The organism is Mycobacterium sp. 134 (assembly GCF_048282715.1).
Taxonomy (GTDB): domain Bacteria; phylum Actinomycetota; class Actinomycetes; order Mycobacteriales; family Mycobacteriaceae; genus Mycobacterium; species Mycobacterium septicum.
Window position 1 is genome coordinate 57672 of sequence record NZ_JBLVUN010000005.1, and the last position, 57671, is coordinate 115342.

General features: G+C 62.7%; 48 protein-coding genes (1 of these 48 only partly in view). 26 read left to right on the top strand and 22 right to left on the bottom strand.

Annotated features, from left to right (window positions below):
• The 9 genes from ACNQVK_RS02805 to ACNQVK_RS02845 all read right to left on the bottom strand — a co-directional run.
• Nucleotides 1-781, bottom strand: the start of a protein-coding gene (locus tag ACNQVK_RS02805) for a type III restriction-modification system endonuclease (protein WP_079615608.1). It extends 2300 nt beyond the left edge of the window; the window shows 781 of its 3081 coding nt (coding positions 1-781); its start codon is at nucleotides 779-781; its stop codon lies off the left edge, out of view.
• Nucleotides 782-786: 5 nt separating this feature from the next.
• Nucleotides 787-2646, bottom strand: a complete 1860-nt coding sequence (locus ACNQVK_RS02810) for a site-specific DNA-methyltransferase (protein ID WP_202910314.1) — start codon at nucleotides 2644-2646, stop codon at nucleotides 787-789.
• A gap of 18 nt (nucleotides 2647-2664) precedes the next feature.
• The gene (locus ACNQVK_RS02815) at nucleotides 2665-3330 is read right to left on the bottom strand and encodes a DUF4391 domain-containing protein (protein ID WP_079615612.1); all 666 of its coding nucleotides are present in this window, start codon (nucleotides 3328-3330) and stop codon (nucleotides 2665-2667) included.
• Nucleotides 3327-6596: a helicase-related protein gene (locus ACNQVK_RS02820; RefSeq protein WP_079615615.1), complete on the bottom strand. Its 3270-nt coding sequence runs from the start codon at nucleotides 6594-6596 to the stop codon at nucleotides 3327-3329. Before ACNQVK_RS02820 ends, ACNQVK_RS02815 begins: the two co-directional genes overlap by 4 nt.
• Nucleotides 6597-6598: 2 nt before the next feature.
• Nucleotides 6599-6784, bottom strand: a complete 186-nt coding sequence (locus ACNQVK_RS02825) for a helix-turn-helix domain-containing protein (protein ID WP_052525842.1) — start codon at nucleotides 6782-6784, stop codon at nucleotides 6599-6601.
• 214 nt (nucleotides 6785-6998) lie between these two features.
• On the bottom strand, nucleotides 6999-7415 hold the full coding sequence (locus ACNQVK_RS02830) for a hypothetical protein (protein WP_079615617.1): 417 nt from the start codon (nucleotides 7413-7415) through the stop codon (nucleotides 6999-7001).
• Complete coding sequence (locus tag ACNQVK_RS02835; RefSeq protein WP_079615619.1) at nucleotides 7412-9478, bottom strand: hypothetical protein; 2067 nt, start codon at nucleotides 9476-9478, stop codon at nucleotides 7412-7414. Before ACNQVK_RS02835 ends, ACNQVK_RS02830 begins: the two co-directional genes overlap by 4 nt.
• Entirely contained in the window at nucleotides 9475-11055 is a 1581-nt protein-coding gene (locus ACNQVK_RS02840) for a hypothetical protein (protein ID WP_418028492.1), read from the bottom strand. The genes ACNQVK_RS02835 and ACNQVK_RS02840 overlap by 4 nt, the downstream gene beginning before the upstream one ends.
• 233 nt (nucleotides 11056-11288) lie before the next feature.
• Entirely contained in the window at nucleotides 11289-12689 is a 1401-nt protein-coding gene (locus ACNQVK_RS02845) for a tyrosine-type recombinase/integrase (protein ID WP_237074746.1), read from the bottom strand.
• 74 nt (nucleotides 12690-12763) lie between these two features.
• On the opposite strand from ACNQVK_RS02845, the gene ACNQVK_RS02850 reads away from it, so the two are divergent.
• From ACNQVK_RS02850 to ACNQVK_RS02860, 3 genes are read left to right on the top strand one after another with little or no spacing between them, the layout of a single operon-like run.
• Nucleotides 12764-13717 (top strand): N-6 DNA methylase, encoded by a 954-nt coding sequence (locus tag ACNQVK_RS02850; RefSeq protein ID WP_418028493.1) that lies wholly within the window; start codon nucleotides 12764-12766, stop codon nucleotides 13715-13717.
• Complete coding sequence (locus tag ACNQVK_RS02855; RefSeq protein ID WP_418028494.1) at nucleotides 13710-14891, top strand: restriction endonuclease subunit S; 1182 nt, start codon at nucleotides 13710-13712, stop codon at nucleotides 14889-14891. Before ACNQVK_RS02850 ends, ACNQVK_RS02855 begins: the two co-directional genes overlap by 8 nt.
• A gap of 1 nt (nucleotide 14892) precedes the next feature.
• A complete protein-coding gene (locus ACNQVK_RS02860; protein ID WP_418028495.1) occupies nucleotides 14893-17964 on the top strand; it encodes a type I restriction endonuclease subunit R in 3072 nt (1023 codons plus the stop codon).
• A gap of 35 nt (nucleotides 17965-17999) precedes the next feature.
• On the opposite strand, the gene ACNQVK_RS02865 is transcribed toward ACNQVK_RS02860, so the two are convergent.
• Nucleotides 18000-20288 (bottom strand): AAA family ATPase, encoded by a 2289-nt coding sequence (locus ACNQVK_RS02865; RefSeq protein WP_418028496.1) that lies wholly within the window; start codon nucleotides 20286-20288, stop codon nucleotides 18000-18002.
• Between the two features lie 151 nt (nucleotides 20289-20439).
• On the opposite strand from ACNQVK_RS02865, the gene ACNQVK_RS02870 reads away from it, so the two are divergent.
• The 3 genes from ACNQVK_RS02870 to ACNQVK_RS02880 all read left to right on the top strand — a co-directional run bounded on the left by ACNQVK_RS02870 (nucleotide 20440) and on the right by ACNQVK_RS02880 (nucleotide 23472).
• Complete coding sequence (locus ACNQVK_RS02870) at nucleotides 20440-21231, top strand: hypothetical protein (RefSeq protein WP_418028497.1); 792 nt, start codon at nucleotides 20440-20442, stop codon at nucleotides 21229-21231.
• 75 nt (nucleotides 21232-21306) lie between these two features.
• Nucleotides 21307-21822, top strand: coding sequence for a hypothetical protein (locus ACNQVK_RS02875; RefSeq protein WP_418028498.1), 516 nt, complete (start codon nucleotides 21307-21309; stop codon nucleotides 21820-21822).
• A gap of 111 nt (nucleotides 21823-21933) precedes the next feature.
• Nucleotides 21934-23472, top strand: coding sequence for a hypothetical protein (locus ACNQVK_RS02880; RefSeq protein WP_418028499.1), 1539 nt, complete (start codon nucleotides 21934-21936; stop codon nucleotides 23470-23472).
• 497 nt (nucleotides 23473-23969) lie between these two features.
• Here ACNQVK_RS02880 and ACNQVK_RS02885 read toward each other — a convergent pair whose 3' ends face one another.
• The 6 genes from ACNQVK_RS02885 to ACNQVK_RS02910 all read right to left on the bottom strand — a co-directional run bounded on the left by ACNQVK_RS02885 (nucleotide 23970) and on the right by ACNQVK_RS02910 (nucleotide 28931).
• A complete protein-coding gene (locus tag ACNQVK_RS02885) occupies nucleotides 23970-24320 on the bottom strand; it encodes a hypothetical protein (protein WP_418028500.1) in 351 nt (116 codons plus the stop codon).
• 91 nt (nucleotides 24321-24411) lie between these two features.
• A complete protein-coding gene (locus ACNQVK_RS02890; protein ID WP_418028501.1) occupies nucleotides 24412-25089 on the bottom strand; it encodes a class I SAM-dependent methyltransferase in 678 nt (225 codons plus the stop codon).
• A 34-nt stretch (nucleotides 25090-25123) separates the two neighbouring features.
• Complete coding sequence (locus tag ACNQVK_RS02895; protein ID WP_418028502.1) at nucleotides 25124-25561, bottom strand: hypothetical protein; 438 nt, start codon at nucleotides 25559-25561, stop codon at nucleotides 25124-25126.
• 34 nt (nucleotides 25562-25595) lie between these two features.
• A complete protein-coding gene (locus tag ACNQVK_RS02900; protein WP_418028503.1) occupies nucleotides 25596-25991 on the bottom strand; it encodes a hypothetical protein in 396 nt (131 codons plus the stop codon).
• 565 nt (nucleotides 25992-26556) lie between these two features.
• On the bottom strand, nucleotides 26557-26775 hold the full coding sequence (locus ACNQVK_RS02905; RefSeq protein ID WP_418028504.1) for a hypothetical protein: 219 nt from the start codon (nucleotides 26773-26775) through the stop codon (nucleotides 26557-26559).
• Nucleotides 26772-28931, bottom strand: a complete 2160-nt coding sequence (locus ACNQVK_RS02910) for an Rv1355c family protein (protein ID WP_418028505.1) — start codon at nucleotides 28929-28931, stop codon at nucleotides 26772-26774. Before ACNQVK_RS02910 ends, ACNQVK_RS02905 begins: the two co-directional genes overlap by 4 nt.
• A 78-nt stretch (nucleotides 28932-29009) precedes the next feature.
• Here ACNQVK_RS02910 and ACNQVK_RS02915 point away from each other — a divergent pair, with 78 nt between their 5' ends.
• Nucleotides 29010-30377, top strand: a complete 1368-nt coding sequence (locus tag ACNQVK_RS02915) for a cytochrome P450 (RefSeq protein WP_418028506.1) — start codon at nucleotides 29010-29012, stop codon at nucleotides 30375-30377.
• Here the strand turns inward: ACNQVK_RS02915 and ACNQVK_RS02920 are convergent.
• The gene (locus tag ACNQVK_RS02920) at nucleotides 30374-31021 is read right to left on the bottom strand and encodes a TetR/AcrR family transcriptional regulator (RefSeq protein WP_418028507.1); all 648 of its coding nucleotides are present in this window, start codon (nucleotides 31019-31021) and stop codon (nucleotides 30374-30376) included. The two genes, ACNQVK_RS02915 and ACNQVK_RS02920, sit on opposite strands and share 4 nt — an antisense overlap.
• A 215-nt stretch (nucleotides 31022-31236) precedes the next feature.
• On the opposite strand from ACNQVK_RS02920, the gene ACNQVK_RS02925 reads away from it, so the two are divergent.
• The 3 genes from ACNQVK_RS02925 to ACNQVK_RS02935 all read left to right on the top strand — a co-directional run bounded on the left by ACNQVK_RS02925 (nucleotide 31237) and on the right by ACNQVK_RS02935 (nucleotide 33631).
• The gene (locus tag ACNQVK_RS02925; RefSeq protein ID WP_418028508.1) at nucleotides 31237-32001 is read left to right on the top strand and encodes a dienelactone hydrolase family protein; all 765 of its coding nucleotides are present in this window, start codon (nucleotides 31237-31239) and stop codon (nucleotides 31999-32001) included.
• A 205-nt stretch (nucleotides 32002-32206) separates the two neighbouring features.
• Nucleotides 32207-33001 (top strand): methyltransferase domain-containing protein, encoded by a 795-nt coding sequence (locus tag ACNQVK_RS02930; RefSeq protein ID WP_418028579.1) that lies wholly within the window; start codon nucleotides 32207-32209, stop codon nucleotides 32999-33001.
• Nucleotides 33002-33376: 375 nt separating this feature from the next.
• Nucleotides 33377-33631, top strand: a complete 255-nt coding sequence (locus ACNQVK_RS02935) for a hypothetical protein (protein WP_418028509.1) — start codon at nucleotides 33377-33379, stop codon at nucleotides 33629-33631.
• A gap of 641 nt (nucleotides 33632-34272) precedes the next feature.
• Here the strand turns inward: ACNQVK_RS02935 and ACNQVK_RS02940 are convergent.
• Nucleotides 34273-34518 carry a hypothetical protein gene (locus ACNQVK_RS02940; protein ID WP_418028510.1) on the bottom strand — a complete coding sequence of 82 codons (246 nt, stop codon included), beginning with the start codon at nucleotides 34516-34518 and terminating at the stop codon, nucleotides 34273-34275.
• Between the two features lie 371 nt (nucleotides 34519-34889).
• Here ACNQVK_RS02940 and ACNQVK_RS02945 point away from each other — a divergent pair, with 371 nt between their 5' ends.
• The 14 genes from ACNQVK_RS02945 (at nucleotide 34890) to ACNQVK_RS03010 (ending at nucleotide 52784) form a co-directional block, all read left to right on the top strand.
• Nucleotides 34890-36035, top strand: coding sequence for an FHA domain-containing protein (locus tag ACNQVK_RS02945; RefSeq protein WP_418028511.1), 1146 nt, complete (start codon nucleotides 34890-34892; stop codon nucleotides 36033-36035).
• 935 nt (nucleotides 36036-36970) lie between these two features.
• Complete coding sequence (locus ACNQVK_RS02950; RefSeq protein WP_418028513.1) at nucleotides 36971-37927, top strand: hypothetical protein; 957 nt, start codon at nucleotides 36971-36973, stop codon at nucleotides 37925-37927.
• 177 nt (nucleotides 37928-38104) lie between these two features.
• Nucleotides 38105-39190 (top strand): hypothetical protein, encoded by a 1086-nt coding sequence (locus ACNQVK_RS02955; RefSeq protein WP_418028514.1) that lies wholly within the window; start codon nucleotides 38105-38107, stop codon nucleotides 39188-39190.
• Between the two features lie 459 nt (nucleotides 39191-39649).
• Entirely contained in the window at nucleotides 39650-40627 is a 978-nt protein-coding gene (locus ACNQVK_RS02960; protein WP_418028515.1) for a hypothetical protein, read from the top strand.
• Nucleotides 40628-40886: 259 nt separating this feature from the next.
• Nucleotides 40887-41840 carry a hypothetical protein gene (locus ACNQVK_RS02965; RefSeq protein WP_418028516.1) on the top strand — a complete coding sequence of 318 codons (954 nt, stop codon included), beginning with the start codon at nucleotides 40887-40889 and terminating at the stop codon, nucleotides 41838-41840.
• A gap of 31 nt (nucleotides 41841-41871) precedes the next feature.
• Nucleotides 41872-43176, top strand: coding sequence for a hypothetical protein (locus ACNQVK_RS02970; protein WP_418028517.1), 1305 nt, complete (start codon nucleotides 41872-41874; stop codon nucleotides 43174-43176).
• Nucleotides 43177-43225: 49 nt separating this feature from the next.
• Nucleotides 43226-44236 carry an AAA family ATPase gene (locus tag ACNQVK_RS02975; protein ID WP_418028580.1) on the top strand — a complete coding sequence of 337 codons (1011 nt, stop codon included), beginning with the start codon at nucleotides 43226-43228 and terminating at the stop codon, nucleotides 44234-44236.
• An 8-nt stretch (nucleotides 44237-44244) separates the two neighbouring features.
• A complete protein-coding gene (locus tag ACNQVK_RS02980) occupies nucleotides 44245-45117 on the top strand; it encodes a DUF58 domain-containing protein (protein WP_418028518.1) in 873 nt (290 codons plus the stop codon).
• Nucleotides 45107-45583 carry a hypothetical protein gene (locus ACNQVK_RS02985; protein WP_418028519.1) on the top strand — a complete coding sequence of 159 codons (477 nt, stop codon included), beginning with the start codon at nucleotides 45107-45109 and terminating at the stop codon, nucleotides 45581-45583. The genes ACNQVK_RS02980 and ACNQVK_RS02985 overlap by 11 nt, the downstream gene beginning before the upstream one ends.
• On the top strand, nucleotides 45574-46656 hold the full coding sequence (locus ACNQVK_RS02990) for a hypothetical protein (protein ID WP_418028520.1): 1083 nt from the start codon (nucleotides 45574-45576) through the stop codon (nucleotides 46654-46656). Before ACNQVK_RS02985 ends, ACNQVK_RS02990 begins: the two co-directional genes overlap by 10 nt.
• Nucleotides 46653-47726: a VWA domain-containing protein gene (locus tag ACNQVK_RS02995; protein ID WP_418028521.1), complete on the top strand. Its 1074-nt coding sequence runs from the start codon at nucleotides 46653-46655 to the stop codon at nucleotides 47724-47726. The genes ACNQVK_RS02990 and ACNQVK_RS02995 overlap by 4 nt, the downstream gene beginning before the upstream one ends.
• Nucleotides 47723-49144: a tetratricopeptide repeat protein gene (locus tag ACNQVK_RS03000; protein WP_418028522.1), complete on the top strand. Its 1422-nt coding sequence runs from the start codon at nucleotides 47723-47725 to the stop codon at nucleotides 49142-49144. Before ACNQVK_RS02995 ends, ACNQVK_RS03000 begins: the two co-directional genes overlap by 4 nt.
• 342 nt (nucleotides 49145-49486) lie before the next feature.
• The gene (locus tag ACNQVK_RS03005; RefSeq protein WP_418028523.1) at nucleotides 49487-50677 is read left to right on the top strand and encodes a hypothetical protein; all 1191 of its coding nucleotides are present in this window, start codon (nucleotides 49487-49489) and stop codon (nucleotides 50675-50677) included.
• 88 nt (nucleotides 50678-50765) lie between these two features.
• Nucleotides 50766-52784, top strand: coding sequence for a serine/threonine-protein kinase (locus ACNQVK_RS03010; protein WP_418028524.1), 2019 nt, complete (start codon nucleotides 50766-50768; stop codon nucleotides 52782-52784).
• 17 nt (nucleotides 52785-52801) lie between these two features.
• Here ACNQVK_RS03010 and ACNQVK_RS03015 read toward each other — a convergent pair whose 3' ends face one another.
• Nucleotides 52802-53719 (bottom strand): sensor domain-containing protein, encoded by a 918-nt coding sequence (locus ACNQVK_RS03015; RefSeq protein WP_418028525.1) that lies wholly within the window; start codon nucleotides 53717-53719, stop codon nucleotides 52802-52804.
• Nucleotides 53720-53981: 262 nt separating this feature from the next.
• On the opposite strand from ACNQVK_RS03015, the gene ACNQVK_RS03020 reads away from it, so the two are divergent.
• Nucleotides 53982-54803 (top strand): hypothetical protein, encoded by an 822-nt coding sequence (locus tag ACNQVK_RS03020; RefSeq protein WP_418028526.1) that lies wholly within the window; start codon nucleotides 53982-53984, stop codon nucleotides 54801-54803.
• A 131-nt stretch (nucleotides 54804-54934) separates the two neighbouring features.
• Nucleotides 54935-55225, top strand: coding sequence for a hypothetical protein (locus ACNQVK_RS03025; protein WP_418028527.1), 291 nt, complete (start codon nucleotides 54935-54937; stop codon nucleotides 55223-55225).
• 4 nt (nucleotides 55226-55229) lie between these two features.
• Here the strand turns inward: ACNQVK_RS03025 and ACNQVK_RS03030 are convergent, their stop codons facing one another.
• From ACNQVK_RS03030 to ACNQVK_RS03040, 3 genes are read right to left on the bottom strand one after another with little or no spacing between them, the layout of a single operon-like run.
• Nucleotides 55230-55958, bottom strand: coding sequence for a hypothetical protein (locus ACNQVK_RS03030; protein WP_418028528.1), 729 nt, complete (start codon nucleotides 55956-55958; stop codon nucleotides 55230-55232).
• On the bottom strand, nucleotides 55955-56815 hold the full coding sequence (locus ACNQVK_RS03035) for an RAMP superfamily CRISPR-associated protein (protein ID WP_418028529.1): 861 nt from the start codon (nucleotides 56813-56815) through the stop codon (nucleotides 55955-55957). Before ACNQVK_RS03035 ends, ACNQVK_RS03030 begins: the two co-directional genes overlap by 4 nt.
• Complete coding sequence (locus ACNQVK_RS03040) at nucleotides 56812-57249, bottom strand: hypothetical protein (RefSeq protein WP_418028530.1); 438 nt, start codon at nucleotides 57247-57249, stop codon at nucleotides 56812-56814. Before ACNQVK_RS03040 ends, ACNQVK_RS03035 begins: the two co-directional genes overlap by 4 nt.
• Nucleotides 57250-57671 lie beyond the last annotated feature (422 nt).

The following is a 57671-nucleotide window of genomic DNA, read 5'->3' on the forward strand; positions in this document are numbered from 1 at the left end:
GAGTGGCCGAGTAGCGCAGCACCATAAGCGCATTGAACCGCGACAGTGCTTCCAATGACTTTGGCGCACTGATCTTTTGCGGTTCGTCAATGATCACGATGGGACGGTTTGCACTGATGACATCGATGGGACGCCGCGACTGGAAGTCGTCGAGTTCGTCGTAGATGCGGCGGTTATCCTTGCTCGTCGAATTGAACGCCTGGATGTTGATGATCATCACCTGCACCCCGGCATCCGAGCTGAACCGCTCCAACTCATGCAGCTGGGATGAGTTGTAGATGAAAGACCGAGGCTTAGTGCCGTACATCTGCTGGAAGTGCTCGGCCGTCAAATCGATTGACTTCTTCACACCCTCGCGAATCGCGACCGACGGGACGACGATGATGAATTTCGACCAGCCGTACCGCTTGTGCAGTTCCATCATCGTCTTGATGTACACGTAGGTCTTACCGGTACCGGTTTCCATCTCGACGTCGAGATTCGGAGCACCCGGAGCGGCCTTGCTGTCCACCAGCTTGTCCGACAGCGGCAGGTTTCGCGACCGTTGAACTCGCTGAACATTCTCTAGCCACTGCGCTGGTGTCAACGCGATCTCGGCATTGCGCAGGCCCGAGTCGGAGGTCGCGCTCGGGTCAAAGAGCATCGGGGCCGTGGCCGGCTTCGCACTGCCCGGGTCGATCCGATAAGAGACACCATCATGCTTTGGCTGCCCAGCGAAGGCTTCGACAATCGCGTCCACGGCATCGGTCTGATACTGCTGAATCTTGAACTGAAGCTTCATCAGTGTCAGATGGCCTTCACATCCGTCGCCGGGGAGATCTCACGGAAGATCTGTTCCGCATTGATCCGAGCGTCGTCAGAGGCGAAGCCAGAATCGCGGAACACAGCCCGCAGCGGCCCACGCTGCGCGATGGCCCGCACCAACTCATGGCTCAGAACCGAATCGAAACACGCGATGAGAGCGTCGTCCTCGACGAAGTAGACCTCATGGCCCTCGAGCTTCTCCACACCGATGGGCATCGTCAGTTCGAGACCCCAGTCGAGCAACACCTGGAAAAGCAGATCCTCGGCGGAGCGACCAGGCTTCAGGCTGTCTTCCATCGACGGCAGCGCCTGCTGGTCAGTCTGGTCCGGTGTTCGCCAGACAGCCGCCATGTTCGTCGTGTCAACTCTGAGAGCCCGGAAGCCGACGTCTAATTCATTTGCACCCAGACCGGCGTCGTCGACCACTCTCCTACCAGCTCGCCGGATGCGCTCTCTGCAGAGAGCAGCAATCGTCTGGTAGCCCTGTTTCGCCGCTTCCGACTTCGGGTCCGGAGTCTCGTCAAGCTGTATCACGATGAATCGACGCGAGCCCCCATCTTCCGAATTCTTCGCAAGCACCGCGTGCGCCATGGTTCCGGATCCGGCAAAGAAGTCGAGGACGAGCGAGTCGGGAGCCGTTGCATGCTCAAGCACCCGCTTCATCAGCTGAACGGGCTTCGGATTGTCAAACAGCTTGCTGCCGAAAAGAGACGCTAGATCTCTCGTACCGTCGTCCGTATTGCCGGCGTAGCTGTGCTCCCAGAAGTTGATCGGAGTCAAGCCGCGGGCTTCAGAGAGAAACATCTTGATGGCAGGAACGGGAGCAGACCCATCCGTCCCCCAATATAGAAGGCCCTCACTGTGCAGCCTCTCGAATTCCTGTTTTGAGCGTCGCCACGCATTGGCCGTCGGCGTCGCCACCTGGCCGGTATTAGGGTTCGTAATCGGGTAACAAAGATTGGGACGCTGCTCCGGCGTTGCGGGGTTGAGAAAGGATGCTCCCTTCCAGGGTCCGCGGGGATCGTTGTCAGGATTTGTGTAGCGACCGTCGGCCTCGTCTGTACGTGGCAGAAGATTCACTGCGAATGCGTCGGAGCGACCATAGACGAGGATGTGTTCCACCACCGTAGTGAAATCCTGCGTGTTATTGCTGCGCGTGTAGCGCTTCTGCCACGAAATGTCAGCCCGGAAGTTCTGCTCACCGAATAGCTCGTCGCAGATTCGACGTAGATTCGCTGATTCATAGTCGCCCGTCGAAACGAAGAGGGCTCCATCCTCAGCGAGCAAGTTGCGGGCCAGCTTCAGGCGTGGATACATCATGCTGAGCCAGTCGGAGTGGAAGCGGCCGTTGGCTTCGGTGTTCGCCACGAGCTTGGCGCCCTCCCCGTTTGCCTGGCCGGATCGCGCGAGGTAGTCAGTGGCTGACTCGGCGAAATCATCGTCGTAGACGAAGTCGTTACCGGTGTTGTAGGGCGGGTCAATGTATATGAGTTTGACTTTGCCGAGGTACGACTCCTGCAGCAGCTTCAGGGCTTCGAGGTTGTCACCTTCGATGAATAGATTTTCGGTGGTGTCGAATTCGACAGATTCCTCGCGGATCGGACGAAGGGTCTTGGCGATTGGCGCGTTGGCGGCGAAGGCTGCTTCCCGCTTACCGGGCCAGTCGAGCCGGTAGCGCTCTTGCGGGCCCTCCACAACATGATCTGACAGTTCCTGGCGCAGCAGGTCGAAGTCGACGGCCTTCTTGGGATTCCCATCGGCGTCGAGCGTCTCGGTGATGACGTTGGGGAACAGCTCCGCGAGCCTGTCAATATTGGCCTCGGTCATGTCGGGCGATGTCATGCGAAGTTTCTCCACCTGCTACCTCTGCTGTTCCAGTTCTGCTTGCTTAGTTTTCAGGGCGCGCCGAAGCTCCACCTTGCGGTTGAGTTGCGGCTCGGCACGGAGTTTGCGCTCCAGGGAGGCGACCTCGCGTTCGAGCTTGCGCACGGCCTGGAGTCTCGCAGCAACGTCTGACAATTCCTCTCCTGGCCGTGCTGATACCGGAGTCAGCGGCGTGAGGAGTGCGGTGTACAGGGACGGCAGGCTGATCGCTGTCGGTAGTGGCTGCCGCTCGGCATCCGGGGGTTGCCAGTCGGTCGTGTAGTAGGCGCTGAGCTTCGGCGTAGCGGGGCCGACCTGCTTGTGCGATGCAGCCATCCGGACCCGCTGCTCGTCTCCTTCGCCCGTGACTATCTCGAAGATAATGGGGGTCTTCACCGCTTTGTCGATGGCCGCGAGCACGGACTCGCCGACATCGTCGCCCTTTGTATCGATCTGGAAAACTTGGATCTCGGGGACGTCTGCGTTGCCGGGCAGGTTGATGGTGGATTGGGCGAGTTTGTAGGCCCAGGTGATGCGTTGGATCTCGGAAACGAATTTGTCACGTACCGCACCGGGGACGGTGCCGTGTTCGTAGAACTTGGTCTTCGGGACGGTACGACCGAATTTGGCGGCGACGGGCCAGCGGTAGAGCAGGGCCGTCATGTGGTTCCTTCGGTGGCGTCGACGATCGCTATGAATGCGGTGAGTTCGAAGTCGTCGAGGCCGGCGATTGCCTGGGTGAGCGCGGTCGTGTGTCCATCGCTGAAGAGGCTGTCGATATCGCGTTCTTCGGTGACGTCGATCATGGATCGGATTGCTGCGGTGAGCAATTCGGAGTACTTGCCCATCTCTGCGCCTTCGCGGGTGGCAGCGTTGAAGACGCGGGTGACCTCGGTGACGGGTTCCTCATGAGGCCGGCATCCTGTGCGAATCAGGTCGAGCAGGTGTTTGGCCTCCGTGTGGTCAGCGATGACGTTGCCGTTGTCGTCGAGGTAGACAAGGTAGTGCGGGTGAAGCCGGTTGCCCCGATTGATGTTCTCGTTGGCGTCGACGTTGCGCAGCGCGAACAGCACACCGGGGTGGAGGCCTCTTGAGGGGTCTGCGGGGAGCACGGCGTGAAGTCCCTTCGGCGCGGTGGCCAGATCGCCGGACTCCTTGAGGTATCCCAGCAGGTCCATGCGGAAGTCGTTGAGACCGAGATCGGTGATGGACACACCGGTGCGGACGTCTTCGAGTTCGATGACTTCGTCTTGGAGCTTGCGGAGCTGCTCCTTCCGGAACGCGGCATCGCTGCCTTCAAGGGTGAGGACATTGTCGTCGGCGGTGCCGGCGAGGTCGGCGATGACCATGCGGTTCTCGACGCGTTCCTTGAGGTTGATGTATTCGTCGAGGGAGATGTCGGGCCAGAAGTTCACGAGCTGGATCTGGGCGTTGGTCGAGCCGATGCGGTCGATGCGGCCGAATCGTTGGATGATCCGTACCGGGTTCCAATGAATGTCGTAGTTGACGAGATAGTCACAGTCCTGGAGGTTTTGACCTTCGCTGATGACGTCGGTGCCGATCAGCACATCGAGTTCGCCGGTGTCTTTGGGCATGGTGAGGTGGCGTTGTTTGGACTTCGGCGAGAACAACGTCAGGACCTGCTGGAAGTCGTAGCCGGTCCCCAGCGTTGTTTTCGCGGCGTGGGCGCCGCCGGTGACGAGCGCGGTGTGTAACCCGGAGTCGCTCAATGCCGGCGCGAGCTGTTTGTAGAGGTACTCGGCGGTGTCGGCGAACGCCGAGAAGATCAGTGCCTTGCGATTCAACGGGTTGAGGGGGTTGGCGGCCTTGTCCTCGATGAGTCGTTTGAGCTCCTGCAGCTTGAGGTCGTGATCCGGTGTGACCCTGCGCATCTCGTCGAGTAATTCACGGAGGGTCTCGCGGTCGTTCCACAGATCGCGCTGCCAGGATTCTACGTCGATGTCGTCGAGGTCGATCTTTATCTTCTCGCCAAACGAGAGGGCCTCGACGTTGGCGTCGTCCTCGTCGTCGACATCGAGGTCCAGGCCGGAGAAATCGACGCTGAGGTCGTTCAAGGATCCCGTTCTTGACTTGAGCCGGATCAGAGTGTTGTCGACCGCCCCTTCAATTTTGGCGAGGGTGAGCCGGAACGCCTCGACCGAACTCTCCAAACGCTTGAGCAGGTTGACCGTCATGAGCTTTTTCAAGCCCTGCTCACGGCCGAGCTGCCCGATATTAGAGCGCGCAGTGCCGCCCTTGACGTTGTAGAGATCTTCGTACTTGCCGATCCGGCTTGGGAATACGTAGGCCAGCGGCGTGTAGACCGCCAGGGTGAGCACCTGAAGCTGTCCGAAGATTTCGTTGAATGCGGGCACATCGGGGAGGTCGGAGAGCGGCTCACGAATCGACCGCGGCGGGAGCCGTTGCGGGAAAGTACCGATCTCGGTGGTGTCGTAGAACGCCTGAATGTGCTTGCGGGACCGCGCGATGGTGACCGAGTCGAGCAGTTCGAAGAAGTCGAAGTCGAGCATCTGCAGGATGCGGTCGGTGGTGCGCGCCTCGGGGTCGAGCTTGGACCACTCGTTGAAGACGCGCTGCGCGTCGCTGAACACTTTCTCGACCGTCGTCGAGATGTTGAGGTGCTGGCTTAGGTTCTCGGACTCTCCTTCGTAGGCGAGCTGGAGTTGGTTCTTCAGGTCGTTGAAGCGGTTGTTGACCGGTGTGGCCGACAGCATGAGCACCTTGGTCTTGACGCCTTCGCGAATGACTTGACGCATCAGCCGCTGGTAGCGCGACTCTTTTTCTTCTGCGTAGTCGGCGTTGCGGAAGTTGTGGGACTCGTCGATAACGACGAGGTCGTAGTTGCCCCAATTGATTCGGTCGAGCCGCAGACCCAACGATTCACCTCTGGTGCGGGAAAGATCGGTGTGAGCAAGGACGTCGTAGTTGAACCGGTCGCGAGCGAAAATATTGGTGGTCAGATTTGCGTTGTAGTTGGTCCAGTTCTCCGCAAGCTTCTTCGGTGCAAGCACCAGGACGGACTTGTTGCGCAGCTCGTAGTACTTGATCACTGCAAGCGCGGTGAAGGTCTTCCCGAGTCCCACGCTGTCAGCGAGGATGCAGCCGTTGTAGGTCTCTAGCTTGTTGATGATTCCCGTCGCGGCGTCGCGCTGGAAGTTGTACAGGCTCTGCCAGACCTGCGTTTCCTGGTAGCCGGTGCGGTCGTTGGGCAGGACGTCCTCGCTGATGTCGTCGAGGAATTCCGAGAACAGGTTGTACAGGATCAGGAAGTAGATTCGCGCCGGTGAGTTTTCGGCGTACACGCTCGCGATGTGGTCGTACACCGCTTGGGTGACATCTTCGAGCTGCGTGGGGTTGTTCCAGATCTGATCGAACAGGGCGGCGTATTGCCGTGCCATGGGAGCATCGTCGAGCTTGGTCACGACGTTCGACACCGCGTTCCCACGTTCGTAACCAAGGTCGGCAGACGTGAACCCCTGGATCGGCTGGTAGGCGACCTTGTCATCCACAACGGCGAACTGCTGCATCGGTGCACCGGTCCGGTTCGACCGGAAGCGAGCCTTTCGGCGCACCCACTCCGCACATTCACGCGCGATGGCCCGCTGCGTCAGCTTGTTGCGCAGGCGGATCTCGAACTGAGAACCGTAGAGCGACGACTCCCCGTTCGATCCCGGCGGAATGAAGAACTGGCGGCGTTCCTTGGGCAGCTGATCGGTAGCCGCCGCGGCGACAAACGACGGCGAGGTGAAGACGAACTCGAGCTCTTCGAGACGCTCCAACTCCTTGCGCAGCGCCTCAAACGCGAAGATGGAAAATGTCGATGCAGCGATACGCAGCTTCGACCCAGCCTGCACCTCAGCCTTGAGATCGTCGCCCAGGAGATCGTTGACGTTGTCGATGATGTGCACGTTCAGTCCTCCGCGGCCGTCGCCCCGTTGCGACGAACCCAATCGTCGACCTCGGCTGCCTGGAACTTCCACAGGCGCCCCAGCTTGTGAGCTGGCATGCCCTTCTCGGCGATCCAGGCGTACACGGTGTCCTTGGTGACGCCAAGGTGGGTAGCGATGTCGTCGGCTGACAGCCACGGCTCGGGCACGGGCGACACCTCCTGGCTAATAGCTAATCGACACCTCGGTGCATGGGCGAGATGAGCTTATCGGGAAGAGACCCATTTGGACCGGTTTTGACCGGGTATAGCGGGTGAAGCCCGTTGCACGCCGGGCTTGGGTTGGCGAACGCCGGCGAGGAGACGGAGGAGAAGTGGGCAGTCGTTATCGTCGGTCCAACAGAACACTGAGGTTGGCCGATAATCACCTTCGTCTGCGTGCTGCACGGTCCCGTATAGGCGTGACGGTGCCAATCGGAGTCTCGCCCCGACTGGCCTGAAGCTGCGCGTTGAGCTCTGCGATCACGGTGACGGCGGCCCGGTTTCTGCGTTCGAGGTGGCTGTTGTGTTCGCGCAGCCTCGCGATGCACTTCTTGAGTTCCGTGACCGTGGCCTGTAGTCCAGCGAGCTCGGCGTCACGAGGAGCGGGTTCCGTGCCGACGCTGGCGTTCCAGTCTGCGATTACCTCAGTGGCACGGTTCATGGTTGCGCGGCTGACGCCGGCTTCGATGTGCAAGTTGGCTTTCGTGAGCCGGCCGTCAGTCCGTTTGGACTTGCCCGCCAGCAGGCGCTCCATCGCGTCGCGGAGCTTCTTCTCGGTTGCCGGACTGACGGTGGTCACTTCGGCTCCTGGTGGGTGATTTTGCGGACGTCGGCGAGCTGGGTTTCGAGGCGCTGGCGATGGACGGGTGCCATTCTCTTGTCCTTGAGCTTGTCGACGAGGTCGGATTCCTCGCGCCGCCAGATGGGCAGGTGTCGGTCGGTGATGACCGAGTTTCGGCAGGTGGCGGGTTGACACATGCTCGGGATCGGGCCGCCGGCTTTCACGGCTGCGGATGCGCCTTCCAGGCATAGCGCTTTGGCGGGGTCACCGAGGCAGTGATTGAGGGTGCCGAGTCGGATGGTGGCGAATTCGTCGCGCAGCAGGTTTCGGAGCATGCGTTCGTTACCGATGGCGACGGTGGTCTTGGCGCGGTCGGTGACGTCGTCGAGGCCGTTGGCGAAGGTTGTTGCGCCGGGACCGCGCAGAGCGTGGTCGCCTTGGGCGTGACGTGCCCAGTCAGCGACGAGTTCCCCGGCGGCCGCCTCCTTGACGTGGTGTTCGAATTCTTTGGCCCATTCAGGCGTGGGCGCCGCGTACCCGCTCGTGGTGGCGTTGGCAAGTGCGCGAACGGCGTTGTGTTTCAGTGTGATCCCAAGTGCGATCTCGCCGTCTGGCTCGTTGGCGGTGATCACGGCCATGGTGCGACGAAACATATGCGGCGCCAACGGAGTCGTGGGAATGGGCTCCAAGCCGTTCTGGGGCGAATGGTCGTTGACCCACGCCACGAACGATCGGATCTGTTCGTACTGGTCGAATCCTGCCAAGTCGCGGTGCACGCCTTCGCGCACCGCGCCGAAGAGCCGGTTCTCGTCGCGGGTGATCTGCTCGGCGACTTTGAGCGCCCTCACGACAGGTTCACTGACCCACCAGCGTTGAGGTGTACCGCCGTATGGCTGCATCTTGTGCAGTGTGCTGGTGACGGCGGGGGCACCGTAATGTGTTCCGATGGCCCCGGTGGCGAGGCTTTGAACTTCGCTGTCACGCATCATCGTCATGATCGCGACGAAAATGTATGCGGCGTTGCGCAGTTGGGTGAGTTCCTTGCTGACGATGATGCGGTCGAAGCCGCTTATCCAGGGCCCGTGTGTGCCGTCGGGCCGTTCAACAGCCGCGGGTTGGACCGAGCTGTAGCCGTATCGAGTGGGCACGCCTTGGCTGATCGCCTGATGGACGCGAAGTTGCCGAGCAGGTCCGCGGTTGCCGTAAAAGTTGGTGCCGCTCAATCGAAGTGCCGTGCAGAGACCCAGGCCGTCCCAGTTGATGTCTCCCGCCCGTGCGCGCCCCAAGGTGTAGATGTGCAGGGGAACAAAGGCTTGAGGTGATGACAGCCAGGCGTCAAGCGCATCGTCGATATCCCGTGTCGAGGGACGGACCTCCCGGTTTTTGGGTCCACGCGTATTGAGGAGCGCAATTTCGTCGCGAGCAGCGGTGATATCGGGGGCGAACGTTTCGATGTAGGTCCAGCAGGCGCGTACCAGTGGCCAGAAGGTTTCCGGCGGGATGACGGGAGTCTTGACTTCGCCGCCGGATCTTGCAGCCCACGGGTCGACCTGGATGGAAAGTCCGCCGTTGGGCAGGAGCCCCCGGAAATCACCGAGGTGACGCAGAAGGTCGTTGGCGCTACGGCCGGCAGAGAAGGATCGAGCCTTTCGCTCGGCAAGGTAGGCCTCACCGTCAGCGTGAGTCCAGGCCGACAGGTCGGCGGTGAGACCGGCCCTGGCGGCCCATTCCGCGAGGTATCTCAATTCGGTGAGGACATGTCGGATGGACTTCAATTTGTAGGGCCGATTGGAACGATAGATTCCGGCTCGCCTGACTATGGGGTGGACCGGTTGCAGCATGGCCATCGCGAGGGTTTTGGCGATCGGCACCCACCCGTCGGGATACACATCGAAACGCAAATGTGCTTGTGCAGCATTGAGGTTCGGTGCGAGACCGCTGGCGGTGAGATCCCAGCGCGGGAGGTCCCCGAATCGGGGGTCAGGCCCGTCGGTCACGCGGCGGTCAGCGGGTAACACCGGCTCGTCGGGATCGAAGCCTGTCAGTGTCGGACAAGTCTGCGGCTCGGGTGCGTTGGTCATTGTTCAGCCCTTTGTCCAAGCGGGCGGTGCAAATGGACGTCCGCCGGGCGGGCAGCCTCGATCTGCTCGGGTGGGAACTCGGCGACAATGGCGTCAATGTTGACTCTCTGCTGGCCGTAGATCTCGCTGAACACCCTCGGCGGCGTGTTGTTCTCGATGGCGTCCAGTGCCTCTCGGTAGGCGATCAGGCGCGGAAGGTGATCGCGGAATACGATGGCGTTACGGCATTGCAAGCACATCGACGGTGAGGCATGGCATAGCGAGCCCTGATCCATGAACGGTGCGTCATAGGGATCTCGGCAAGCAGCGATCGTCAGTTCCTGCTCAGTGGGCGTCTCCGCGGCGACGGTGGCGGCAATTTCGGCGAGCTCGGGATCTGTCGGTGATTCGGAGACCTCGGCTGCCGTCGCGGCCACGAATGTTGGTCCCTGTGAGGCGCGTTGCAGGACCTTCTGCTGCGCACGCAGCACCGTCTGGGCGGCGATCGTGTGAACGGTCGTGGTTTGCGCGTAGTGGTCGCGGAAGACCTCGACGGTGTGGTCGTCGCCGGCAGCGCCGGCGAGAGTGCCCAGCAGAGCCGCGCGTGCACTCTTGACCGTCTTACGGAGCCGGCGCATGTCGTGGGGTTGGCTGATCGAGAGGCTGTGGCGCTCAATCAGATTCTTCAGCGTGTTGAGTTTTCCGAAGTGGTGCTCCCGGACCACGTAATGGGGGTACTCGTGGTCGAGCCGATCACGGACAGACCGGCATCCGGTCACCCAGAACAGCGGTTGATCCGGCGTCAGCGCGTGGGCGTGGCGCATGGCATGGGCAGCTCGCCGCACAAGGTCGCCAGCCTTCCACCCCCACGGCTGGTCCCGCGGCGAGGCCAGGGTGTGCCATCGGATCCGTTGGGCACGCGCCTTTGTCGCCCGAACCCGCACGGACTCCACGCCGAACTCGATGTCCTCGCGACAGAGTCGAGCGCTCTCTTCGGGCGACCATCCGGTCTGCAAATGCAGTAACACCCGGATGGCCAGGAGATACTCGGCATCGGGAGCCAGGAATGCGCCGACGGCAGTCAGCAGTGGTGGGGCCTTGATTCGCGCGGGGGCGCGTCGCACTCCCGACATGCGGTCGATCTCCAGCGGATCAAGTTGGCGTCGTGATCCGGCGAGATGGACGTGAAACCCATCCTCATAGGGCACATTGCGCAAAGCCCACAGCACGTTCTCCACGCGGTTCCACCCGTGGATCCGCGGATCGTGGCCATCGCGAAGTAGGGCGTCGCCGCGCGCCAGACGGTCCTCTGTGTCGCGCACGATCTGCCGGCAGGTCTGCTCAAGTTGGAGGCGCTCGTTGTTGCTGAATTCGTCGAGCGGGAGTTCCTGCCATGGCCGTCCGTCTAACACCTGGCCGTTCGCCCAGTCCGCCAGCACACCGCCGGGAATCCCGTTGGACTGCAGGTAGCGGGCGACTTGATTGCGAAGCTCCATGCCCAGGTCTTTGGCTCGGACGCTGGGCGGGGGAAACTCGGCGACCATCGCCGATTCCCAATCATGCAGCCGCCGGGCCACGTCCGCGCCGTCGCCGGACAATGTCAGGAATCTGTCCGCGTCCGCGGTAAGGAACTTCCCGACACTACGAACCACGCTGGATTGGCGGGACACTGTGCCAGGTGATAGCGACGCGGTCTCTGCGCATTCCTTCCACGCGTCAGCCAGTTCAGCCACGAGCCGTGTCGCAACGTACTGGGCTGGATCGATTCGAGATTGTTTCAGCGGACCACCCGGCGGAAACGTCACAGTACGCGGCTGGCGGTCGGAATCGTTCACGGCCGTTGTGCCTCAATTTGCGCGAGAACGTAACTGGCGTAGTCACGTTCGTTGTCGCTCCACGACTCGAAGGCACGTTGAATGAGCTCGTCTGACTCATCGACATAACGCAGATAAACCATCGTCGTGGACGGGCCGGCATGCCCGAGCAGACGCTGCAAAGTCAACAAAGGGTTGTGAATGATGTGCTCGCTGATGGTGCCGAACCCGTGCTTGGGACGCGATCGTTCGAGCTGCGCAGCACGCGCCTGCAGGCTACGCAGCATCACCACGGCAAAGGTATGACGCAAGTCGTGTGGCGTGACCGCCACCGGCATGATCGGAACCTGGCCCTCGAAGTTCGCCAGCCGGTCGTTGGCCTCCTCAAAGTATTGGTGCCACCGCCGCTGCGATGGCGGCAGGCCGCCTCGACCGACGAACAGCGACAGTGGCTCGATCCCGCCAGGAGTCACCTTCACCAGTACGCGTCGCGTCTCTGGCGGAATCGTCGCGAACTCGTCGCGCCGCTCGTCACCATTAAGCGTGTAGACCAGCTTGCCCGCCGGCAGGTCAACGTCGTGGACCACCGCCATATTCGGCAGTTTCCGGCGCAAGCTCGCCTGGGCCTTCCGCACCAGCGATTTCCGCTCCGTGCAGCGGTACAGCTCAACTCTCTGGACGGTGGATGCCGGAACATAAACTCGGCGTCGACGGCCGTTCTTCGCGCATGCCTCCAGCACCAGTGAAGTGCCAGCCCCCTCCGATCGGACCTCGACGTCCAGCAGGGTGCTCCATTCGGTGAGCCTCATCCCCGTGGTCAGTGCCAGCTCGGCGGCGCACGCGTTTCGGACCGTAGACCTGCCGCGGTAGGAGCGATCCAGCTCTCCCGTGGGCAACTCCCCGCCGAACCCAACATCGCGCAACGCGACCCACTGCGCGTGAGAAAGCGCCCGAACATCCATCTCAGTCCGAGGAATCCGCGGAGTCACCACCGACCGGCTGCCGACCTGAATCCACGGCAAACTGTCTCTGCGCCCGGTTTCGTACAAGTACGTGAAGAGAGCTCGAATCACCACCAATTGCCGAGCCCACGAACGCGGCGAGACCCCGGAAGCGAATCGGTTCGCCCGGTAGGCCACCAGGTCCGACTCCGAGACATCTAGCACCCCAACGCCTCTCGTCTCTAGGAACCGGCCGAACTCGAGCGCGTCGCGGGCATAGGCGACAACAGAGTTCCGACGTAGATTCTGCGAGTACAGCCGCAGGAATGTGCACCAAGGTTCCACCGGGCGCATCGAATCGTCCACCAATACCGGAGTCCCGTCGGGCACTCGTGGCGTCGAGATGGCGTCGGAGCCGACCGCCTTCAACCCGTCCGGCCGCGACACCAGCGACCAGTCAGCGAAGTACAAATCCACCGGCAGCGTCCCCCTCAACGGCCCTTCTGTAGTCAGGGTTGCGGGCACTGTAACGGGGTTGCGCATGGATCCGAGTGAGACACGCCCAAATACAGCGCATAACGGCGTGCGGATCGGGGGGCATGCTGGTGGCCACCATCAACCAGCTGCGCGACTCCGGCATGGACCACCGCACGCTGCGCCTGTACGGCCAGGAGATCAACCTCACCACCTCCTCGATCGCACGGATGAACCTCTTCCTGCATGAGATCGAGGACTTCGACATCAAACGCGGCGACACGCTCCGCGCACCAGCGTTCAAGGACACCAGCGGCGCGGTCCGCCGGTTCGACGCGGTGATCGCCAACCCGCCTTTCTCACTGGCGAACTGGGGGGCCGACCGATGGCCGTCGGACCCGCGGGCGTTCTGCGGCGTTCCGCCGACACAAAACGGTGACTACGCCTTCATTCAGCACATGGTGGCGTCGATGAACCCCGGAACCGGCAGAGTCGGGGTCGTGATGTCTCACGGTGCGCTCTTCCGGGGCGGCGCCGAGGGTCGCATTCGGCAGTGCCTGATCGAGAGGGACATTCTCGAGGCTGTCGTGGGGTTGCCTCCTAATCTCTTCTACTCGACGACAATCCCGGCCTGCTTGTTCATTTTTCGGGACCAGAAGCCAGCCAGCCGCAAAAACCACGTGCTGTTTGTCGACGGATCGGCCCGGTTTGTCAAGGCAACCAATCAGAACCGGATGTCCGAGGACGACGTCAAGACGCTCGTCAAGGCGTACCGCACTGGTGAGGATTCCGACGGTGCAGCTGGAGCGAACGTGCGCCTTGTGCCGTTCCACGAGATCAAGGCAAACGGATTCGACCTGAACATCGGGCGCTACATCAAGGTCGCAGCAGATGAGACCGCTGACTTGGGCACCGCGCTCGTCGCCTACGCCGACGCCCGCCAGCACCGGATGGACACCGAGGCTGCCATGTTCGAGCGACTTGCGGCAGCAGGCGTCGACCTGAGCATGTTCGAGGTGGCCGGTGAGTGAGTGGGAGAAGGTTCCAGCCGGGACTGTTGCGGCACAGCGGAAGGACATTGTCACGCTTGAGCCTGGCGTCGAGTACCAGACGATGGGCGTGCGGTGGTACGGGAGGGGCGCGTACGACCGGGGGACTGGTACGACCGAGACAATTAAGGCGAAGCGCCTGTTCAGAGCCCACAAGGGTGACTTCGTCTTCAACCGCATCGACACACAGAATGGCGCGTTTGACGTCGTCCCGGCAGCCCTCGACGGTGCGCTGGTCACCAATGAGTTTCCTCTCTATGTAGTTGATCCCGACCGACTGTCGGAACGCTTCTTGCTTCTCTACTTCCAGCAGCCGACCGTCCTTGCACAGATTGATGCGATGCGCGCAGGCAGTGAGGGGCGCTCACGTTGGAAGGAGGCGGAATTCGAAGCTTGGAGGATCCCGCTTCCATCTCCGGCCGAGCAGCGCCGCATGGTCGACGTCATGGCTGCGGTGGACGCGCAGATCGAGTCGGTAGCTGAAGAACTTAACCGACTGTTGCCGCTGCGGATCCGACTTTTCCTCGACTCGGACAACCTGCAAGCCGTGACTGTCGAGCAACTCGCGGACGTCTCGCAGGGCAAAGCACTCCCGAAGGTTGTACAAGGCCAGCGCACCGGTGACGTCTCCTGGTTCAAGATCGCCGACATGACCGGCCCAGGTAACGAGGACGGGTACACGCTTGCGGATACGCGCCTCGCTCGGGAGCACATCAGCAGGCTGAAGGGCACCGTAGTCGCGACTGGGTCCGTCGTGTTCCCACGGGTGGGTGCGGCAGTCCTTACGGAAAAGAAGCGTGTGCTGGAGGTTGAAGCGGCTGTCGACGAGAACCACCTTGTTCTAACTCCGAAAGAAGGCGTTTCGTCAGAATGTCTACTCGCCGCTGTTGAGTCGATCCGACTGTCGGAGCTCGTGCAGACCGGCGCTGTGCCATCACTCAACATGGGCTTGATCCGGAAGGCGCAGATTCCTTGGCCCGCCCATTCCAGTGCCCAGCTGAATAGCGCGCTAGGCGAGGTACGCGGGCAGGTCCGTGAAATGCGCGCCGAACTCTCGCACCTCCGTGCCTTCCGTTCCGCCCTCCTCTCGTCTCTTTTGAACCAGGAGATCGAGATTCGCGAGGCTTACGACGCTCTGCTTGAGGGGGTGTCCTGACATGGGCTGGACAGAGGCAAGCACGATCCAGCGGGCGCTCATAGAATGGGCCGAAGAGTCCGGCTGGGAGCCCACCCCGGGCGACGAGTTGCCGCGCGAGGAGCACGACGTCGTCATCGAGACCTGGGCCCGAGAAGCGCTGCTCGCGCTGAATCCGGAGCTTGTCGACGACCCGGAATCCGCAGATCTCGTCATCCATGAGCTCAACCAGGCGGTCCTTGATGCTCACAATGGCCTCGTCGCTGCCAACGAACGGCTCACCGTGATGCTTCGCGGCGACCACCCGTTCCCGACCATGGCTGGCAAGCACGCGCCGCGCAGGCTCATCGACTTCGAGAACTCGGAGAACAATCGGTTTGTCGTCGCCGACGAGGTCACCATCACCGGGGCCGTGAAGACTCGGCGATTCGACGTCGTCTACTACGTCAACGGATTTCCCCTCGTTGTCGCCGAGACGAAAACGCCCATCAAGCAGGCTGTCTCGTGGGTGAACGCCGCGAAGGACATTCACGATGTGTACGAGGAGGAGTACCCGAACTTCTTCGCCACCAACGTCTTCAACGTCGCCACCGACGGCCTCGAATTCAGGATGGCGCCCATCCGCGCGGTCCCGGATCCCGACTCCGAGATCTGGGCTCCGTGGGGCTCGACCGAGGACGACCCAAAGGTCGTCACCGGCCCGGCCCGCGTCGAGCGCGCCGCGCGGCTGCTTCTGCGTCCGGAGACGATCCTGCCGATACTCAAGGACTTGGTGATGTTTCGGCACGCGCGGGATGCATCCGAGGTCGACATCAAGTTCCTGCCGCGCTATCCGCAGTTCGAGGGGGCGCTGGCGATCCAAGACAAGGTGCTCGCCGACCGGCCCGGCGGGCTGATCTGGCACCACCAGGGCTCGGGCAAGACCGAGCTGATGGCCTTCGCCGCAGCGCGCCTGTTGAGGGACGACGCAGTCGTCGACAAGTTCGGGGGCGCGCCCACGGTGATCGTCATCGCGGACCGCAAGGACCTCGTGCGTCAAACCGCGGAGATGTTCGAGACTGCCGGTATGCCGCGCATGAGCGTGCCCAAGAATCGGCGCGAGCTGTTCGCTCTGCTTCGGAGCAATGAGCCAGGAGTCGTCATCACCACGGTGCACAAGTTCGCCGAGGCAGGGCACCTGAACGACCGCTCGAACATCATCGTCCTCGTCGACGAGGCACATCGCTCTCAGGAAGGGAAGTTCGGCAAGGCGTGGCGGGACGCGGTCCCGAACGCGAAGTTCTTCGGCGCGACCGGCACCGCGATCCAGGACAAGGATCGCTCGACCTTCAAGTTGTTTGGCGATCCGTCGGATCCAGACTTCGTCATGTCGCGCTACACACCGGAGCAGTCGATCGCCGACGGGTTCACCAAGCCCGTCGTCGTCGAGGGCAGGGCCGTCGGCTTCAGCCTAGACAAGGAAGCGTTGGACGAGGCGTTCGACGAGCTGGCGGTGGAGGAGGACCTCGACGAGGACGAGAAGGTCTATCTCTCGGGGAAGGCTTCGCACATCGAGACGATCCTGTCCAACCCGGACCGCGTCGCCGCGGTGTGCGCCGACATTGTCGACCACTTCCTGACGTTCGTCGCTCCGCTGGGACAGAAAGCGCAGGTTGTGGCTTACAACCAGCGGCTGGTCATCGCGTACGCACAGGCCATTGAGGCTGAGCTCGCCCGCCGCGGAGCTGTGATGCCCGATGGCCAGCTGCGCGGGGTCGGCGTGGTGATGCACGTCGCCGACAGCAAGGACACACCGAAGGAGTTCAAGAAGTACTTGCTCACCTCGGAGCAGGAAGAAGCGCTCAAGCGCCGGTTCAAGAAGGTCGATGACCCGATGTCGTTCGTCGTGGTCACCGCGAAGTGGATGACAGGATTCAACGCGCCCATCGAGGGCGTGCTGTACCTCGACAAGCCCGCCAAGGATGCGAACCTCTTCCAGACGATCACCCGGCCGAACCGGCCGTGGAAGAACCCAATTACGGGTCAGCGCAAGGACTATGGGCGCGTGGTCGACTACATCGGCCTCGCAAAGGCCATCGGCAACGCGATTGCGGGCCCGAAGGCGAGTGAGGACGAGGACGATGACCTGAATGTCGTCGATGTCTCCAAGTTGGCGGGCAAGTTCGTCACTGACTTGACGAAGCTCCTCCACCTCTTCACTGGCGTCGACATCGCCGACGCCTCCTTCGAGTCCCTCGCCGAGGCTCACGAGCGGATTCCCGAGGGGAGCCCGCAGCGCACGGAGTTCGTCGAAGGCTACGTAGCGCTGCAGACCGTGTGGGAGTTCCTCGACCCCCACCCGATGTTGTTGCCCTTCAAGCAGCAGTATCACTGGTTCGCGAAGGTGTACGAGTCCATCCGCCCGAAGGATGTCTCCAAGGCTTTCCTGTGGGCCCGCCTCGGAGCGAAGACCACGGAGCTCATCCACGGCCACATGAACGAGGTCGCCGTGAAGTCGATGACATCACGAACGGTAACCCTCGATGCCGCAGGGCTGGCGCTGCTGAAGCGGATTGCGGAGCAGTTGAAGCTCCCGAAAGATCCGTCGGGCAACGGGGACACCGACGTCTACCAGGACGTGCTGGATTCGATCGAAACGCGGCTCAAACGCCGTCTCGCGGAGGGCGATAGCCCCGTCTACAAGTCGTTGGCCGAACGGATCGAGAAGCTACGGGCCAAGGCCATCGAGAACGTCGAGGACTCGCTCGCGTTTCTCGAGGAGGCGCTGAAAGTCGCGCAAGACGTCGTCGCGGCCGACCGTGCAGCCGAGGAGGGCGACGAGGAGACGTTGGAGCGCCTCGCTGATCCGAAGAGGGGTGTTCTCACGCAGATCGTGCAGGAGAACACGCCGGAAGGGCTGCACAAGATCGTCCCGGAGATTGTGGAACGCATCGACGCGATCGTCGGCGAAGTCGCCTACACGGGCTGGACCTCGAGCGACTCCGGTGACAAGTCCGTCCGTCGGGAGCTGCGTGCGGTACTCAAGAACTACTCGCTGCCGATCAAAGGCGAATTGTTTGACCGCATCTATCAATACGTGCGCGAGAACTACTAGATCGCTAGTCGGCGGAGTGCACAGGTCGGAAATGTCTAGGGCAAGCTCGTCGGATCGATGCCGGCCGCCGCGCACATGCGCTCAAAGTGCGTCGGATCGGAGTCTCGCAGGAACTGCATGCACCGGCGGATCTGTCCGTGCACCGCTCGTGCGTCGAGCACGTCAACGCTTTCGCTTCCCTCGCCGTGGGAGTGCTTGTTGCAGAAGCCGAACACGTCGCGGTAGGGCTCACCTGGCTGCGCCTGCACCAGAACTTCGAGCTGCGCCGCGAAGTCCGTGCGGTGTGGCGCCTTGTAACTGGCGAAGATCTCCAGCACGCGTCGCGCCGCGTTCGGCAGCAGGAAGAGGCGGTCGTGGTCCTCGGAATCGAGGACCCCGGCCATCACCATCGAGAAGAGGTAGGTGTACTCCGAAGTGTTCTTCACCAGCACCTGGGGCAGCGCCCCCACCTTCGATATTCGCTCGCCGTCCGCTGAGGAGGCGTAGACCTCCAGGAACGCCACGCGCGGAAACTGGAGTTCGCCGGGGTTTTGATCCCTGATCGCCTTCATCGACTTCCCCCACATCCCCTTGTAGGACAGGAGGAACAGACGGAGCAGGCCGAAGTCATGGGTGAGCGCGATGTACTGACCGAACTTCTCTAGGGTGTCGAACAGCCATTGATGCGTGGCGAACAGGGCTTCGCGGTCCAGAGAACTCGACGGATCGTCGATGACAACGATGCGCTGGGCCTTGTCGACGCCGGGAGTCTGCTGGTCCTCCAGATTCCGGAGAAAGTAGAGCAGGGACAATGTTGTCCGCTCGCCGTCGCTGAGGTCAGTGCCCGGCTGGTCGCCGCGTCGACACTCGTATGACTTGCCGTCTGCGGTGACGGCCACGCTGATGTGGTCCTTGCCGTAAACACGGGCGAGGTCGCGCGTGAGTGTGTCGGCCATGTCCTTGGTGGTGAACTTCGCCTGACGCACCTCGTCTAGTTTCTTCTCGGCGAGCTGCGCAGCCTTGGCGCTAGCAGATGCCGTTGCAGCGTGCGTGGTCACCTGTCCGTCGAGGTCGCGGAACGCCTCGGCCTGTGAACCCACGATGTGGTCGAGAACCGTCTTCTTGCGATCCGCACTGAGTTCAGCGTGGTCCCGCACCTGCTGGTTGTGCTCAGAGATCGCCTGCGTCAGAACGGTTGTCGTTGGAGATGAACTGAGCACGGACCATTCGGGAGGCTCGGGCGTGCTGCTCGGGTCCGCGATCTTCAGATCGAGGGAAGCATCGACCCGTTCGCACGCGGTCACTCGTTCAGTGACTTCGACTGACAGCCGTTCAGCCGCTAACGCATACGCCGCCCGGAGGTCGCTCGCCAGCCCAGTCGAGTCGGGGACCGAGCTCATCCACGCCGCGAGCGACTTCTTCTCCCGCGTCACAGCCTCCTTAAGCTGCGTGGCCCTGCCTCGGATGTCGAGCCAGCTCTCGTCGAAGTGGCGTGCCAGTTGCGAGCGCCGTTCCGGGGTGATCGCTCCGGCGCAGAATAAACACTCATCGCTATCGGCGTGCAGGTCTAGTCCCCGCTCGACCCATGCTTGTGCAGTGGAGTTGTTCTCCAGCGCCGCGATCGCTACCCGAGTGGGGGTTTCGGATAGGAGGTCGGCCAGAACCGCCAGATCTGACACAACCGCCGAGGGGGGTGCGGACACCTCTGCAACAGCAGACGGTGCAGCTTCTCCGAGACGCTGTAGGGCCTCGGTGTGGTTGGTCGCGTCAGGAAAATCTCCCCTGTAGGCGCGGAGGTTGTCCTCGATCTTCGGGATCGAGTAGCGGCTGCGGGTGAAGTGCTGATAGTCGAAGGTCTGCAGTTCGGAGATGATCCGCTCCTGCACCTCCTTGGCGAGCGCTTTGAGCTTCTTCTCCGCGCTGTGCTGGCACTTCTTCGCCTCGCGCGCCTCGGACTGTAGGCGCTCGACCTCCGCGACGAGTCGCTTCTCCTCGTCCTTGGCGTCGATCGCCTCCTTGCCTAGGGTGACGATCGCGGCGGCACTGGCTCCGTCGAGGAACGCCGACAGATTCTCCTCGACCCATCTGCGGGTGTAGACGGCCATGTGAGGCGACGGGCTGGCGCCGCCGGTGCGAACTGCTGTCTTATGCCCCTTCTCGTCCTCCCAGATGACACCGGTGGCTGAGCTTGAATCAGCCAAGCTCAAAAGGAGTTCGGAGACCGTCGACTTGCCGCTCCCGTTGTGCCCGTAGACGATCGTGCGCTTACCGAGGGGGAAATCGCTTGCCCAAAATCCGGTGGTGAGGGAGCGCCACGGGGCCTTGACGTCGATTCGACGGAGCATCGTCGGATCTTAGATCGGGTGTACGACAGTCGACGGCGGTGGTCGTCAGACAAACTGAAAATGACCGGGTCATTGAGAGGCTGGGTCACCGCCGAGCCCGAGAACCTGCATTCTTGTCGTGCCAGCCGGGTTCGCACGGCAGTGTGGGGGTATGACGCCGACTGAGCGGCTATTGACGATCCTTCGCCACCTGAAGGAGGCAGGCGAAAGTGATGCAGGCACCAGCGCGGTGATTCAGCAGGCCATGAGTGGCGAATATCGCGGGCAGTCGGGTAAACGCAAGTGGCGCCGCGATATTCAGGCGCTAAGCGACCGCAGACTCATCAGAACCGATCTGCCTCCGAACAGGACCGGTATTCGACTGGCGGGCCCCCGCAAACCCGAGCGACTCCACCTCTCCTGGTCCGAGCACGATGCAATCAACCGAGCGCGGGAAGTCCTGCGCGCCGGCATCTCCGATGTGTCCCCGCTGGGCGAGCAGATGGGTGATGATCGAGCAGAGGTCGATGATGTGACCCGCATTCTCCGTTTTCTGGAGGAGGAAGGCGACGAGGTTTCACTCGCTCAACTGGCCCAAGGGCTGAATGTCTCGGAACAGCGGGCGTTTGAATTGGTTGACGTTCTTACCGCCGACGGTGTGTTCATTGACGGCTTGGTGGCGACCGTCGAGTTCGGTGGGTACGAGGAGGCCGAAACCGAGGACCCTCGTCCATCCAGCGTCTGGGTTCTTCGCGGCCGCAACCGACATGGTAGTAGCCCCACTCGTGGGCGCGGAATGGATGAACTGGGGTTCTTCCCGTATTCATTGGTCGAGACCAACGACAGAATTGACCTCATCGACCGGGCCCTTGCCAGCGGTAGTCAGATCCCCGACGAGATACACGAGGCGCTTTACAGCGCGCGTCGCAAGTTGTCGGAGTGGAGGGTCGAATTAGAGCGGTGACCTGGGCAATGTCCTAACCCTCGCGACAGTGGGTGTAGGGCGGAATCCGCTGCCCTACAAGGAAAGGAACGCCTTATGACTACTGAAGTCACCGCCACCATGGTCATCGGACCGATCGACGTCAAATCTTATCACGGACAGCCTCATGGCGACCGAAAGCTGTTCTGCCCCAGCCACACGCTAATGCTCATGGAAGGCTCGCGCGCCACTTGGATCGTCCAGCCCTGCCGGGCAGCGGGGCAGGGATCCCCCGACCGAGCGCGCATCCGCCCGTCCGATCCGCACCACCTACTGCCCGCGGCACTGCTCGGCTATGTGACGCTCACCCGGCCTGAGCTGCTCGACGGTTCAGACAGATTGCGCGCGGTGGTGGAGGTGGACCCAACCGGCAGCGATGTCCGCATCCTGCCCCTCGACGACGACCTCGTAGACCATGCGTTTGAGGTTTGCGCACCCGAGGTATACGCACTGGTCACAACGCTGCCCGGAAGCTCCATCTACGGCCGCGATGTCCGCTTGGCTGCGGCCCACGGTCTGCACGTCGCGGCATCGGGAATGCCGGCGGTTGACCTCGCAGGGCAGCGCACATAACGAGAGCCAGCCCCGCGGCCTGGTCAGGCCGCGGGGCTGCATCTCGAAATCGTTTGATAAGCAACTGATGCCGTGAAATCATCGGACGACACTTGAGTTCACGATCGAGAATTGGATTATCTGTTGGCGAGGGATGAAGTCGAGCTCGAGCTATCGGATTGTCTCTTCGACGGAGATCCGCGCGGTCTGCTTGAGCATTGCGGGTTGGTTGGGAGATCGTTGGGCGGCAACCGATGGAAGGTATGGCCCAACGACGAGACGTCCCTCGTCATCCTTCGCGGCCTAGCCGACGAGACTGAGTTTCCGAACCTGTTCGGCTATTTAGACTACATGCCGATGACGGCTTCGCCCGTGCTCGCCGACCCGGACTTGCTGGAGCACTTCGGTAAGCTTGAGAGCCAACTCGCGGAGCGAATGGCGGGAAAGTCCGACCTTGCTGCGATGTTTCATCGGATCCAGTCCGACATAGTGAAGTGCACGACAAACGATGAATTGGTGTCAGTTGCCCGGCAAGCATACGACAACCTCGGCGCGGTATGCCTGGACTCCACGAGCGAGTTTATCTTCCCAGATCGAAGCGCCCATCTCGTCGTTGCGACGGATCTCCTCATTCGTCGAGTCAGGTTGCCTGCCATCATGTTCCGATTCGACCAAGATCCGGACGCCGTGAAGACGATCTCGAAAATCGGTGACGAAGGCGGATATTTCGCATCGTCGGCCGAATGGTTCAAGGAGATCATCGGAATAAACCACTACCTGGGTCCACTTCTGGGATGCCTCAGCCCCCGGTTCTGGTGCTTTCCCGCTGGGCGTCCACCATTCAGCATTCTGTTCAATCTCGGCAGAGACATTGAGGGGCATCGACATTCGCCGATGGAGATGATGCACTTGCTTCCCGGATTCGGCCGACAGGATCCCGTGTCCAGTGTCGAGTTGACGTCGACATCGAGTCGACTCGCTATCCAGTGGTGGACGACACGTCTGAATCAGATGTTTCAATACTTGAGCGACCCGACCGTGTTCAGCAACAAGCACGGCGTGTACGACCCGTACGAACATCAGCACTGGCTTCTGACGTTTGGCCAAGTGTTTGGCCTGACGACCGCGTTGCAGGCCGCGGGCCGCAACCACAACGTGCAGCGCGCACTGATGAATACCTTGCTCGACACATACGCTGACCGCATAGCGCAAAAGCGCTTCGACCAGCTCTGCAGCTACGACACCGCGAACGCAACTGCCGAACGAGTGCGTGAGAAGATGCCCGACGACGTCGCGAGAATCCTGATGCCACTCGCTGATCGCGCGGTCGATAGCCTTCTGCGCGTACAGGACGGATTCTTCTTTCGAAAGCAACGCGGAGACGACAACGTTATCGTCAGGATCCCCGGCGACCCGCAGCCACACCATAGGCATCCGCGGCGGGCAGCGGCCATGTTGCTGAAGATCTACCGGAACGCGACTCACGGATTCGGCGGTTTAAGGCAGCCTGACAGCCTAAAGGATCAGGTCGCTGAGAAGCTCCTGTCCCACCACACGGGAGAGGTGGCCGACGATCTTGTGTTTCTACCCTACTTGTATCTGCTTGACACGTTAAGCCATCCCGACCAAGTACGCGAAACGATCGTAAAGCGCGCACGGATCCGCGGCTGATGCCGTCAGTGGCCGGGGAAAGTCTGGTCTCTCATCTATTTTTGGACAGCGACGATAATCCGTGAAGCTCCTAAAAGTTTGTTAGAGAGCACAATTCACGGCTATTGTCCGACAGGTCCGTCGCATCAAACGGCTGCAGTCCTTCAGAATAGCGACCAATGTCATCGGATAGCTGGATCGGCCAGTCGGCTCGCATCTCATTCGAAGTGCTATCGGCGGCTGGTTGGCGGCCGCAGGCGTCGGTCACGTGACGAAATAGAAAGCGCAACCGGCACCTCCCGGCTGTGCGCGAGGCCGCGCCGCCGCCGGGCATCTTCGGTGTGACTGAAGAAATGACACGAATCTGAGACGGGATACAGGTGACACGACGTGAGACACCTCGCGTTATCGGACGCCAGGTCATCGTCATATGACACGGAGGTTGAGAACCTACAGATGATGATGATGATGATGATGGAAGGTGTCCCAGCGGCGGCTTGTTCGCCTGCGAGTCGGGGTTAACCCGTGATCGGCCCGGCGAGGGCTGCCGCCCGCCAGGAGGCCCAAAGGATGGCGGCTTGGGCGAGGATGCCGATCAGCGGCAGCCAGAACCCGATTCGGTTGCGCGCCAGCTGGATGATGCCGAGGCATGAGAACAGCGCGGCTGGAACCATCGACGCGATCGCGATCCACATGGCGTAGTTGATCCACTTGCCGTCGCCACATGCCTGGTAGGCGCAGTTGTCGGTGGTCATCGGAAGGACCATGAAGCTCAGCAGGGCGAGGAGGAGTCCGCCGGCCTGGACTACGAACAGCAGCACACAGGTGGTGACGTCGGCGATCCGGACACCGCGGGGGAGTCGAGGCACTTGTGCTCGCGCAGCGATGCCGCGAGCGGTTGACGATTGCGCCTGCGCCGATGGCTCGTGCATTTCACTCACGGCATTGGTGCTCCCACTTCTAGGCCGCGGGCTTGTGAGCGGATAGGAGTAGGGCAGGCAGGTGGGTCAGGCCATTTTCGTCTGTATGAAAGCCGTGTTCGGGGAGGTTGGGAATGTCGGGGAGTCGGACCGCGACGTGGGAGGGTTCGATGGCGTCGACGGTCCAGTGCTTGGCGACGGCGTCGCGAACTTCGGCTTCGGTGACGAGGTTTGGTACCGGGCACGGCGAATCGACCGGCAGTGCATCGGTGGTGAATACCAGTAGGTAGAGGTGCCCGCCCGGGGCCGCCGCAGTGTAGATCCCGCGAAGGTAGTCGTCGCGTGCGTCGAGGGGCAGAGAGTGGAACAGGGTGCAGTCGATGACGGTGTTGAACTGGGGATCGCCCAGGCCGAGGGCGACCAGGTCGCGCGCATCGCCTTGAATGAAGCGGGCGCTCAGGCCGCGGCCTTTGGCTTGTTCTGCGGCGTCGTTGATGGCGGCGGTGGAGATGTCGATGCCGGTGACGTCGTGGCCGGCGTCAGCGAGTGCGAGGGTGAGGTCGCCGACGCCGCATCCCGCATCGAGCACAGGATCTTGGATCTGTCCGCCGGCGATGAGGTTGGCGATGGCGGGTTGGGGTTTACCGATGTTCCATGGGGGAGGGCCGGCGAAGATGTGGCCGCGGTAGGCGGCGTCCCAATCCATAACGTCTGACATGGATTGCAGCGTAGCGGCTGTCGAGTGTTGTATCTCAGTGCAGCTCGGCGGGTCTCGGCCGTGCGAAGTACCAGGGAAAGATGGGGCGTTCGAGCATGAGCACATCGAACGACCCGTCGACGTTGGACTCGGCGATCGCAGTTTGGACGGCGGCCAGCTCGGTCTCGATGGCCGAGCGGTCGGTGGAGAAGGACAGGCCCCAGGGGGTGTGGTGATCGCCGTCGCGGTAACCAACGGTGTACTCGTACAGCGACAACCGATCGTTTTCTTCCCGTGCAGGAGCCCAAGGCAGAATCCTCCGTTCGACGAGGGCCACCTCGCCTTCGTCGAACTTGGCGACCTCGGATTCTGCGGAACTGCGATGCAACGTGACAGTGCTGTCTGGCAACGGCTGGAGTTCAGTGGTGGCGCGGCTTGCGACCGCGTACACCAGCAGTGGAACCGGAACCGAGGATGGTGTTCCTGGATGCATTGCTTCCTTTCCCGTTGTCATTTCGCTGGGGGGCTCAGAGGCGCTGGCGGTATCGGCCGTGGGCGACTGCGGGGGCGGAGCCGACGGCTTCGCCGATCTGTTTCCACGTTGCGCCGGCGCTGATGGCGGCCGCTACCGCGTCGACGTCGGGTGTGCGGATGCGCTGGCGGCGCCGTTCGACGAGGGCGTTGGAGATGAGGGCGAGCACGTCCAGGGACCAGTCGAGTCGGTATGCCGACAGTGCGCCCCACTGTGGGTCGGCGGGATTTGCAGCGAGTAGCACCGCGGTGATGTCTTCGGCGTCGCCTGGCAGTGTCATGCCGGCCGCGGTGAGACGGTTCGTGATGCGGGTGCTGGCGATTCGCCGGGCGGCATGGAGTGCGGCGGCGCGGACCTGATCTTCATCACTGCAAGACGTTCCGTCTTCCATAGGTGTAGACACTAGGAGCCATCAGGCACGATGACATCTGCTAATACAGTATGGCATGCCATGTAATGCAGTATGTCCTACGGGTTCGCGCGGCGGCGCTACGAGCGGCTGCGTCTCCGTGAGCGTGGGGATTGTGCCGCGCAAAACGTCCTGCGGCCAGCGGAAACGACACGTCCCGAGGTATCTGCGCGGATAGTTTGGGCGGAACCCTGCGCAGGTCGCCTCTCTCCCAATGGATTAAAGGGGTCATGAAGACGCCTTTGCCAAACTTCTCGCGTTCACGCAGGGCCCGCCCAGCCCATTATTCGGAGCCTCTGCCCTGGTGCGATGCAATCACGCCCGATTGGCCGGCTGCCCGGGGAAGCGACTCAACCGAATAGACCGTGCATCGAGCACTGCTGGTGCTGTGCGGACCAGACTTCCCGAACTCATTCCGTTGGTCGAAGAGAAGAGCTGAGCCCCGGTTCCGTATTCGGCCCGGGGCTCAACTTTGCCGCATGCCAGGTGCTGCGTACACGCCGGATTCCCTAGCCGGGCGCCCCGCACGGTTGGCCAGGTGTCTTGGCTAGGTGGTGTCGCTCGGGAGGCTGGCCCGCCGATACTCTTCAACGCCGCGGATCGAGTGGTCGAGGCGCCGGGCGCCGTTGATGGTGGTTGAGCGGATCGCCGCTGACGCCGCGGTGGTGGCGGCGTGTTCGTCGTCGGCGGCCACTTCCAGGTCGACAATGACTTGGACCAGGAACCTCTTCACCGAAGATGTCGCGGCGGGCGGATCGTTTGTCACCAAGGCCCCCTTGAGAGTGGGTGGGTTGTTGTCGTTGCGCTACGTACCCGAGTCACGCTGCGTCGACTCGGAAGCGACGCCGGCGGCGCGACGGTCATCCGCAAGACCAACGCGACAGAGTCGCCTGGTTGCAGGCCTGTCAGAGCGTTGAATTTGCCTTGCAGTTCACCTAATTCGGCTGCGAAAGGCGCGGAAAGCTCCTCGAGTTCGGTTGCGTTGTGCGCGTAGAGGAAGACCGGGGATACCGGTTGGACTCCGAATCCTTGCTGCTGAGCAGAGATCCAGACGGCTTCGACTGCCGATCCACCGGCGGCGTAGGCGCGCAGATCGCTTCCAGTTATCGTCACGACGGCCAGAGCTGAGCTGGCCAGGACGCGGTCTCGCATGTCGTCGCCGAGTGCGGATCCGGCGTCCCATTCGGCGAGTTGTTCCATGACGTCGGGGCGGCGCAGGACATCAAGGACCGCCATCTCGCCGGGGTCGAATTCGAGGCTGCGTACGTCGATGCCCGTGTCGGGATCCGGGTCACCGGGCCAGCGCAATTCGGAAATCATCTCTCGATGCAGGCGCGGGGTCAGGAACCGTACGCGGTCGGCCGCGGCGAGGATGGTGGCCGCTTGGGCGATGTCGTCTCGCTCGGTGAGCAGGCGCAGGCGTGCGCCATGCTGTTCGGCAGCGTCGATGAGCTGGGTGATGGTGGCGCCGTCGAGCGGCTTGGGGGTTCCGTGGTGGCGATTAGATTCGCGAGCCAGCATGGGCTGGTAGAGGTGCGCGAGTGCGGGGTCGTTGCCGTCGTCGGTAATGCGCATGGTGGCCTGCAGCGGCGCGCTGCCGGCGGCGGTGACCGTGACGGGGCCGAGCACGTGGTGTTCGGCAGCCGCGATCTTGATGTTCAGCAGTGCTGCGCCCAGGGCCACGGCGCTGCCGCGGAACTTGAGGTCCATCGTCGAGGTGTGGTCGGGGTCGATACCGACAGTGATGGAGTCTTCGGTGAGAGCGATCTGCCAGGGCTGAGTGTTGCCGCCGGAGGGGGCGCGCATGGCGGCCGTGGCGAGGTTTTCGAGCGGTCCGCCATCGAGGGCCTGCGGGGTGTTCGGCTCGTCGGGGATCTGTTCGTGTTCGTAGCGATGTGCCATGTCGGGCTCGCTGATCTGGCCCAGGGCCCAGCTGACGTCGATGCGACTGCGGCCGGATCGGAGTTGTTCGCCGAGTCCGATTCTGCGGACAGCTTCGGCGATTGCAGCGGCCCCGATGATGACGTCGGAAGCCAGCTGCGGCCAGGTCGACAGTGAGCGGTCGATCTCGATGAGGGAGGCAGCGGTGCGCGGCGATAGGCGTTCGGCTTCCAGATGGCGCAGAACGTGGGGGATCTTCTCGCGGCTGGACATGCCTGGGAGAAGTCCGATGTCGAGTTGCCCGAGCAATCCGTGCAGGATGGGGCGCTCGGGTTCTTGGTCGAAGCGTTCGACGTCGACGATGCCGCGGTCGCTGGTAGCCATGAGCACGGGGATCTGCAGGTCGCGTGCAGCGACTCGCAGCAGGGCTTTGATGTCGAGGGAATCGCACTCTTCGACGGCGATGTCGAGGCCCTTGACGAAGTCGTCGAGGGTTTCAGCGTTGAGGCCAGTGTCGACCACCTCGACGGGTAGGTAGGGGTCGAGCTCGGCGATTCTGCGGGCAGCCACGACGGCCTTGTTGATTCCGAGGTCGAAGACGGTGGCCGGCACCCGGTTGAGGTTGGACAGTTCGAGATGATCGAAGTCGGCCAGGCGCAGTTTGCCGCACAGTCCCTGGGCGGCCAGGGTGTGGGCGATGACGTGGCCCACGCTGAGACCGGCCACCCCGATCGACAGGGTGCTGAGGGTGGTTTGCTCCGCGGCGGTGATGTTGTTGCGGTTGCGGTCCATTCGCAGAGCCTGGAATCCGCGGGGGCCGAGCACGGCCACGACAGCGCGCCGCCACGGGTAGTAGGCCCATCGTGGGCCTTCGCACAGCAGCTCGTCAGCTGGTGGCGGGCGAAGTGCGCGAAGGCTTTCCAGTTGGGCGTCGTGGTCGTCGAGGAAGTCGATGTCGGGGTCAGCGCGGAGCTCGTCGAGCAGGGCGTTGTCGCCAGGGTTGGTTGGGTCGAGAACTCGTGCGGTGTAAGCGGTCTGCATGCTGTTCCTTCGCTGATTCGGCACCGGGGTGCCGAGGGCCTCAGTCGTAGACTATGTCCGACGCTGGGAGGTGTGCGCGTGACCGATACTGCGCAAAAGCAAACTGTGGCGGATCTTCCGCTGGCTCCGATTAACCCGTTGCCGTACAAGCAAAAGCGTGACGCTTTGCGGAACTTTCACACCGGCACCGACATCCTGCGGGACGCCGGCGGCCCGGTCACCCGGTTTAGCCTTGGCCCGCGATGGCTGATGCCACCGATCGTTTTAGCCACCTCACCTCAAGGTATCCGCGATATCGTGGGTGCGCGTGACGGCTCGATCGACAAGACGAGCGGGGTGGGGCGAGAGCTTCGGCGTTTGCTTGGCGGCAACTTATTCGTGTTGCCGCACCAGGAATGGCTACCGCGTCGGCGCACACTGCAGCCGGTGTTCACGAAGAAGCGGGTGGAATCTTTCGGCGCCCACATGGCCGAGGCCACAGAGACGGTGGTGTCCTCGTGGACCGACGGCGCGCAGATTAGCCTGGACGCAGAGTCACGTCAGCTGACGATGCGTGCGTTGGGCCGCTCGGTGCTGGGTCTGGATCTGGACGAGCAGGCGGATGTGGTGGCCGAGCCGCTGCGGGTCGCGACCAGTTACGCGGTGCGGCGGGCCCTGAAACCTCTGCGTACGCCGGCGTGGTTGCCGACGCCGGCGCGGCGGCGTTCCCAGGAGGCCGCCGCGGCGATTCGGGAGCTGGCCGCCGAGATTGTGCGTGCGTGTCGTGCTGATCCGGACTTGGATGCGCCGCTGGTGCAGGCGTTGATCGCGGCGCGTGACCCAGAGACTAAGCAGCCGTTGACTGATGACGAGATCCGCGATGAGCTGGTGATCTTCGTGTTCGCCGGCCACGACACGACGGCCACGACACTGACATATGCGTTGTGGCAGTTGGGACGCCACCCCGACGTGCAGGAACGTGTCGCAGCGGAAGTCGCCCAGATCGGTGATCGGCTGCTGGCGCCGGGCGACGTCGAGCAGCTCGGGTACACCGTGCAGGTTCTTCGGGAGGCCTTGAGGCTGTGTCCGCCGGGGCCTACCGGGACGCGGATGGCGGTCGAGGATGTGGAGGTCGCGGGGTATCGGGTTGAAGCGGGGACCATGTTGGTGTTCGGCCGGATGTCGGTTCAGCGTGACCCGACTCTGTGGGAAGATCCGCTGCGGTTCGATCCTGAGCGTTTCACTCCGGAGAACATGAAGAAGCTGCATCGCTGGCAGTACGTGCCGTTCGGTGGCGGGCCCCGGTCGTGCATCGGTGATCACTTCGCCATGCTGGAGGCAACGTTGGCGCTGGCCTCGATTGTTCGGCGGGTGAAGTTGACCTCGCTGGAAGACGATTTCCCGTTGGCGGTGCCGTTCACGATGGTGCCGGGTGGGCCGATACCGGCCAGTGTCGCACTTCGCTAGCTGTGCTCCGCCGGGTCGGCGGTGAACTGGCCGTGGCGGATCATCGCGGTGACAGCGGCGTCCCACCGTCGCAGCTCGGCGGGTGTGGTGAAGGCGCCGTCGATGTGGCGGGCGATGTGCGAGCGCAGCATGATCGCGCCCAGGCGCAGTATCAGCGGGTTGAGGGCGGCATAGTCCGGGTCGATGTCGGGTCTGGTGAGCCCTGCTGCGGCGAAGGTGTCGCGTTGTCTGATGCTGATCTGGAGCAGTCCGTCGAAGACCACTACGCCGATGTTGTTGCCCTCGCTGAGGGCGCGGCCTACGTAGTCGACGACGTTGGGATGGTCGTGGATGAGCTTGGAGAAGCGGCCGCCCAGCGATTTGAAGTCGTCAGCTGGCTCGGTTGGCACCGGAAGAGGGTTTGATTCGAGCGCTTCGCCGAACACGCGTAGTACGTAGTTGTCGACAGCGGCGATCAGGCCGGCCTTGTTGCCGAAGTGGTGCTGTACCAGCCCGTGTGAGACTCCTGCGGCTTCGGCGATGGCGCGCATGGTGGTTGCGCTGATCCCTTGAGCTGCAAAGCAGCGTATTGCGGCGTCGCGTATCCGTTCAGCGTTGGACAACTCGACCGGCGTCGGTTGCTGCAGGAACACGGAGCCTTCCATAACGCCCGACAATACAGCGCACTTGTATCCCGATTCAGCTATATCGGTCTGCAATACGTTTCACTTGCCTCACTATCCAACTGGAGAATCCGGCTATACAACTGGATTACTCGGCTATACACTCGAACCGTCCACGTGCACGCTGAGTGACTGCAGGCGACAACCTATGGACCCGACTGGGGCCAGCGGCGTGCACCGAGTAGAGGGGTGGCGCCTTGCCGAACATCTCGTATCCCGCGCCCGCGGGCGATCTACCTGGGTATCTGGCAGTGCCCACAGGTGAGGGGCCTTGGCCGGGTGTGGTGGTCATCCAGGATGTGCAGGGGATGACGGCGGATCTGCGCCGCATCAGCGATCGCCTCGCCAGCGAGGGTTATCTCACTCTGGCACCCCATCTCTACGGACGAGGCTTCAAACCCAGGTGCATGATCGCCACCATCCGGGCCCACTTCGCCGACACCGGCGACGCCTACGACGACATCACAGCCGCGCGCGAGTACCTGCTCGACGACCCACGGTCGAATGGCCGAATCGGGCTGATCGGATTCTGCATGGGCGCCGGCTTCGTCCTTCAGCTGTCGCCGCGAGGACTTTTCGACGTGGCCGCGGCCCAGTACGGACTGGCCCCCAAAAACATTGAGAAACTTGCACGATCTTGCCCGGTCGTCGCCAGCTACGGCGCCAAAGACCGCATCGTCAAGCAGGGCGCGGCCAGTGCGTTGGAATCAGTTCTCACCCGAGGCCGCGTCGATCACGACGTCAAGGAATACCCGGACGTCGGGCACAGCTTCATGAACAAGTCGGGCATCCCGGCGCCGTTCACCATCGTCGAAACCCTTGCTGGCTTCTCCTATTCGGCGCCCGAAGCCGAGGACGCCTGGAAGCGGACCTTCGCGTTCTTCGCGAAGTATCTGACCCAAACACCTGACCCGTCAGGGCTTTCTGAGCAGGACGGCGCCAACGATGCCACGACGAGCTGAGAAGGCAGTGCAGCGGCAGTCGCTCCCGCTGGCGACGGACGTGGCCCGATGATTACCGCCGAACTCATTCAGAATGACCTGCCAGATTCTTCCGGCGGGCCCAAACTCGGCCCGCCGGAAATCCGTGTTGTGCTCGGTGAAACATCGCGTGCCGCAACCCAAGACTGCTTAGAGCTCGTAGACGAAAGGGCGCGCCGTGACCACCATGACGGGTGAACCGAAGTATCGGCCATGGTTGGACGTAGCGCCGCCGAGCGACTACCTCCGCAACATCGCGAACTCGGCAACCGGCAAAGGCTACAAGGCCTTCGCGAAGTCCTTGCTCCAGATCGAGGAAGGATCCGTCGTCGTCGACCTCGGATGTGGTGCAGGCGTGGATCTTCCGGCATACGCCCAGGCTGCCGGTCGCACAGGCAAGGTGATTGGCATCGACTGCGACGCCGACCTGCTGGCCCATGCCGTCAAGAACGCCGCTCGTTATCCAACGGTGTCGGTCACCAAGGCCGACATTCACCAACTCCCGCTGAATGCCGCCAGTGTGGACCGCATCCACATCGACCGCGTGCTTCAACACGTGGAGTCGCCGACCACCGTCCTTGCTGAAGCTGCTCGGGCTCTGCGCGCCGACGGAATGATGGTCTGCGTCGAGCCCGACTGGGCAACCCTGGTCATAGACCACCCCGACGTTGCCTTCAGCAACGCCTATACCCAGCATGTCATCGCGCAGGTCATCCGCAATGCCACGATCGGCAGGGCGTTGCCGCGGCTGCTCGACGAGGCAGGGTTCAGCGTTGACACCATCTATCCCGTCACGGCGCACTGGACAGACTCGGTCGAGGCTGACAAGGTGCTCGGCTTCCGTGACGTCTGCGTACACGCAGTGACCGACGGTCTTCTCCCCGCCGCAGGGACTCAGAACTGGATCGACGACCTCATGACGGGCCCGTTCTTCGGCTCGCTGTCCCTGTTTATTGTGTCCGCACATGCCAAGAGCGCGTGATATGCGCCCCCTGATTGGCTCGGCTGAATCGGCATCCGGGCCGCCAAGTATGCAGCGAATCCGACTGGTGCGCAACGCGAATCGCCAACTCGGAAATTTCCTGCGCGTGGCTGAGGATCAGCTATGCGCAGTCAACCCTCAGGGCGGTCTCGGCCATGCTGTCGCTCCCACTGAGTCCGTCTGTATCGGGCTGGCCAAGATCCAGTCAGCTGTCAAACATGCTGGCCGACAACGCAGCATCGACGCCCGGGCCCAGGGGGTGGCGTAGTGCCGATTACCGAACAACAACTCGCGGCACCTGCAGAATGGCCGCCACATTCGCCGCGGCCACCCACGCCGCAGCCGGCGTCATCGCCGAATGCAACCGTCAGATCAGTGACCTCGAAGCGGAAGGACGCTCAACCGATGCAGACCACCATGCAGACAGGAGCCTCCAACATGGCCCACAGTGACGACGACCTGATCTTCGCCCGCAAATACGCTCGCGAAGTCAAGATCGCTACCGACGAATGGCATGACAACCCGTTCAACCCCGAGGCTCGCGCGGCGGTGCAGAAGCTGCTCGACGCCGCGCCGGCCGCCGACGCAGCCTGGACGCGAGCTCAGCACTGCGCGGCAAATTACAGATAGTGTTTGGCCTTCAGCGAGACTGGCGCCCCTACGTCGCCCGTGCCGCCGCACCCGTGGACTGCGCCACCCCGACTGTGAATATGGAAGTGGCCATGCGGGTCTACGGCGCACCGGATGGCTCATTGTGCAGTGGCAATGCTGAATCCATGGCCTTCATCGGCCTCGCGCGTGTTCTGCATGGTGGCGCTGAAGTATCAACCCCGCCAACATCGTTGCGGGCGAGGCCAAGTGGATCGATTCGCGGCCGGTTGCTTTCAACGGCGGTGCCGTGTTTATCGAAGACTTTGCACGATGGCACCTCTACCGAATGCCCGCAGCGGCCCATCGCTACCGGTGATTCATCGGAATCGGTAACGCTAGCTAGCGATTACGGTGTTCACCGTCGTGTTCGCCATTGCGGCCGTCATCGCCACCGACCATCGTCATGATGTCTTCGTCATCAACGGACACCGGCGATCAGCAACAGCGCGCCCACCGTGGGCCAGGGCGCAATGTCAAAGGTCGGCCCGATCCGATAAACGGTATCGCCGTCTGTCAGCACTTACTGGATCATCACGGCACTGCTCCGGTGGCGTCGTCGCACGTGTTCTGGCGCTGCCCAGATCCCGTGATGGGGCCGCAGGTGAGGGGGCCCGCCGAAATTATCGCTGTGCTGAGCGATGACTGCTGTGATTTGCCGCGCTGCGCTGAGCTCGCGTCCAGGCTGCGTCGGCGGCCGGCGCGGCGTCGAGCAGCTTCTGCACCGCCGCGCGAGCCTCGGGGTTGAACGGGTTGTCATGCCATTCGTCGGTAGCGATCTTGACTTCGCGAGCGTATTTGCGGGCGAAGATCAGGTCGTCGTCACTGTGGGCCATGTTGGAGGCTCCTGTCTGGATGGTGGTTTGCATCGGGTGAGCGTCCCTTCGCTTCGTCGCCGCCCGGTTGGTGCTCCAACTTTAACCACAAAAGTTGGAGCATCGCAAGGGAAAGTTGGAGCGCCTCTTGGATGCGACCTCCTAGGGCTGTTGGATGCCAGAAAAACCGCAGGCAGAATAAGGAAAATGCCCTTCTGCCGCGGGGGCGCTGGAGTTTGGGCAAGGTCGACCTACCTCGCAAAACGAGCCGTGACGACGGCCCGGCGGTGGCCCGTGAGTTGGAGCGGAAGATGGAGCGAAAGGCGGAAAGTGGAATCCGCCATAGTCTGCTGCTACAACTTCTGCTACGCTTTCGGCGATTGATGACACCGGCTGAGGGGCCTGGCGGGAGCGGAGAGCGGGACATGAATGTGTACCAGTCAGGACGGCCGGAAATGCCGGACCTGATCGTTGCTGTGAACGGAAGCCGACACGTTGTGCAGCGCGCCGCCGCTCCCGCCACCATCGGCCGGGACTACAGATCGACGATCCACATTGATCACGCCGGGATCTCTGGAAGTCACGCTCGACTGGAAATCGGAACTGACGGTCTTTGGCAAGTTCGCGACGCGGGCAGCCTGAACGGAATCTTCCACAATGCTCAGAAAGTCGACGTGCTGACCATCACCGACGGTCTGACCATTCACCTGGGCCACAGCGACGGAATCCCGGTGACGTTCGGACTTGCGCCGGCGTCCCCCACATCCGGACGCGCAGCAGAATCGGAAAAGTCAGGGCTCAACGAGCGGTCTTCTGACAGTGACGAAATCGTTGCGAAGCAACCAGATCCGGTACTGGAGCGCGTCGGGGCACTCGTTAACGAGCGCCGGAAGGAGCTGAAAAAGACGATTCGCGACATGGTGCAAGACGGCGCCGTCAGCAGCCAGACCACGATTGTCGACCTGCAAAAAGGTCGGAGATGGCCTCACCAGAGCACCCGCGCCAACATCGAGCGGTATCTGGGACTGGAGGAAGGCCAGCTCGAACGCTGGCGGGCTGGCTACGCTGACACTGCGGCGGCTCCGGTCAGCGGCCCATCTGAAATGGGTGCAGGCGAGGCTGCCACGATCTCTCACTCCACACAGAGCTCGGTAGTCGTGGCCGTCAGAATCGCGCTGGACGGGATCCGGACCCGCGTGAATGATCTGTCCCCGGCGGCATCTCCTGGGTTCAGTGAGCAAATTGGCGATCTTCTCAATCAACTGCGCTTGCTCGAAGCCAGTGCCGCCGAAGTCGTCCAGAGCGCCAAAGGGCCCGATCTTGTGCTGCTGCTGCGTGATATCCGACGTACCTACAACGACTTGATGCTTCGGGCGGCCAAGGCGCCCTCAGCGACACTCGGTCAGCGACTCTATGCAGCGCGTCAACTGGCGGAGCTCAGTGCAGAAGAAGTCGCCGCAGGCGCGCGTGTAGACGTCGCCGACATCGAAGCTGTTGAACAGGAACAACCGATCTCGGCGACGGCAACGAACGCTCTCACTGACTTCATCTCATTTCTTGAGCCCTGCTAAAAGGAGTTCGCTCGTTTATGCCTAACCTGCGAATCGGCCGACCTCGTTCGACCTTGCGCGGACCTTGGCCCCGGCCAGCATCCGGTCCTTGGAAACTGCTGTCATCCGAGGTGAGCCCCCATATCTGGGGAGTGGCTGCACGCTGCGAATATGGCGGAGCTGTCGCCATTGGAGATTTGCCCGCGCCATTGCTGAGAGCAATGGCTAGTATCTGGTTGGCCACGTGCCGAGTGGCTTTCGGTGACCGCTGGAACGGAGCCGAGATGAGGAATTCGGGGGATACCGTGCGATCCGTGTTGACGGTTGGAGCCGGGCTGTGACGGTCGGGATTTTTGGAGGGCCGAGTCCGTTCGACGGTCAGGCGACCCACAAGGTCTCACGCTGGTGCCACCACAGTCCCAGCTCGGCCTGCGGCCCTGTCGGACGGGGTTCATCCGGGCGTTGTCGAGATCAAGGAAACGTTGTGCGCAATCTGGCGGCGCCGATTCTGTCGGAAGATGCGCGGTGAGTGAATCGGAGGATGCGGTGCGATCCACACTGACCATCGGAGCGAGCCAGTGACGGGCGGGGGCTTCGGAGGCCCCAACCCGTTCGGTGGCCAGCCCGGGCCAGGCCCGCACGGGACACCATCGCGGCCACCACAAGGACCGCCAGCAGGTCCACCCCCGGGGCAACAGCCACCGTGGGGTGGTGGCCAGCCGGGGCCCCGGCAGCCTGGCGGGTCGCGGATTGGCGTGCCCCCCGCCCCACCGCAGTGGGGTGGGGGTGTGCCGCAGCAGCCCCGTCCGTTCGGTAACCAGTTGCCTCCACCGCCATTTCCGGGACAGCCGTTCGGTCCGCCGCCGGGTCAGTCTGGCTTTGGCCCAGCGCCATCGTCAAAGCCGGGCATTGGTAGATGGCTGAAACTGCCGTCCAGCAAGCGGGGCAGACGAATCTTGCTCGCCGCGGGTGCGGTTGCAGTAGTCGCGGCTCTGGTGGTCGGCGGCGTGATGGCGTTCGGGGGCAGCGGCGAATACGAGGGTGGTACCGGCACGGCCAGTGACGCGGTGACGGCCTACATCGAGGCGTTGCAGCGTGGTGACGTCAAAGCGGCATTGTCGTTGGGGCGCGAACAACCACCGGACACCTCGATGCTCACCGACGAGATCCTGAAGAAGCAGATGGAAAAGTACCCCATCAGCGACATCAAGATCCTCGGCGATATCCCTACTCGTGACGGCGGCGCACGTGTGCACGTTGTCGGCAAAGTTGGCGGTGTCGAGCAGGACAAGACCTTCACGCTGCCCAAGCCTCCACCGGGTGAGGGGTGGAAGTTGAAAACAGGCGCCATGGCAGTCGAGTTCCACACCGACAACACCAACGCCGCACTCAAGAACGCGATCACGGTATGGGGAAAGCCGGTTCCCAAGTCCGGCAAGGCATACATGTTCCCTGGACTGATTGATATCGGAAGCTCAAACCCGTCCATCGACGTCGAGACGCGGATAGGCGATATCACTCCGTCCCTCCAACAGCTGGTGTGGATGAGCGATTCCGTGTTCCCCGATTTCGAGGTGAGCGAGCAAGGCGAGCGCAATGTGTTGGATGCGGTGAAGAAGGCGTTGGAAGAGTGCGCCAAGAGTACGAGTCTGAAGCCGCCGGGCTGCCCGAACGGGGCGGCGCGTTCAGATTTTGTTCCTGACTCGGCGCAATGGACGGCGCCGGCCGACATCAAGAACTTCAGTATCGGGTACATCGACGAAAAGGCGGCCACTGTAACCGTCACGGGCAATCCGGAATTCGGTGTGACGGTCAAGACAACAAGCGGCCAGACCGAATCGGGCACCTTTACACCCTCGCTTTACGTCAAGGTTGATTTGGCCACCAACCCGCCCACTGTCGAGTTCAACTAGCCATACGCGGGGAGAATCAACGTGACGAATTTCTCGAACCGGCCGGGCTCAGACCCTTCCCGGGGTGGGGCGCCGCAACGCTTCAACCAGCCTGGGGCTCAACCAGGGTTCGGTAGTCCAGCCAGTCCTGCAGGTGGACAACCGAACTGGGGCGGGCAGCAGCAATCCACACCAAATGTGAACCCCACGCCGGGGTTTGGCGGCGCTGCGGGCCCAGATTCGGGCGCTGCCGACCAGGCACCGGCATCGGTACCGCCCAAGAACCGGAAACCGCTGATCATCACCGCCACTGCGACGGTCGCCGTGCTTGCCGTGATCGCGGTTGTCGTGGCGTTCCTGATGAGCAAAGGTAGCGACGGCGGCAGCAGCTTCAACCCGAGCGGTTCACCGACCGAGGTCGCCAAAGCGTATTTGGAGGCGCTGGCGCGCGGTGACGCCCGAGGCGCACTCGACCTCAGCGCAACTGAGCCGGCCAGTACCGACCTGCTGACCAACGACATCTTGAAGCTGCAGCTGGAAAAACTGCCGATCACCGAGATCGAGGTACTCGGGGAGGAGCGCAAACCCGAGGACGACAAACGAACATCTGCGGTGAAGGTTGCGGCGAAACTGGGTGGGCAGCGCACCGAAGGAAAACTCGACATGGTCGTTGTCGACAACCAGTGGAAACTGTCCGCGGCGTTCGTCGACGCCACCATCGAAAAGCCCGCACTCACCCTCAGCAAAGACACGATCGACTCGCTGAGAGTGTTCGACAAACCGCTACTGCCGACCGGCCACTTCTACGTCTTTCCTGGCTACCTGCAGATGACTGCGAGCACCCCATACCTAACGATCAACGACATGCCGCCGACCACATTCGACGACGCCAGCGCCATGGGGCAGCCAGCAAAGGCCGAACCGAAGTACTCGATGACCGACGCCGGACGCAAAGCCGCCATTGACGCGATACAGGCGTGGGCGGTCAAGTGCTTCAACCCAGGTGACAACAAGGGCGACTGCGAACATGCGCACAACCCGTCCTGGGTCAACGACTACGACATCGCCACGATGCGCGTGACCGGGCCGATCGACCTCACCGATGCGAGCGTGCGACTGGGTGACGACGCCTCCGGGCCGACCGTCTACACCAGCCACGTCCGTATCCCTGTGACCATCGCGAAGAAGGGTGGCGAGCTGGCCGATGTTGACTCGATCACCGTCTCAGATCGACTCCAGGTGAATCTGGGTGTGCAACCGCCACGAGCGTATCTGGACCACTGAGTTGGCTGTGAGACATCACGACGACGACACCGTGGTCAACGCCGTCGGTGATAGCAAAGGAGTTTGGGGGTTCGCGGTGAGTGATTCGAGGGATGAGGGACCGACCATGTCGGCTGTCGGAGCGAGCCTGTGACGGGCGGGGGTTTCGGCGGTGCCGGTCCGTTCGGTGGCCAGCCAGGGCCCAACCCGTCACAAAGACCGTTGCCCCCGCCGCCCGGACCGCCAGGGCAGCACCCACGGTGGGGCGGTGGTCCCTCGGGCCCGCCACCACCAGCCGGAGGGCCACCCTTCAGCGGGCAACCCGCCCCGCCGCAGTGGGGGAGCGACAGTGCCCCGCAACCCCGCCCGTTCGGCAATCCGCCGTCCGACAATGCACCCGGGGTAAGCCCGAAGCCCGCGGGCACGTCCGGGGCCAAAAAGAGGCTGAAACTCCCATCAAGTATGCGGGGGCGGCGCCTGTTGCTGGGAGCTGCTGCTGTCGCGGTGGTGGGGGTGCTAGTCGCTGCCGGCTCGACGATCTTCGGCGGCGGCCCAGACGACTTTGAGGGCACCCCAGGCGCCGCCGCCGACGTCGTGGTCGCCTATCTGGAAGCTCTGCAGCGTGCTGACGCCAAAACTGTGTTGTCGCTGGGCCGAGAGGCGCCGCCTGATACGTCGTTGCTGACCGACGAAATCCTCAAGAAGCAGTTCGAGGATTTCCCCATCACCGACGTCAGGGTTCTCGGCGAAATCCCAACGACCAACGGTGGTGCCAGTGTGCACGTGGTCGCCAAGATCGGCGGCGTCGAGTACGACACGCACTTCGGACTGCAAAAACCCCCGCCAGGGGAAGGCTGGAAGTTGAAGAACACAGCCGGGGCGGTCGAACTGCGCGAGGGGGATCGAGGAACTCCGCTGTCCAAGTACATAACGTTGGCGGGCAAGCCATTTCCTGGCAGCGGCAAGCTCTACGCGTTCGCCGGCAAACTCGACGTGAGTAGTTCCAATCCGGTCCTGAAAGTTGTTGATACGACCAACTTTTTGCAGGCCTCCCCCGACCCCACCCTCGCTGATATCGCTTACCCTGGGACTGCGATCGATCCCGGCCTGGATTTGAGCGACAAGGGCGCGGAGATTGTGAAGCAGGCTATCCAGAAGGCCATCGACGCGTGTGTCAGTAGCGCCAGTCTGGAGCCTCCGAACTGTCCCAACAAGATAGCCCGCGCAGACTTAGTGCCGGACTCGGCTACATGGACAGCGCCGCCCAATCTTGACGCTCTCACCGTGAAATTCATTGACACGAAAACGGGCAAGATCTCCATCATTGGCAGCCCGACGTTCGGTGTCTCGGTGAAGACGACTAGCGGTGAGACGGTCACTGGCACAGCAGATCCGCTGATCTATGGCAACGCCGACCTGACCACTGACCCGCCCACCATCGACCTCAACAACCCGTGAGCGCGGAGATGACAACGTGACCAACTTCTCGAACGGGCCTGGGCCGAACCCGCCATGGGGCGCACCGCCGTCACGCCTCAATCCACCAGGGCCGCAACACAGGTTCGGTCCTCCTTCTGGGCCAGGAGAAGGCGGGCAACAGAACTGGGGTGGCGGACAGCCTGCCGTCCCGCACGCCACCACCTCGCCGGCCGGTGGCCGCCCGCCCGAGCCGGCCAAGAACCGTAAGCCACTGTTGATCACTGCGGGTGCCACCGTCGTGGTCCTCACCGTGGTCGCAGTGATTGTGGCGCTTCTGATGAGCAACGGTGGGGGTGGGGGCAGTTTCAATCCGAACGGTTCGCCGTCGGAGGTGGCCAAGGCGTATCTGGAAGCTCTCTCGCGGGGTGATGCCCAAGCGGCGTTGGATCTCAGTGCCACCCAGCCGGCGAGTACCGAGTTGCTGACCAATGAGATTCTCAAGCTGCAGCTGGAGAAACTGCCGATCACCGATGTCGAGGTGCTGGGAGAAGAGCGCAAACCCGAAGACTACAAGCGGACCTCAACGGTGAAAGTCGCTGCGAAATATGGTGGTCAGCGCACCGAAGGCCAACTTGCCGTGGTGGTCGTCGACAACCAATGGAAGCTATCCGCGTCGTTCGTCGAGGCTACGGTCGAAAAGGTCAAGGGCTTACCGAAAGACGTGCAGCCGGTGGAAAAGTCCCTGACGGTGTTCGGCAAGCCGATACCGCAGAGCCTGCACTTCTACGTGTTCCCCGGCTACCTTCAGATGGGGTCCACCGCCGCGAACTTCAACATCAACGAACTCCCGCCCACCACCTTCGATGACGTCAGCGGCTATGCAGCATTGGGCGAGATCAAACCGAAGTTCTCGATGACCGACGCAGGACGCCAAGCCGCCCAAGATGCGATCCGGGCGTGGATTGACAAGTGCTACAACGGCGCCCCGCGGACAGGCGAGTGCAAAGATGCGGGCGACTACAGCAAGTACTACGTCGAGGGCACGATGCGTGTGCGCGGACCGGTCGACTTGTCCACCGTGAATTTCAAACTGCCCGACTACACGACTGTGGTCAGGGTCAGCAACCTGAAGATTCCCATCACTGCCGTGGACGTTAACACTGGCAAAGTCGCAGACTCGGACTTAAGTGCTTCTGACTTCCTATCAGTGAACATCGGTGAGCAACCACCGCGAGTGTTCAAAGCCGGATGATGCGTTGGCATCGACTATCTAGGGAGTTCTAATGACCAATTTCGGGGGAGACAATCCCATCGGTGGCAACAGCGGCGGTCCGTCGCGGCCACCGCAAAGCTCTCCGCCGCCAGCACCCCGGCCCGGCCAGCCTCAGCCGGGACCTTTCGCGCCCGGACCTGGTGGGGGAGGCGGTTTCGGCGGAGGGTTCGGCAATCGGCCGCCAGGCCCACCGGGACCACCACCGCTCCCTAGCGGCGGATACGCGAATACTCCTGGGAATACGCCGTTTCAGGGCGGGCAGTCCTCGTTTGGCGCGCCAGCATTCCAACCGCCGTCCTACAACAGCGCCCCGCCTAAAAACCGCCGCACACTGTTCGGCATCGTCGCCGGCGCGGTAGTCCTCGTGGTCGCGGTGGTCGTCGGGTTCGTCGTCATCGGCGGGGACTCAACCGATGCCACGACCGCCAGCGGCGCGGTCGAGGGTTACTTGAAGGCGCTCGCGAAAGGCGACGCCGACAAGGTGCTGTCGCTCGGGATCAATGAACCACCCGACAAGACCTTCCTCACCGATGAGGTGCTCAAGAAGCAGATCGAGAAAATGCCGATCACCGACATCAAGATTCTCGGTGAAGACGAGAAGTCGGTGCACGTCACGGCCAATTTCGGGGATGAAGCCATCGACATCGAGATCTATGTGAAGCAGTCCTCAGACGGGCAGTTCAAGGTCGAATACCCCACGTATGCACTGAATTTCGGGAAAGCAAAAGCCAAAGGGAAGGCCGGGGTCCTGGACTCGCTGAACATCCTCGGCAAGCCGCTACCGGATACCGGCATCGCCTACCTCTTCCCCGGCGCGGTCGAGGTGACCAGCACTAACCCCTACATCGCGATCGAATACCGTCGAACCTCCTACATGCCTCCCGACGGCTGGCAGTACCAACCACCCGAGGAGGACGCCGATTTCGAACTGAAAATCACCGAGGAAGGCAAAAAGGCAGCCAGCAAAGCGATTTTGGATGCGCTGGGCGAGTGTGCCAAGTCTTCTGCGCTGAACCCGCCAAAGTGCCCGCCGATGGAAAACACGTTTGAGTCCGACTATGGCCTTGTCGACGGCACTGCACGCTGGACTGCCCCGACCAACACCGACGATGTGTCAGTCAAGTTGGAGCCGCTGCTCATCAGCATGGGTGAAGGGCTCGACGGTCATGCCTCGGTCGAGGGCAAAGTCGAGTTGAAACTTACTGCTCAAGGTAAGAATCCGGCGGACAGTGTCACAGATCAGAAAGTGACAAGCAGCTTAAGCGGCCATGTCGACTTGACCAAGAACCCACCGACCTACACCGACGACGAGTAAGGATTACTGACAAGTGGAACTGCAGAAGCCCGGCGATGCGTCGGGAGAGATCACCGAACTCACCAGCCGAATTCAGCCCGGACAAGGCCATCTCGACCACGCGCTACGTGTCGTGCACGACATCACCAACGCGTTCAGCGCAAAGGTGGTCGGTCAGGCCGACCTGCGTGAAACACTGCTGATCGGTCTGCTCGGCGGCGGGCATATTCTCCTCGAAAGCGTGCCAGGACTGGCGAAAACCACTGCCGCGCGAACCCTTTCGGATGCCGTGGCTGGAAACTTCCAGCGGATCCAGTGCACGCCGGACCTGCTGCCCAGCGACATCCTGGGCACCCAGATCTACGATGCGACCACGGCGGAGTTCAAGACCCAGCTGGGTCCCGTGCATGCCAATATCGTGCTGCTCGACGAGATCAACCGGTCCAGTTCGAAATCGCAGAGTGCCATGCTCGAAGCGATGGAGGAACGCCAAACCACCATCGCGGGAACGACATACAAGCTTCCCGAGCCGTTCCTGGTGATCGCCACCCAGAATCCGGTCGACCAGGAGGGCACCTATCCGCTGTCGGAAGCCCAGACCGACCGGTTCATGCTCAAAGAGGTGCTGCGCTACCCGTCGGCCGAAGAGGAAGTCGACGTGCTGCAGCGCCGGGACAGGGGAGTGTATGACCGGGCGGGTACGCCGACGCCGGTGGCCAGCCTCGACGCCATCCGGTCGTTGCAGAAGGTCGCCCGGAATGTAGAGATGCACCCGGTGTTGATGAAGTACGTCGCAGACCTCATCCAGGTGACGCGGGAGCCGGCGAAGTATCTGCGCCCCGACGTAGCCTCGACGATCGAGTATGGGGCGAGCCCGCGTGCCACGATCGCCTTCGTCAACGCGGCGCGCGCCGCGGCGTTGCTGCAGGGACGCAACCATGTTCTGCCGCCAGACATTCATCGGGTTGCCTACCGCGTGTTGCGCCACCGACTGATCCTCGGGTTCGAGGCGATCAGCCGCAAGGTCACCCCTGAACAGGTGATCGACCAGGTACTGCAGGCCGTCAAGGTCCCCGGATAGGTCTGCGGATGGGTAGGCGACTCAACCTCGCGCGGCAGTACTTCGGCAATGTCAGCCGCAGCATGCTGCAGGGCGGTAAGCACGCGCTGCTACACACTCGGACGCTGGAGTTCGACGACCTGCGCCCGTATGTGCCCGGCGACGACGTTCGTGACATCAACTGGAAGGCCTCGGCGCGCTCCAGCGACACGCTGGTCACCAAGTTCGTCACCGAGAAGCACCACAAGATCCTGCTGGTGTGTGACACAGGACGGAACATGTCGGCGCTGGCGCCCAGCGGAGAGTTCAAGCGCGACATCGCTGGTGTGGTGGCCGGCGTCATCGGGATGATCAGCATGACCCGCTCCGATGAGCTCGGCATGGTCTACGGAGATGCCCGAGGCAGCGCCACGGTGCGAAGCCGCAAGGGAGAGAACCACATTGAGGGGATGCTCGACCAGTTCGCCACCCACACGCTCGGTGACGTCGGTGAGAGCTCGATCCTCACTCAGTTGAACTATGTCGCCCACAGTCACCGTGCCCGGTTGCTGATGGTGGTCATCGCCGACGAACCTGAGATCACCGATGAACTCGAGGAAGCTGTCAAGCGGCTCGCTGGCCGTCATGAGGTGCTATGGGTGGCGATCTCGGACATGCCGGCCGTCGGCGCGGACCAGGGAGAAATGGACGGCTACGACGTGGGCACCGGACGGTTCATCCCCGACGGCACAACACTCGGTCAGACCGTGATCGATGCCTACCGCCGCGCTGAGCAGCAACGGGTGATCGAGGTTGAGCAGTTCTTCGTACGAATGGCGGTGCCTTTCGTACGGATCGGTGGCAGTGATCAAGTCCGCGACAGGATCATGCATTTGACGGAGGTGTACAGCAATGCCCGGTGATGACCTGCTGAGGTTCATTGGCGGGCCGCTCGCCCCGTCGGTGTGGTGGCTGGTGCTTGCTGCGCTGATCGTCGTGGCGTTCATCGCGTGGTGCGCCGGTGTGGTGATCTGGACGCTGCCGCCGCAACGGTTGCGTACTATCCCGGTGATTCGGGACTGGCACGCCAAGCTGGTCCGGCGCCACTTCCGTCACGAAATCCAGGCCATCTCCGACCAGTTCAACCAGCGGGCGCTGTCGGGCGAAGACGCGGCCACGGCCTACAACCACACGCTGCGCAGCTTCATGTTCGTGCGCACCGGGGTGTACGCCAAGAATCTGCTGACCGACTTTCTCGCCGAGAGCGAGCTGTCTGAGTCAGTGCCCCTGCTGACACGTATGCATGAAGCGCAGTTCAATCCCGAATCCCGGTCTGATGTAGCGGCGTTGGGGCGTTCGGCGGAGGAGTTGATCAACGCATGGACCTGAGATGGAGCTGGCTGCTTATCGCCGGCGTGCTAGGCCTCGCCGTCGCGGTGCTCATCGCATGGCGACTGCCGGTGGCCAAGGTGCAGCGAAGGATGCGCCCACTGGCCAACGTCAGCCGTCTGACCCGACTACCCGAATTCGCCCGGGTCCAGCGCATCTACCTGATCTCGATGGCCGTCGTCGGGTCGATGGTGGCAATCGCCTTCCTCGGCGCCATCATCGCCGCGGCCCGGCCCACCAAACTCGCAGCGGCCAACGACGGCTACGACGCGGCCTACCCCCGCGACGTCATGCTCTGTGTCGGACAACCCGTCAACGATCCGACCACCGCTGATTTTCTGAACTACTGGGCCGACAAAGCCAAGGACTCCACCGCTACATCGTTCGGGATCACTTCCCAGAACCTGCGGGCATTGCCGATGACCCGCGACAGTGCCTTCGCCGAGCAGCGCTTGCGGTACTTCGCCGGTCTGGCCGCGATTCAGCAGAAGATCGATACCCACCAAGAGGTTTCGGTGGAGCAGAAACTTGAGCTGTCGGCAGGCATGGAAGCATTCGTGCGACCCATCAAGTACAAGGACTACGCGACGAGCCTGGAAGACACTCTGGCCATGTGCCTGCAGGGATTCGGCAACAGCAGCGGCGCGCATCGCCGCCAACTGGTTTACATCGGCTACACCAAATTCCGTGCCGACAATGAGAAGCGGCCATCGCTTTTCGACGAATCCAAGGTGTTGGCCATAGCCCAGAAGGAAGGGATCCAGATCAACGCCATTTCCCGGGCCGACGTCGAGCAGGTCAGCCAGGAGGGCAACGACACCCTGCGCAAGCTGACTGACGCCACCAAGGGGCACTTCGGCCTCTACAACCCGGCCGGCACCGGATCCTCGGACGGCACCAACGACATCCTCAACGCTGATCTGGACAAGATCTACGACAACGCACCCGCGCCGCGCTACCTCGGGATCAACCAGTCCTCTAAGCGCTACTTCGATTCCCCGACAGTGCCGTTGGCGATCGCAGCCGTCGCTGTGTTGGCCTTGTCGGTCGGGCTGGGGGTGCTGCGCCGATGACTTTCGCTCCCGCTCTCCCGGTGGTTCTACTCGCGATCCTGGCGCTTCTCATCGTGGCCGTCCGGGTGTTCACCCTCTACCAACTACTGATGCGCACCTCGCCGGGCCGCTACCGTCCCGTCGTCTTGCGCTGGCTGGGCCTGACATTCGCCGCACTATTGCTGGTTCTAGCGGCATTTCGTCCCGGCATTGCCGACGACGGGGGTCACAAGGCGTCGGCGGCGGGCGCGGGGGTCTCCGATCTCAACGTGTTCTTCGTCGTCGATCGATCGGTGACCTCGCGCATCCCCGACTACGGCAACGGACAGGCCCGCATGGAAGGGATTCGCGCCGATATCGCCGAACTCATGGAGAAATACCGCTCAGCCCGTTACGGCATGATCGGTTTTGCCACCAAGCCCAAAGTCAACTGGCCGTTGTCCCCAGACACCGACAGCTTCGAGGCCTACGTCAAGAACCTGTCGGCCTACTCGCTGACGCCATATGACGCTTTCAACTTCATCGACCCCACCGTGGCCAATGATCTGCTACGCGAACAACTCGAAGCGGCCAAGAAGGCATATCCGAAGTCGAAGAGCATTGTGTTCTACTTCGGTGACGGCTACACCGGCACGCAAGCCAAGCCCGGTGCGTTCAACATCTCCCAGGACCTCTTCAAAGGCGGGGCGGTGCTGGGATACGGCACCCCAGCCGGTGGGCCGATCCCCCACAGCTACGCCAACGGGCACAAGAACTACCTCGGTGACCCGGCGACGGGGGCGATTATTCGCTCGGGCCTTGACGAGGCGCGCTTGCAGGAAATCGCGAAAAACCTTGGGGTGAAGTACTTCCACCGCGAGGCAGGCAAGGACATCGTGCCGGTGTTGCCTCCAGTCGCTGATGGCTCGATGGTCGATGGCGATATCGAGAACAAGGAGAACCCGCTCGTCGGCCGCGCCGAGTGGTACTGGCTGTTCGCGCTGATCAGCGCGGCACTGCTGTCCATTGAGGCGGTGTTGATGGTGCGAGAAGTGCGACGTAATCGCCTGTCGCGCAGCGACCTGACCGCAGAGGATGTGGTGGCGCAATGATGCTTCGCAAGGCTCCCAAGCAGTTCCTGCACTCGATAGTGCCTTTTCTACAACACTATTGGGCGATCGCACGCCTGCGCACGGTGGCTTGGTTCAATCCGCCGCATCGGCGGCTGCGGCTGCGTCGGCGACTGTTCCTCTACACCGCGCCGGCGGCCGCAGTGCTGGCCATCGTTGTGGCAGCCCTGATCACGCTGGTCACCGCGGGCTATTCGGCGGTCGACTCGTTCAATCGACACGACATTGAGGCGCTGCGCAACGACGTCGACACTCTGGGAACCTTCGGCGTGGTCGAACCGGGCACAGTCGCGTTCGCTGAGGCGGACCTGCTGGTCCTGGAAGGCAAACTCAACGAGGCCGAAGCGCGATTCGCCGATGCGTTGGGTCGCTTCGACGGGGATGCGTCCTGCCCGGTGCGGGTCAACCTTGTGCTGGTCCGTGAAACCCTGGCCGACCTGGCGGTGCGGTCCGGGCGCCCCGATGATGCCGACCGGCTGTACAACAGCGCGCTGGCGCTGGTGAAAGAAGCTCCAGCTGGGTGCTTCAAGGACAATGCCGATCCCAATGAGGACCGGCGCGCGGTGCGGGGTGACGCGCAGCCGAGGTTGGACCGCAAACTGGCAGCGCTTCATGCCCCGCCACCCCCTCCGCCGACGGGGCCCGCCGTGGTGACTCCTGAGCCGCCGCCAGGCCCCGATGCGCCGCAGCCCAGCAATGCAGGTGGTCCGCCGCCTCCGCCGAATCAAGCTCCCTCATTGCCTCCGATCGGGCAAGGTGTCCCCGGACAAGGCGCGCCGTCGACACCGCCGCCTCCGCCGCTGCCTGGGGAGAACATCCCTCAAGCACCCCCGCCGGGTACCCAGCCGGGTACCCAGCCGGGTGCGAGTGGAGAGGCCGGGCAAGGTGGTCCTGGACAAGGGGCGCCGTCGACACCGCCGCCTCCGCCGCTGCCTGGGGAGAACATCCCTCAAGCGCCCCCGCCGGGTACCCAGCCGGGTGCGAGTGGAGAGGCCGGCCAAGGTGGACCAGGTCAACCTGGTCAGGGCCAGCCAGGAGCTGCCGGTCAAGCCCCGGGGCAGGGAGAGAACCCGGCGCCGGACGGCGAGGGGCAGGCATCAGCGCCGAACGGGCAGCCAGCGCCGAACGGCGAGGGACAAGCGCCCCCGCCGCCGCCTCCTCCGGCGGGCCCCCCGGGTGCCTCCCCAGGAGACGGGCCGCTGCAGATGGCTAACCCCGCCGCACCAAACCCTGCACAGATCCTCGGACCCGTTGGGCCAGACGGGCTGCCGTTGGGTGACCCCAACTCCAGCGCGCCAGACCTCACACTCAACCGCAAGGACCGGTACTCCACAGACCCTGCGCGCAGGCTGCAGGACCTGCTTGAGGACTCCAGTTCCTATGGCGGTGAACGCGAATGACGTCGCGACGGTGATTCGCGCTTGCTTGATTGCAGAATCTGCTAGCCGGTGGTGACCAAGGTTCGTTGCGCGATCCGGCTGGCTCGGTTTCCCCGTCGCAGGGACCGAGCCAGCCGCGGGGCCGCTGCTCGTAGTGACAAGGAGATACCGGTGACCCGGGCTGTCGCGGTTTACTGCGGCCAGCCGTTCCCCTGTGCTCCGTTTCCGACGAGACAGCCTTCTGCGCGATGAATGTTTTGGGGTGCGCAATTGGGCTGGTGGGGACCCGCACGCGGTAGGTTAACGGCCATGCATGTCGGGGCGGGAAGTCTACCTAAGCAGTCGCGGCGATGGTTGTCGCACATGATGGCCGCGGCGACTGTCATAGGGCTGGTCTCGGGCTGCTCCACACTGATCGAAGGGTCAGCGGTCAGGGCTGCCGGTGAGCCTGCCGGCGGGATCGATATCGCTTTGCTCGACGTCGGCAACTTTCCAACGAAGCCGGCCCCGCTGGGTCGTGCGGTCACCAGCCTGCAGGGTGCGATCGTTGAAGGGCAACGGCTAGCGAACTTCGTCACCGGTCCCTGGGAGATCGACCCCAGTCTGACATCGGGCTCACTCCTGTCGGGGCTGGTGTTGAAAAATGGCAACGCACTTAAGGCAGTGTTGGCGCCGGAGATGGCGGCCGTGGCCTCTAGTGCCAACATGGTGACGGGGTTTCACGCCTGGCGGGGAAACTCGAAGCGTCTGACGCTGGAGCACACCGTGTTGGTGTTCGCCGACCCCGACGCCGCCAAGGCGGCGGCCCGCGAGTTCGGTGACGCAGCGGCCGCTGCAAACGCGGGTAATGGATCGCAGCATGATATTCCTGGGCGGTCCGATACCACGGCGATCGCCAGCACCGTCGAAGAGTCAGGACTGCCGCCGTTGCCGATGGTGCTGGCGGTGACTCCTCACGAACGGTACGTGTTGATTGACTCCGTGCGATCGCCGGATGGTGTTGAGGTGGCGACGGCGATGGTGACCAAGACACTGGAGCTGCAGCTCCCACTGCTCGACACGTTTACCCCCACCGACCCCGCGAAATTGTCGGACCTTCCACTAGACCCGACCGGCCTAGTGGCGCGTACATTGCCGGTGGATATGAATCGGGCCAGCGTCAACTCGCGTGCGGCGTATGACCGCCGTGGTGCGCTGCATTTCCAGACGGACCCTGTTGCCGCTGCGGCCCGGTGGGAAAAGAGCGGCATGACTCGCCAAGCCCTCGCCGACACCTCGGTCACCGAGAACAAAGACGGTGATGCTGCAGAGCAGCTCCTTCAAGATTTGGTGAAGGAAGTCAAAGAACAGGAACACGGCGAACCAGCGAATCCGGTCAAACAGATGTCAAATAGTCAGTGTCTGAAACTGCCGGGGGGAACCAAGGGCTCGAACAGGCCGAGCGTCTACTGCGCGGCGACCGCCGGTCGGTACGTCATCTCCAGCCAATCTGCGCAGCTGCTCGAAGCGCAGCAGAAAGTCGCCGCTCAATACGTCATGCTGATGGCTCCATGAGCGGCGAACGCATACGACAGAGCGGAATGGCGGGTAGGTGGCAGCGTTCGGTCGGGAGCTTTCGTAGCATCTACGCGGTGAGGCAGCTATGGAGGATCTGAACGAGGGCGAGGTGATCGCCGGCTACACGATTGAAGCGCTCCTGGGTCGTGGCGGCATGGGATCTGTCTACCGGGCCCTCCACCCTGAACTACCACGCAGTGATGCGCTGAAGATCCTCACCGAAGATTCCTCGCGCACCGCTGAATCGCGCGCCCGCTTCATCCAAGAAGCAAGACTGGTCGCCACTCTCAACCACCCACACATCGTGCGGGTGTACAACCGCGGCGAAACCGAAGATCATCGGCTATGGATCGCCATGGAACTCATCGAGGGCGACGACGCTGAGAAGGAGATGAAGGCCGGGCGGATGCCCCCGCAGCGGATCGTCAAGATGCTCGGCGAGGTGGCCGAAGCATTGGATTACGCCCACCGCCGCGGCATCCTGCACCGAGACATCAAGCCCGCCAACTTCCTGATCTCTTCGGAGGAAGACGGCCGGGCCTACCTGGCCGATTTCGGCATCGCCCGCGCGCTCGAAGCTGCCAGTTCCCTGACCCGCACTGGCAATGTGATGGCCTCGCTGCCATACGTTGCCCCGGAGAGCCTTCACAGCACCAAACCAGTCGATCACCGGGCCGACATCTACTCGCTGGGCTGTGCGATCTTCACCCTGCTCTCTGGCAGGGAACCGTTCGCCCACGCCACCGAGGGCGGTGCCGCCACCCTGATGGGTGCGCATCTCCTGCAGGCGCCGCCAAAGCTCACGCAGTTGGCGCCCGCACTGCCGCCGGCGATCGACGCGGTGATGGCCAAGGTGATGGCCAAGAACCCCGACGATCGGTACCAGAGTGCACGTGAGTTCGCCGCGGCCGTCACGCAGGCGCTCAGCGGCGCGCCAATCGCTCGAACGGAGGCATGGCCAGCGACAGCGCAGACGGCCGGATTCACGTCTGGGCCGGCCGGCCCAACGGGCCCCACAGGCCCGCCAGGCGGGTTTCCGCCAGGATCATCTGGGCCGACCGGATTCATCGACTACCCCAGCGGACACTTCAGCGGACCCAACGCGGCTGGCCGGCCTGGCCTGGCGCCGATGCCGCCGGTGCGGCGCCGCCGGCGCCGAGCGATCATCATCGGCGCACTATCGCTGGTTGTTCTGCTCACCGCTGGAGCGGTGACCGGGGCGCTTCTGCTGCAAAGCGGAGGCAACGACGCTCCCTACCTGACTCAGACCTTCGACCACGCCCATGGCAGCACCGAGCTGACCGCCGCTCCGAAGGCTGTTGCAGCCCTTGGCCCCGGCGACGCCGACGCGGTGCTGTCCCTAGACATCCAACCGGTAGCCATGACTGCACCCAGCGGTTTAATCCCCGGTTGGGAACAGTCCGCGGTCACCGGCAACCCGACCACGCTGGCAGCGATCGACACCACCGCGGTGGCGGCAGCCCACCCCGATGTCATCATCGCCACCGGGGACCTCGACGACACTACATACAACAAACTGGCCGAGATCGCCCCAACGATCACCCGCGCCGCGGATAAGACTGCTGCAGAGTGGAACTGGGAAAACCAGCTCAGTTGGATCGGCCGGATCGTAGGCAAGGAAGCCTTGGCCAAGGAACGCATCAACGCGGTGCGCGCACTGCAGGGCGACCTGGGCAACCAGAACCAGGGGTTCAAGGGCAAGACAATTCAGGCCATCACGGTGACCGACGGCGGGGTGAGCGAGGTCCTCAGTCCATCATTCACCGCCGACTATTTGGAGTCTCTGGGGTTCCGCTACAACGTGGACCTCGCGCGCACCACGGCCGACAGCGGAGCAACACGGCCCGCCAACGACCAGCGAATGTACGCCATCGAAACGGACTACCTGATCGTGATCCGGACCGATTCGGCCGCACGCGGCGGAGGCTTCGCGAATCTGCCCAAACCACTGCGAACGTACGGCGGCAAAATGGTCGTCATCGACGACCCCTCCGCGGTGGCCGCACTCACCAGCAGCCACGGCGGGTACCTGTTGATCAAGTACCTCGACGACTCAGTGGTAAGCGTGATCGCCGAAGCCTAGAGTCCGCGAGACAGCTGCTATCCGGGAAGTTTGGCGGCGATTTGATCGATGATCAGGTTTGCCTGGGCTAGCGAATCGCCGCTCCCACACACGATGGATTCGATCACTGCGTTGGCGCGTGCCATGGCCGCGTGATAGCAGCTGCGTGGGGGGCCTTCCTGGCGTACCGCGCCGCCGCCTCCGCGGGAGGTGTCTTGACGTTGATCATCGAGGGCTGAGGGGTTTTCCGAGACGATCGGTCCTGCTGTCCAATGCTGCGTGACGTCCTTGGCAGTGGTGGTGAATGTCGTGCCTTCACGGCATTGCTCGTCGTAGATGTGCTGAACGATAGTGCTGGCGGCCCGCAGCGCCTGCCGGTTGGGTACCGGCCAGTCTTTGGATGTCACCGGGAACACCTGAATCATCTGGGACGCGGTGTGGCCACCTTCGCCCTGGTTGTGGTCGCCGATTGCAGCCAAGTAGCCGTACGAGGCGATTGATTCCTGGAACAGAAGCTTCGCTGCGCAGTCAGGAGGGTCAATGCCAGTCGCCGGATCCCACGGCTTGTCGTACGTGGAGACCTGGCGCATGTTGGTATCGCCGAGGATGTTGGCGAGCTCGCTGCGCTTGAGGAGTGCCTGGCGCGCCAGCTCGACGGTGGCCACAGTTGGCGGCGCAGCTGCTGGTGGCAGTTCGGAGGATGTGGCTGCCGCCGGTGTGGAGGGCTGAGCGGAGGTCTCGGTGGTTGCGGGGGCCTGTTTGGCCTCACCATCAACCGGCGTGGAGCAGCCCGCCAGCAACAAACCGATGCCAATTACACCGACTACAACCCGCACTATTCCCCCTGGGTTCTCGTTGAAAGCATTCACACCGTGCCATTTCATATGGTCAAACCGCAACTGGTCACGCGCTGGTCGTGTCGCAATCGAAGGATCCAGTTCGTAGAGAAGGCTCACCGATCGGCGGCCGGCGTGGCGTGGCGGCCTGCGCGAAGCCCTCCATTCTCGGCAACCCGTGGAAACGGAGCTCGCAGTTTCGAATTGGGTGAAAATCGTCGTGCCGTGGCCGCCGGTCTTCGCCGGATGGGCTCATAGACTCAAATCTCCAGGTCGGATGCAATCGGCAAGGCCGGCGGGGGAGAGCAGGGAGCCTGTGGGCGCGAAGACAAGTCGGCCGAACCGGGAACCGATAGTCAACTTTGACGTCGAAGGCGGCACGATGAGCGAACGCGACGTGAAAGCAGCGCGCGAAGTGTCAGCCGAGGTCATGAGCGACCGGGATTTCCACCGCCTGGCCAACCGCATGATCGACGAAGCCCGCGACGGGGATAGTTCGCGCACCCGAGCTGCACGTGACCGCGACCGCGCGACACCACGAGACGTCAGCAGTGTCGACTCGATACGGCTGCGCGCATCGCTGCCTCCGGCGGATGACTTCCGGAAAATGATGAGCGGCAGGCAACGGAAACTGCGTAGCGCGATCAAGAATCAGGTGATGGCCGCAGCGCCGGCAACACAGCATCGTGCGGTGCGCACCATGCTCACCGATGACGATCGCACTGAATGGAGTCGCATCAACCGGGCTCTGCATACTGCCGCCGGCGACGCGCAAAAGATTGATGAGGCAGACCGTGTGACGGTGCAGCGACTGGACCGCATGATCCAGTCGTATGAGGCCCTCAACGACCGCGATCACAAAGTGTACGTAGCCGTCTCACTGCCAGACACCGTCTCTGACGTCAAGGGTCCTCGGGATCTTCCGTTGACTATCAGGCCAGGCGCCACGTTGGACTTTGACCAGTTCACGGTGGCCAAGCACAACCTCCATGAAACCCCCGGCCACGACAGTGCACGTCACGTGGTGTTCGAAATCGTCACCAGTCGTGGCGCCTATCTCGGCCGCTCCGACAGCATCGAAGACACCACTCACGTGTTGCCCAGAGGGATGCAGATGGAGGTCGTTGCAGCCGAATATCTCACGTATGCAACACCGTCCGGGTACGGCGAACGGCTCGTCGTCCAGCTGAGGGAGAAGCCATGACCCGCAAAGACGATTGGATAGTGCACCCCAACCGGTCAGAACTCGGGCCCAATAGACCAGGCCGCAACGGGCATTACCGTCGGCGCGTCGGTGAGCGCACCTACCTACCAGAAGAAACCTGCCGTGCCCGAGTGTCGCTGCCTGTGGCGCTGCGGAGTGTGGCCGACGCCGACGGAACTGTCACATTTAGCGGCCACAGCTGGCGGTTCGTTCTGGGGGCGGCCCGCACGTGGTCTCGTGAGCACGTCAGCGAGGACGTTCCGCTGCCGTTCGGTTACCGCGACGGCGACGTATGGCATTGGTGGGACGGCACCACGTCGGAAACCTCGATCCTGGAGGCATCTGATGCCCACGACTACATCACTGAATACTTGCTGCTGTTGTTCCCAGGAAGCGCCTTTGAGCTGACCGATCTGCGTTGAGCACTCAACGAGCGGGATGGAACGCGCGAGTGCGACTGTCACGATGCAGATAAGGCGGCCGGATGGACGCAACATCGAAAACCCCGACCTCACAGGCGGGGGTCTCGCCGATGCAGCGCAGCGGTGTCGTACGCCCGAGGACCCCGGGAGCGTGTTCATGCCCGGCTTCCCACTGATCAAGGCTGGGCTCTTCGGTGACCTCCCAGCGGGACACGACGCCTTCTCCGACACCACGGTTGGGGCCGATCGAGGGAAGTTCGGTGAGCATTTCCCTAATGCATTCAGGATCGCCAACCGCCCGCCAAGTAAGATGCGTTGCCGGGTGCGCCATCACAGGCACGACGCGCCGCTGATAGCGGCCCGCCCGATCGCTCACCCGGCCACTAATTATTGGCGCGAGCTGCTGCAGGCGAGCCCGGTTGGTACGTGAAGTGCGCCAACGGATGTCGGGCTCAAGGGTATGCCCAGTCTGGGGATGCAGATCAGCGAACGTCGACATCCAATGCCAGTCGTCGTCAGCATTGGGATCCCCGCACCGAGCCAAGGGCAATTCCAGGATCTCCTGCGGTTCTTCGGGGCGGTACTTCAAGTACCCGCCGGCCTCCATGGCCTCGCGCTTGCGGCGATGCCACACCACTGAGGCCAACAACGCGTCGAGTGGGATACCCCACGGGCGTGAGAGGACGACGCCGTGCGGGGTGATCGCAGTGACTGAGAGTGAGACTGTGCTCATGTCAGCGATGTGAGGGCGCCGATCGCCTCATCGCGACGCTCGGCGAGTTGCGCGGCCCAATCGAGGCCAGTTGTGAGGTGACCACGTCGAACCTCGGGGCTGATCGTTGTAGCGATCTGGCCATGGCCCGCAGCGACACGGCCGCCAAGATGGCCATACTCGGCGAAGGCCGCCAGCACGCTGGCGAAAAAGGACACCTGGATGTCGGTGGCGTCCTCAATGCGAACCCAGGTCTGTAGACGGGTGCCAGCCACGAGCGTCTGGACGCTGTATCTTCCCAATGGCCCGCTCTCGTCATCAGAATCTGACGCGGATGGCGGGACTACGCCTCGGCGGTGATCATCAAGGTGCGTGAACGATTCGGCCCCGAGGACCAGCGCCACCGGCGGTAGCACCTCGGATGTCTGGCGCGTCAGAATGTGGGAGAGTTCTGCGACTTCAGGATTGACCTTGCCGACTGCGAGTTGCCCTCGCATGATCCGGCCGCTGGCAGATCCCCCGAATACGGCGACTTGGGGCACGAGATCTTTGAGGGTCCGCTCCTGCTCGTCGGTGAGGGGCCGAGCAGACTTGGCCAACCGGCCACCATTGGTGAGCAAGTGGGCAGCAGCTACTGGAAGCAATCCCTCGTAGTTGAGGGCCGCAGCAGTCAGACTCTCCCCGAGACGCCGCAGCACCCCACGAAAACTGTTGCCGGAGATCACTGGAACCTTGACGGGTTCACCGTTGTGAATGAACTTTTCGCGGTTGAACAACGTGAAAGTGTCTGAACCGGCCGATGCGTAGTCCTCGCGATGGATGATCGACGACAGTGCCCGGATATCGATATCCCAATGGATCGTGGACAACTGGCTCATCTACGTGTGGCCCTCCGCTGCTGGGAGACCGCGTCGGCGATGATCCGAACCCGCAAAATCAGCCCCGGAAGGTTGTCTTGCAATTCAGTGATCACCGGGAGCGGCGGCTGGCCAAGCAGTGTCGCGAGCTCCAATCGACGGTCCTCATAGCGGGGCATCGGAGCTTCGAGCGCTGTCGATACTTCCGACCACCAGTGGTTGAGTGTGGTCGCCAGATAGGCGGCGCGACGAACGCGACCGGGCAGGATCTCATCCCAGTACCGTTTGAGGTACCTCTTGTCGGCCACCCAGCTGTTTTCCCAGTCGATCGAATAGTGCAGAAGTAGTAGCAAACGCTCGGCGATATCTGATGCTGGGCTGGTTGTGAGTTCGCGGAGCTCGGGCACCAGTGCCTGCCACGCCGCAGTTGGTGTTGCGCCGGCTGGTGTCGTCACGATCGATGAGCCTAACGCCAACAACTGCAGGCGGTGCCCACCTCGTCCTGCCGGCAGACGCTCACGAGAATCCCGCGGCGACTGATCTGACCGAATAGGAAGCGCATCCGCGGGGCGCCCGTTGCAGACTTCGGTTTCGGCGGATTGGCTCAGCAAAAAAGAGAAGGCGACTCCGATATCGCCGCCGTAAGACGTTGACCTCCGAAGTCGCCTTCCGGGTTGCAACCAGGCCCAACCCCTGCGAGTGTTTCGTAGCGACCACCTTACTGGACGTATCGTGGTCAGGACATGTTTTGCGATCCTGCCGCCGCGGCATGGCGAGCTGCTGGCCAACCCTCAGTAGACGCGGCGCCGCCACAACCAGCGGGCCGCTGCGGCCGCTGCGGGACAGAAGAACCCACCGTCCTCAGCTCGCAGATCAT

What these genes read in the sequence shown, in the direction of transcription:
- ACNQVK_RS02810 (WP_202910314.1), bottom strand. Translation starts at nt 2,646, where the DNA reads ATGACATCGCCCGACATGACCGAGGCCAATATTGACAGGCTCGCGGAG.
- ACNQVK_RS02815 (WP_079615612.1), bottom strand. Translation starts at nt 3,330, where the DNA reads ATGACGGCCCTGCTCTACCGCTGGCCCGTCGCCGCCAAATTCGGTCGT.
- ACNQVK_RS02835 (WP_079615619.1), bottom strand. Translation starts at nt 9,478, where the DNA reads ATGACCAACGCACCCGAGCCGCAGACTTGTCCGACACTGACAGGCTTC.
- ACNQVK_RS02860 (WP_418028495.1), top strand. Translation starts at nt 14,893, where the DNA reads ATGGGCTGGACAGAGGCAAGCACGATCCAGCGGGCGCTCATAGAATGG.
- ACNQVK_RS02865 (WP_418028496.1), bottom strand. Translation starts at nt 20,288, where the DNA reads ATGCTCCGTCGAATCGACGTCAAGGCCCCGTGGCGCTCCCTCACCACC.
- ACNQVK_RS02870 (WP_418028497.1), top strand. Translation starts at nt 20,440, where the DNA reads ATGACGCCGACTGAGCGGCTATTGACGATCCTTCGCCACCTGAAGGAG.
- ACNQVK_RS02875 (WP_418028498.1), top strand. Translation starts at nt 21,307, where the DNA reads ATGACTACTGAAGTCACCGCCACCATGGTCATCGGACCGATCGACGTC.
- ACNQVK_RS02890 (WP_418028501.1), bottom strand. Translation starts at nt 25,089, where the DNA reads ATGTCAGACGTTATGGATTGGGACGCCGCCTACCGCGGCCACATCTTC.
- ACNQVK_RS02895 (WP_418028502.1), bottom strand. Translation starts at nt 25,561, where the DNA reads ATGCATCCAGGAACACCATCCTCGGTTCCGGTTCCACTGCTGGTGTAC.
- ACNQVK_RS02900 (WP_418028503.1), bottom strand. Translation starts at nt 25,991, where the DNA reads ATGGAAGACGGAACGTCTTGCAGTGATGAAGATCAGGTCCGCGCCGCC.
- ACNQVK_RS02910 (WP_418028505.1), bottom strand. Translation starts at nt 28,931, where the DNA reads ATGCAGACCGCTTACACCGCACGAGTTCTCGACCCAACCAACCCTGGC.
- ACNQVK_RS02920 (WP_418028507.1), bottom strand. Translation starts at nt 31,021, where the DNA reads ATGGAAGGCTCCGTGTTCCTGCAGCAACCGACGCCGGTCGAGTTGTCC.
- ACNQVK_RS02930 (WP_418028579.1), top strand. Translation starts at nt 32,207, where the DNA reads ATGACGGGTGAACCGAAGTATCGGCCATGGTTGGACGTAGCGCCGCCG.
- ACNQVK_RS02940 (WP_418028510.1), bottom strand. Translation starts at nt 34,518, where the DNA reads ATGCAAACCACCATCCAGACAGGAGCCTCCAACATGGCCCACAGTGAC.
- ACNQVK_RS02945 (WP_418028511.1), top strand. Translation starts at nt 34,890, where the DNA reads ATGAATGTGTACCAGTCAGGACGGCCGGAAATGCCGGACCTGATCGTT.
- ACNQVK_RS02970 (WP_418028517.1), top strand. Translation starts at nt 41,872, where the DNA reads ATGACCAATTTCGGGGGAGACAATCCCATCGGTGGCAACAGCGGCGGT.
- ACNQVK_RS02980 (WP_418028518.1), top strand. Translation starts at nt 44,245, where the DNA reads ATGGGTAGGCGACTCAACCTCGCGCGGCAGTACTTCGGCAATGTCAGC.
- ACNQVK_RS02985 (WP_418028519.1), top strand. Translation starts at nt 45,107, where the DNA reads ATGCCCGGTGATGACCTGCTGAGGTTCATTGGCGGGCCGCTCGCCCCG.
- ACNQVK_RS02990 (WP_418028520.1), top strand. Translation starts at nt 45,574, where the DNA reads ATGGACCTGAGATGGAGCTGGCTGCTTATCGCCGGCGTGCTAGGCCTC.
- ACNQVK_RS02995 (WP_418028521.1), top strand. Translation starts at nt 46,653, where the DNA reads ATGACTTTCGCTCCCGCTCTCCCGGTGGTTCTACTCGCGATCCTGGCG.
- ACNQVK_RS03000 (WP_418028522.1), top strand. Translation starts at nt 47,723, where the DNA reads ATGATGCTTCGCAAGGCTCCCAAGCAGTTCCTGCACTCGATAGTGCCT.
- ACNQVK_RS03005 (WP_418028523.1), top strand. Translation starts at nt 49,487, where the DNA reads ATGATGGCCGCGGCGACTGTCATAGGGCTGGTCTCGGGCTGCTCCACA.
- ACNQVK_RS03010 (WP_418028524.1), top strand. Translation starts at nt 50,766, where the DNA reads ATGGAGGATCTGAACGAGGGCGAGGTGATCGCCGGCTACACGATTGAA.
- ACNQVK_RS03020 (WP_418028526.1), top strand. Translation starts at nt 53,982, where the DNA reads ATGAGCGAACGCGACGTGAAAGCAGCGCGCGAAGTGTCAGCCGAGGTC.
- ACNQVK_RS03030 (WP_418028528.1), bottom strand. Translation starts at nt 55,958, where the DNA reads ATGAGCACAGTCTCACTCTCAGTCACTGCGATCACCCCGCACGGCGTC.
- ACNQVK_RS03035 (WP_418028529.1), bottom strand. Translation starts at nt 56,815, where the DNA reads ATGAGCCAGTTGTCCACGATCCATTGGGATATCGATATCCGGGCACTG.